Here is a 54,095-nt window from a genome sequence, read left to right on the forward strand (position 1 = left end):
GAGGGCGCTCTGTGACCGCCGGCCGGAATTGAGAGAGCAATGAGCGTGACTTCGGGAACAAAAACTGAGAGCGGCGTCGGCGAGACGATCCGGGTCGTGATCCACGCTCTCCTGATCGCGCTCGTGATCCGCACGTTCCTGTTCCAGCCTTTCAACATCCCGTCCGGTTCGATGAAGGCGACGCTGCTGGTCGGCGACTATCTGTTCGTCTCGAAATATTCCTACGGATACAGCCACTACTCGATCCCGTTCTCGCCGAACCTGTTCTCGGGCCGGATCTGGGGCTCGGACCCGAACCGCGGCGACATCGTCGTGTTCCGCCTGCCCAAGGACGACTCCACCGACTACATCAAGCGCGTCATCGGCCTTCCCGGCGACCGCGTCCAGATGCGGGACGGGCTGCTCTACATCAACGACACCCCGGTCGAGCGGCAGCGCATGAGCGAATTCGTCGGCGAGGATCCCTGCGGCTCCGAAGGCGGCGGCATCTCCAGGGTGAAGCGCTGGAAGGAAACGCTGCCGAACGGCGTGTCGTATGAGACGCTGGACTGCGCCGACAACGGCTACATGGACAACACCAACGTCTACACCGTGCCGTCCGGCCATTTCTTCATGATGGGCGACAACCGCGACAACTCCACCGACAGCCGCTTCCTCGGCCAGGTCGGCTACGTGCCGCAGGAGAATCTGATCGGCCGCGCCCAGATGATCTTCTTCTCCATTGCCGAAGGCGAGCACGCCTGGATGTTCTGGCGCTGGCCATGGGCGGTGCGCTGGAATCGCTTCTTCCATATCGTCCGATGAAAGACGAAGCCAAGGACATCGTGACCCAGACGATCGAGGCGCAAGCCGCCCCTGAGGGTGAAGCTGCAACCAAGACGCCTGCGAAGAAGAAGAGGGCACGCAAGGCCAAGGCGACTGACGCGAATGCGGCGCTCGAGGCCCGCATTGGCTACAGCTTCGCTGATCCGAACCAGTTGATCCAGGCGATCACGCATGTCTCGGCGCTGAAGTCCGGACGCAAGCGCGGCGACAGCTATCAGCGGCTGGAATTCCTCGGCGACCACGTGCTCGGGCTTGTCGTCTCCGACATGCTCTACCATGCCTTTCCGAATGCCGACGAAGGCGAGCTGTCCAAGCGCCTTGCCGAGCTCGTGCGCAAGGAAAGCTGCGCCGACGTCGCCAAGTCGCTCGGTCTGCTCGACGACATCAAGCTCGGCTCGGTCGGGTCCAGTGCCGATGCCCGCCTGCGCAAGTCCATCCTCGGCGACGTCTGCGAGGCCGTGATCGGCGCCATTTTCCTCGACGGCGGCCATGCCGCGGCATCCGACTTCGTCAAGCGCAACTGGACTGAACGCATGCACAAGCCGCGGCGTCCCTTGCGCGATCCCAAGACCGTGCTGCAGGAATGGGCGCAGGGGAAGGGGCTGCCGACACCTGTCTACCGCGAGGTCGAGCGCACCGGCCCGCATCACGATCCGCAGTTCCGCGTCGCGGTGGACCTGCCGGGACTCGCCCCGGCCGAAGGCATCGGCGGCAGCAAGCGCGCGGCAGAGAAAGTAGCAGCTTCAGTCATGATCGAACGTGAAGGCGTTGGCGGCAGCAATGACGGCTGAAACAAGCGGCGAAGCGCCCACTGCTACGCGCTGCGGCTTCGTCGCGCTGATCGGCGCGCCGAATGTCGGCAAGTCCACGTTGGTCAATGCGCTGGTCGGGGCCAAGGTGACGATCGTCTCGCGCAAGGTGCAGACCACGCGCGCGCTGATCCGCGGCATCGTCATCGAGGACAACGCGCAGATCATCCTGGTCGACACGCCCGGCATCTTCCTGCCGAAGCGGCGGCTCGATCGCGCCATGGTCTCGACCGCCTGGAGCGGGGCCCATGACGCCGACCTCGTCTGCGTGCTGCTCGACGCCAAGGCCGGAATCGACGAGGAGGCCGAGGCGATCCTCACCAAGGTCGCGAGCGTGAAGCACGAGAAGATCCTGGTGATCAACAAGGTCGATCTGGTCCAGCGCGAGAAGCTGCTGGCGCTCGCGCAGGCCGCCAACGAGCGCATGCCGTTCGCGAAGACCTTCATGATCGCGGCGATCTCGGGCGACGGCGTCGATGACCTCAGGCATACGCTGGCCGAGATTGTGCCACCGGGGCCGTTCCTCTATCCCGAGGACCAGATGTCGGACGCGCCGATGCGGCAGCTTGCGGCCGAGATCACGCGCGAAAAGATCTATCGCAAGCTGCACCAGGAGTTGCCCTATCAGTCCACGGTCGAGACCGACAAGTGGGAGGAGCGCAAGGACAAGTCGGTGCGCATCGAGCAGACGATCTTCGTCGAGCGCGAGAGCCAGCGCAAGATCGTGCTCGGCGCGGGCGGCGCCACCATCAAGTCGATCGGTGCGGACTCGCGCAAGGAGCTCGCCGAGATCCTTGGCGTGCCCGTGCATCTGTTCCTGTTCGTCAAGGTGCGCGAGAACTGGGGCGACGATCCCGATCGCTACCGCGAGATGGGCCTGGAATTCCCCAAAGAATAACCAAGAAAAGATCAATCACCGATGAGCGTACCCAGCAACGTCCGGCGCTTCGAAGCGCTGCTCTATGCATCGTTGATGCTGGATGCCTTGTCGGTGGCGGTGCAGGACCGCACGCCCAATGCCGAGATGACCGAGCAGATGATCATGACGTCGATGCTGCTCGCCGGCGGCATGATCCTGCTGCTGGTGTATTTCGTCCGGCTGGCCGCGCACTGGCGCAAGAATTGGCCGCGCTGGGTGCTGGCGGCGGCGCTCGTGCTGTCGGTGATCTCGCTCGGCCAGATCATCGGCCAAAAGGGCCTGGAGCTCGACAGTGCCATCGAGATCGTCTCCTGCGTGCTGACGACGGTGGGGCTGTATTTCTCCTTTACCGGTGACGCGCAGGGCTGGTTCAACGCGTGAGGTTTCGCGCGGTGCCGTAAGGTGGGCAAAGGCGCACCCTTGCGCCGTGCCCACCACATTTTGCACTGCTTCGTAGAGGGAAATCGGTGGGCACGCTGCGCTTTGCCCACCCTACGAGTCCTCAAACTGAGCTACACTCCATCCATGGAATGGACCGACGAAGGCATCGTGCTGGGCGTGCGGCGGCATGGCGAGAGCAGCGTCATCGTCGAGCTGCTGACGCGCGAGCACGGCCGGCATCTGGGGCTGGTGCGCGGCGGCGCCGGCTCGCGGATGCGGCCACTGCTGCAACCCGGCAACAGCGTCAGCGTGGTGTGGCGGGCGCGGCTCGACGAGCATCTCGGCACCTATGCCGTCGAGGGATTGAAGCTGCGCGCGGCAACGCTGCTGGGATCTTCCCACGGGGTCTATGGGGTCACTCATCTGGCCTCGATTGCGCGGCTCCTGCCGGAGCGTGATCCGCATGAAGGCATCTTTGCGCTGCTCGCACATTCGCTCGACGATTTCGACGACATCGGCAGCGCCGCCGTGCACGTGATCCATTTCGAGCTGGCGATGCTCGCCGAGCTCGGGTTCGGGCTGGCGCTCGAGAACTGCGCCGTGACCGGGGAGACCACGGACCTGATCTACGTCTCGCCGAAATCCGGCGGAGCGGTGTCGCGCGGTGCGGGCGAGCCGTGGCGCGACCGGCTGTTGCGGCTGCCGCCGTTCCTGCGTCATCGCGAAGCCGCGAGCGAGCTTACCGATCAGGATCTCCAGGATGGTTTTCGGCTCACCGGCCTGTTCCTGCTCCGCCACGTGCTGGAGCCGCGCGGGCAGGGCCATTCCGACGCGCGGGCCGGCTTCATCAATGCGCTGACGCGGCAGCAGGCGCGGGCTGCGATTCCGGCGCCATGAGCCTATTGCGGTCCTGCATTGTCGCAATGGGCCAGCCCGCCCTGGAACGAAACCGGGTTCCCTGGACTTGCCCCCCGGGGTTCCAACCCGGGGATAAGCTTCATGCTGATCAAGGGACTTGTGATCTCGGCAGCGCTGATGGCGCTGGCGCCGGACGCCCTCGCGGGCGAGCAGCCGGGACTGTTTCGCCGTGCGTCCTGCACCGTCGTCAGGTTCTACGTGGCGAAATATTCGGCTGCAGCCGCAGAGGCATGGGCACGGTCCAAGGGCGCGACCGAGGCCGAGATCGAGACGGCCCGGCGTTGCGTGACCAATGCCCCGGCCACCACCACACAGGCCCAAAATTCGCAAGCGAGCCAGCCTGTGATCGCCGGCTGGGCCGGGCACTAGCCGCCCACAGGAACCAATCGATCCTTGCCCGATTCGCTTCCACGGTTTAACCGGGCGGCATGGGAAAACGATTGATTCCGCCGGAAGAGCCGGCCGAAATTCACGAGGTGCCGCTGCGTGAGGCGCTGGAAGAGCGCTATCTCGCCTATGCGCTCTCCACCATCATGCACCGCGCGCTGCCGGATGCGCGAGACGGCCTGAAGCCGGTGCATCGGCGCATCCTCTACGGCATGCGCCTGCTCCGGCTCGACCCCGGCACGGCCTTCAAGAAATCCGCCAAGATCGTGGGCGACGTGATGGGCTCGTTCCATCCGCATGGCGACCAGGCGATCTACGACGCCATGGTGCGTCTCGCGCAGGATTTCTCCTCGCGCTACCCGCTGGTCGACGGTCAGGGCAATTTCGGCAATATCGACGGCGATAACCCGGCCGCCTACCGCTACACCGAAGCGCGCATGACCGATGTCGCGCGGCTTCTGCTCGATGGCATCGACGAGGACGGGGTGGAATTCCGTCCCAACTACGACGGCCAGTCGAAAGAGCCGGTGGTTCTGCCCGGTGGCTTCCCGAACCTGCTCGCCAACGGTGCGCAGGGCATCGCGGTCGGCATGGCGACCTCGATCCCGCCGCACAACGCCGCCGAGCTTTGCGACGCCGCGCTGCATCTGATCGAGAAGCCCGAGGCGAAATCCAAGGCGCTGCTGAAGTGGGTCAAGGGCCCGGATTTCCCGACCGGCGGCATCTGCGTCGATTCCAAGCAGGCGATCGCTGAAGCCTACACCACCGGCCGCGGCTCCTTCCGTGTTCGCGCCCGATGGGAGCAGGAAGAGGGTACGCGCGGCACCTGGGTCGTCGTCGTCACCGAGATCCCCTTCCTGGTGCAGAAGTCGCGCCTGGTCGAGAAGATCGCCGAGCTGCTGGACCAGAAGAAGCTGCCGCTGGTCGGCGATGTCAGAGACGAGTCGGCCGAGGACGTCCGGCTCGTGATCGAGCCGAAGTCGAAGAATGTCGATCCGGCCTTGATGATGGAATCGCTGTTCCGGCTGACCGAGCTCGAAAACAAGATTCCGCTGAACCTGAACGTACTGATCAAAGGCCGCGTTCCGAAGGTGGTGGGGCTCGCCGAGTGCCTGCGCGAATGGCTCGACCATCTGCGTGATGTCCTGATCCGCCGCAGCAATTACCGCAAGGCCGAGATCGAGCGCCGGCTCGAGGTCCTTGGCGGCCTGCTGATCGCCTATCTGAACATCGACGAGGTGATCAGGATCATCCGAACCGAGGACGAGCCGAAGCCGGCGCTGATCAAGGCGTTCAAGCTCACCGAGGTGCAGGCGGAAGCCATCCTCAACATGCGGCTGCGTAGCCTGCGCAAGCTCGAAGAGATGGAGATCCGCACCGAGGACAAGAACCTCCGCGCCGAACTCAAGGGCATCAACGCGCTGCTCGCATCCGAGCCTGAGCAGTGGAAGAAAGTCGGCGAGCAGGTCGGCAAGGTCCGCGACATGTTCGGACCCAAGACGCCGCTTGGCAAGCGCCGTACCACTTTTGCCGACGCGCCGGAGCACGATCTCGCCGCGATGGAGGAAGCCCTCGTCGAGCGCGAGCCGGTGACGGTCGTGGTCTCCGACAAGGGCTGGATCCGCACCCTGAAGGGTCATGTCGAGGATCTCTCGGGGCTCGCTTTCAAGCAGGACGACAAGCTCGGCTTCGCGTTCTTCGCGGAAACGACCTCGAAGCTGCTGCTGTTCGCCACCAATGGCAAGTTCTACTCGCTCGATGTCGCCAAACTTCCGGGCGGCCGCGGTCATGGCGAACCGATCCGCTTGTTCATCGACATGGAGCAGGAGGCGGCTCCTGTCGCGCTGTTCGTCTACAAGGGCGGACGCAAATTCCTGGTGGCGAGCCACGAGGGCCAGGGCTTCGTCGTCAACGAGGACGATTGCGTCGGCACCACCAAGAAGGGCAAGCAGGTCCTCAACGTCGACATGCCGAACGAGGCGTGCGCCATGACCGAGGTGCTCGGCGACACCGTCGCGGTCATCGGCGAGAACCGCAAGATGCTGATCTTCCCGCTCGACCAGACCCAGGAGATGCCGCGTGGCCGTGGCGCGCGCCTGCAGAAGTACAAGGACGGCGGTCTCTCCGACGTTGCCGTGTTCAACGCCAAGGCGGGGCTGACCTGGAAGGACTCCGCGGGCCGCGAGTTCTCTGCGACCATGAAGGAGCTCGCCGAATGGCAAGGCAACCGCGCCGACGCCGGCCGCCTTGCGCCGAAGGGATTCCCGAAGTCGAACAAGTTCGGCAGGGTGATCGGGTAGGGGCGCAGGCCGTCGTCACACCACAGGTGTCATGCCCCGGCTTGACCGGGGCATCCGGTACGCCGCGGCTTCCCGGTTCGAACTCAGGCCTCACGGCGTACTGGATCGCCCGGTCAAGCCGGGCGATGACAGCAAGGGTGTGGCGCGCAAACGCGTGGCTGATAGCCGTGAGCGCATAAGTGCCTCTGCCTCTCGGGCACGAACATTGCTTTTTCCTGGCGACTGCAAACGTTTCAGTCAAAAGGCAAAAACACACCAATGTTCAAACTGAAGGCTTTCATTCCGGCATTGCTTGGCCTCGCGATCGTCGCGGCGCCGGCGCAGGCGGCGGGCAATCTCGTCGCGGTGCTCGAGGCGGAGATCGTCACGCTCGATCCGCATTTCTCCACGGCCTATATTTCGCGCACGTTCGGCTACATGGTGTTCGATACGTTGTTCGCGAAGGATTCCAGGGGCGACATCAAACCGCAGATGGTGCAGGACTGGAAGGTGTCCGCGGACGGCCTGACCTATACCTTCACGCTGCGCGACGGCCTGAAATGGCATGATGGCCAGCCGGTCTCCGCAGCCGATTGCGTGGCGTCGCTGCGCCGCTGGGGCACCCGCAGTGCGCTCGGCCGCCGCATTTTTGCGGTCACGGCCTCGCTGGAGCCGACCGACGCGAAAACCTTCGTGCTGACGCTGAAGGAGCCCTCCGGCCTGGTCATCGACGCGCTCGGCAATCCCGTCAGCCCGGTCGCCTTCATGATGCCCGAGCGCATCGCCAAAATGCCGGGCGACCAGCGCATCACCGAGATCGTCGGCTCCGGTCCGTTCGTCTACAGCAAGGCCGATCACCGCACTGGCGATCGCATGATTCTGAAGAAGTTCGCCGACTATGTGCCGCGCGCCGAGCCCGCCGACTTCCTCGCCGGCGGCAAGCGCGTCAACATCGACACGCTCGAGATCAGGGTCATCCCTGACGGCTCGACCGCCGCTTCCGCGCTCCAGGCCGGCGAAGTCGATTTCATGCAATACGCGCCGTTCGATCTGTTGCCGACGCTCGAAAAGAACGCACGCGTCAAGCTCGTGAATTTCGCCGGCGGCAACATGTTCGCCGGCGCCTATCGCCTCAATGCCGCATCGAAGCCGTTCGACGATCCGGAAATTCGCCGCGTGCTGTGGAAGCTGGTCGACCAGCGCGAGGTGCTGGATGCGCTCGGCCTCGATGCCAAATACGCAACGCCGTGCGCGACCTATTTCACCTGCGGCACCACCTATGACAGCAAGGCCGGCACCGAAGTCGCCGCCAAGCCGTCGATCGAAGCGGCGAAGGCCGCGCTGAAGGCGACGAAATATGCCGGCGAGCCTGTCGTCGTCATGCAGGCCAACGATCTCGAAGCCCCGCGCGTGTCGGCGCAGGTACTGGCCGAACGTCTCAAGCAGGCCGGTTTCAACGTCGATCTCCAGGTGATGGACTGGGCGAGCGTGCTGGCACGTCGCGCCAAGAAGGAAGGCTGGAGCGTCTATGGCGTTCACGCCGGCGGCTTCGATCTGGGCTCGCCGCTGACCAACGTCATGGTCGCCTTCAACTGCGCCGATTTCACCGGCTGGCAGTGCGATGCACGCATCACGCCGCTGGTGGAGGCCTTCGCCAAGGCGCCGGCGGAGGAGGACCGCAAGAAGATCGCCGGCGAGATCCAGACCGTCCTGTACGACCAGGCGCCGGGAATTCCATGGGGCCAATTCGCCCAGCCGGCCGCCTATCGCGCGACCTTGCGCGGTCTGATACCGTCCGCCATCCCGGTGTTCTGGAACGTTGAGAAGTAGCGCGATGTACGATGTCATTGTTGTCGGCGGCGGCTCAGCCGGCGCCGCTGTTGCGGCGCGGCTCTCCGAAGATCCCGCACGGCGTGTCCTGCTGCTCGAGGCGGGGCTGGACTGGCGCGCCGATGAGGCGCCCTGGGAGGTGAGGACGCCGAACCCGATCCCGATCATCCACAAGCGCGAGTATCAGGAGAAATGGCAGTGGCCTGATCTTCTGACGCGCCGTGTGGCCGGCCAGGAGCCGCGCTTCTACTGGCGCGGCAAGGGGCTCGGCGGCTCGTCGATGATGAACGGCCAGATCGCGATCCGCGGCGTTGCCGATGCGTTCGACGAATGGGCCGCCAATGGCTGCACCGGCTGGTCGGCGAAAGAGGTAATGCCGCTGTTCTCGGTGATCGAGGACGATCTTGAGTTCGGCGACGCCCCGGGCCATGGCTGCGGCGGACCGCTGCCGGTCTATCGCGCTCCGCCCGAAAGATGGGGCCCGATCGATCGCGGCTTGCGCGACGCGGCGCTGGCGAGCGGCTATCCCTGGTGCGCCGACGTCAACGGCCCGGACGGCGAGGGCGTCGCCTGCTATCCCATCAACAGCCGCGACAGCCGCCGCATCACCACCAATGAGGGATACCTCGAGCCCGCGCGCATCCGCGCCAATCTGGAGATCCGCGGGCACGCGCTGGTCGATCGCGTGCTGATCAGTGACGGCCGGGCGACCGGCCTTCGGATTCACATCGAGGGGCAGGGCACCCACGAGATCGGCGCGCGCCAGATCGTGCTGTGCGCCGGCGCGATCCACAGTCCGGCGATCCTGCTGCGTTCGGGCGTTGGACCGGCCGATGAGCTGAAGGCGATGGGGATCGCGGTCGAGCGCGATCTGCCGGTCGGCAAGCACTTCTTCGACCATCCGCTGTTTCGTGCCACGATCCAGCTCCACGATAACTTGAGGCCCACCGATCCCGACACCCGCCACACCAATTGCTGCGTGACCTATTCGTCGGGCCTCGCCGACGGCGGCAAGCGCGACATGATCCTGATCGCGTTCAACCATCGCGGCATCGGCGTGCCGGGCGCGATCGGCGCCGGGCTGTTCAACGCCTACTCGCGCGGTACGCTGAAATTGGCCTCGACCGATCCCGCGATCGATCCCATTGTCGAGGAGAACATGCTGGCCGATCCTCGCGACATGCTGCGCATGATGGATGCGGTGAAGCGGCTGGCCGTGATCACCTCGCAGCCGGCGCTCGCCGGCATCGCCGACTGGATCCGGCTCGCCGACACTGCCCTGACATTGCAACAGGCCGCAGCGCTGCCGGATCATGAGCTGGACGCGCTGCTGCGCCGCGAGACTGGCGACATCCAGCACGCGGCCGGCAGTTGCCGCATGAGCGGCGTCAATGATGCCGATGGCGTGGTCAATCCTGACGGCACCGTGAAGGGCATCGCGGGCCTGCGGGTCGCCGACGCCTCGATCATGCCGTCGGATTGCCGGGCCAACACCCACTTCACGACGGTGGTGATTGGCGAAGCGATCGCGCGGATGATGATGCGGTAGATCTACCGCATTAAAACCCACCCCTGTCCTCACGGGGACGGTGATGGTGTAGTGCTCGGCACTCTCCTCGTCATTGCGAGCGAAGCAATCCAGAATCTTTCCGCGGAGACAGTGTGGATTGCTTAGCTCCGCTCGCAATGACGGAGCAGGCGGCGAGAATTTCGTGGGTTGACGTGCGAGATGGAGAATTTGCGCGGGTGTTTTGCCCGACGCGACGCGCGGCAGACGTCGCTCCGGTGGCCATCATCGGCGCGGCTTGTGCTCCCGGAGCGGAAGTGCAAAAGCTTGCGAGAAGTGTGCTGATGTCCGTTCGCTTGGGGGCATCGATGGCCAACATTGATTACATGGAAGTGTCGCGGGCCGCACATGAACTTGAGGCGCGTCACGGCCCAAATGCTGGGCCATATGCTATGCACCTTGCAAAGCAAGCCAGAGACAGCGGTAATTCGGATGAGCAGGCCTTTTGGGAAGCTGTCGCCCGGTCGCTTAAGCCTCGATAGCCCGTGATGGGTTGAGCACTGGAGAAACCCGCCCGCGCGCCCTGAAGTCTGCAGATGGGTTTCGCTTGCGCTCTTCCCATCCTACGGGCTCTAGGCTCTAGATCACCCCCACGAGCCGCAGCGCCACGCCGGCCGCGCAGCTTCCGGCCAGCACGGTCAGCATCCCGAGCTTGAACCGGAAGATCGCGGTTGCGGCCGCGATCGACAGTACGAGCGCGGGGACATCGACGCTGGTCAGCACTGGCATGTCAAAGTTCAGCGGGAAGGCATGCACAGGCACGGTCTCACGGAACAGCGTGTGCAGTGCGAACCAGATCGAGAGGTTGAGGATCACGCCGACGACGGCGGCGGTGATGGCGCTGAGCGCGCCGCCAAGGCCCTTGTTGCCGCGCAGTTGCTCGATGTAGGGGGCGCCGACGAAAATCCAGAGGAAGCAGGGCGTGAAGGTGACCCAGGTCGCGAGCAATCCGCCGAGCGTCGCAGCTAACATCGGCGACAGGCCGCTGGCGTCGCGATAAGCGGCCATGAAGCCCACGAACTGAAGCACCATGATCAGCGGGCCGGGCGTGGTCTCGGCCATGCCGAGGCCGTCGAGCATCTCGTGCGGCTTCAGCCAGTGGTAATGTTCGACCGCCTGCTGGGCGACATAGGCCAGCACCGCATAGGCACCGCCGAAGGTGACCAGCGACATCTTCGAGAAGAACAGCGCGATCTGGCTGAACACGTTGGCCTGTCCGAGCACCAGAAGCAGCGCGATCACCGGGATGAGCCAGAGCGCCAGCCACAGCGCGCCGACGCGGACCGTGCGGCCGGTGTCGGGGCGGACGTGATCGGGCACGGCATCGCCGAGCATGCTGTCGATCAAGGCGCCGCTGCCGCTTGGGCCGTGACCAGCCGCCGCGAATTCCGGCCGGCCCTGTTTGGCGCCGACATAGCCGATCACGCCGGCGGTGAGGATGATGATGGGAAAGGGCACCGCGAAGAAGAAGATCGCCACGAAGGCAGTCGCGGCCAGTGCGATCATGATGCGGTTCTTCAGTGCGCGCTTGCCGACGCGGAATACGGCTTCCACCACGATGGCAAGCACCGCGGCCTTCAGCCCGAAGAACAGCGCCTCGACGAAGCTGACATTGCCGAAGGCGGCGTAGATGTAGCTCAGGCCCATGATGGCGATGATGCCGGGCAGGATGAACAACCCGCCCGCCATCAGCCCGCCGGCGGTGCGATGCATCAGCCAGCCGATATAGGTGGCAAGCTGCTGCGCCTCCGGTCCCGGCAGCAGCATGCAGTAGTTCAGCGCGTGGAGGAAGCGGCCTTCCGAGATCCAGTTCTTCTCCTCGACCAGGATGCGGTGCATCACCGCGATCTGGCCCGCGGGCCCGCCGAAGCTCAGGCAGGCGACGCGGAGCCAGACGCGAAACGCTTCGCCGAAACTGATGCCGTGACCGGCATCAGCTCCTGCTTCGATCGTACGGGTGTCCATTACGCCTTCGCCTTGTTGGTCGGCCAATTGTGGGTCTCGGACGTGGCGTCGCGGCACCAGCGGTAGAAGGCGTCGTAGAGCAGCATGCCGGCCTCGAGCTGTTCGAGGTCGTCATCATACATCCGCGACAGCCCGAGCGAAGCTGCGAGCAGGCCGGGGGCTTCCGGGGCGAGGTCAGGCCGGGCGGTGTCGGCGCCGCGCACCAGCGTTGCCAGCCGGAGCAGTGGAGGCGCGCCGATCCCGAACTCCTCGATCATCACGTCGAAGGTGCAGAGCTCGCCGCGGTGGCTCCAGAACACGTTCTCGATGTCGAAGGGCGCCGCGTTGAAGCGTTCGCCGACGGCCGCCACTTCGGACGGCGCCACGAACAGGAACACGGCGGTGGGATCGACGAAGCGGCGGATCAGCCAGGGGCAGGCGATGCGGTCGACCTTGGGCCGCGCCCGCGTCACCCAGACGGTGCGTCCCTTGGCGTCGCGCGGCGGCAGCTTGCGAGTGTCGACCAGCGGCAGCTTTGCCGCCTTCCAGCCCTCGAAGCCGCCTTCCAGCGTCTCGGCTTGCACCCCGAGCTGCCTGAGCCAGGCGGCGGTGCCCTGCGCGAGTTTTTCTCCGCGCAGGCAGGAGACGATCGCGGAACGGCCGGCGAAGTCGCCGCCCCAGTCCGAGACCTTGTCGTGGCTAAGCTTGATCGAGCCGGGGATCAGCCGCCGGTCGGCGGCAAAATCCTCGTCCGTGCGCACGTCGATCAGGACAGGGGCATTCGCCGTGCCGATCAGCCGTGCCATTTTTTCAGATGATATCGTCGTGTAGGAAGACATGATGCGCCCTCGTAAGAACAAACGGGACGCGATACTTGGGCATGTCGCCTCGTGGGGAGATCGCTCAAATCCCCATGAGCTTCATTACACCGAAACGCCCCCAACCTGTCAATTGGCTCGTTTCCTTGATTTTTGCCCGGGCCTCCCGCAGGTCTATATTGCAGGTCAACGGGCCGAACCTTTCGGAGACTTTGCAATGCATTCCCACTCGATCGAACAATGGACCCACGAGCACGCCTTCCTGGGCGAGAAGCACGACGAGAATGAGCGGCGCACCTGGCTCGTCGTGATGCTGACGCTGGTCATGATGGTCGGCGAGATCGTCGCGGGCTCGCTGTTCGGCTCGATGGCGCTGCTCGCCGACGGCTGGCACATGGGAACCCATGCGGCGGCACTCGGCGTCGCCGTGTTCGCCTACCGATTCGCGCGCCGGCATCTGGGCAACGCGCATTTCACCTTCGGCACCGGCAAGTTCGGCGATCTCGCCGCCTTCGCCAGCGCGATCATCCTCGGCTTGATCGCGGTCGAGATCGCGTATGAGAGCGTGCTGCGGCTGATCACGCCGGTGCCGATTGTCTATGGCGAGGCGATCACGGTGGCCGTGCTCGGCCTGTGCGTCAACCTCGCCAGCGCGTGGCTGCTGCGTGACAGCCATGATCATCATCATGGTGATCACGCCAATCATGACCACGACCACGATCACCACCACGATCACCACGACAACAATCTGCGCGCCGCCTATGTGCATGTCATGGCCGACGCCGCGACCTCGGTGCTGGCGATCGCGGCGCTCGCCGTCGCGATGTATTCGGGGTGGGCCTGGGCCGATCCCGCCGTCGGACTGATCGGCAGCGCCGTGATCGCGAGCTGGGCGTTCGGGCTGATCAGGACATCGGGCGCGGTGCTGCTCGACGTGCGCGCCGACGAGAAGCTGGAACGGGTGATCCGGGCACGCATGGAGACCGGCGATGACCGCGTCACCGATCTGCATCTGTGGCAAGTCGGTCCCGGCCATTGCGCCGTCCTGGTTTCGTTGGTCTCCGACATGCCGAAGCAGCCGGCCGTCTACAAGAAGCGGCTCGCCGGGCTGAAGGGCCTGAGCCACGTCACGGTCGAGGTCGAGACCTGCCCGCATTGACGTGGCGCCGGCCGGCGAGGCTTCAAGCAAGGAGAAGACGCAGCTCTGGATCAACCGCGACAAGGCCCGGCGCGACAGCCAGAAGCTGTCGCCGGAGTTTTGCGAGTGACGCGGCTAGCCCTTTGGCGCGGTCACCGCAGGCGGGCTCGCCTCCGGAGTCTTCTTCGGCTTCAGTGAACCAGCGTAGAAGGAGACCAGCCAGACCAGGATGATGGCGAGGAGATAGACGCCCCAGGCCTGCGGTGGCGTGGTTGCCCAGCGCAGCAGGCCTTTGAACGTGCGGGGCGGGCGGTTGTCTTCGGTCATGGCTGGCTTGTGCGCGAAAGCAATGGTTCGGTCAATCCGGCCGCTTCTCGGTGCGGATCAGGAACAGCGCCGCCAGCGCCGAGAGGCTGAGCGCGGAGGAGACCATCAGCACCTTGGCGCCCATGACGTCGATGAGCAGGCCGAAGGCCAGCGGCGCGACGGCTTGTGCCATCCGTGCCGGCGCGCCGATGATGCCGAGGCGGTAGCCGAAATCTTTCGGGCCGAAGATCGACAGCGGCAGCGTGCCGCGCGCGATCGTCAGGATGCCGTTGCCGGAGCCGTGGAACAGCGCGAACGCGCTTGCGGCGCCGCCGCCGAAGACCGCCACGATTACCGCGCCGACCGGATGGGTGAGGCAGGCGAGCCGTGTCGACCACAGCGGATGGAAGCGGCTGAGGAAGCCGGCTTCGAGCATGCGCGCACCGACTTGCGCCGGCCCGATCAGCGCGCCGGCTGCGATGGCTTCGACCGGTGTTGCCCCCGTCGTCTCCAGGATGCGCGGGAAATGCGCCGCCATCGCTCCGGTGACGGTCCAGACCGCGGCGAAGACGAAGGCAAGCAGGATCATGGTGCGGTCGAGAGGCACGTGCGGCTTTTCCGCCGTCGCCGCGGCCTGCCTGGCGCCCTTGATCGTCGGCAGCACGAAGAAATTGAGGGGCAGGCCGATCAGGATATTGGCGGCGGCCCAGGCAAAGCAGGTCTCGCGCCAGCCGATATGCGACAGGCCCCAGGCGGTGAGGGGCCAGCCGATGGTCGAGGCGAAGCCCGCCATCAGCGTGATGCCGGTGATCGAACGACGCGCCTCGGTGCCGTAGATGCGGCCAAGCGCAGCGAAGGCGGCATCGTAAAGCCCCATCGCCATGCCGATGCCGAGCACGAGCCAGGCGAAGGCCATGACAGGGACAGAATAGGAAAAGCCGAGCAGCACGAGGCCGGCGGCAATGGTGAGGTTTGAAGCCGACAGCACCTGGCGTCCGCCGACCAGATCGATCTGCCGCCCGATCCGCGGGCCGAGCATCGCCGAGATCACCAGAGAGGCCGAGAACGCGCCGAAGATCCAGTTGGAGGAGACGCCGAGGTCGCGCGCCATGGGATCGGCGAGCAGCGCCGGCAAATAATAGCTGGAGGCCCAGGCAAGGGTCTGCGTGGTGCCGAGCGCCAGGATGATCGGAAGCTGGCGCTGGCTCATCCGCGCGTGCGTCCGATTCTGTCCGAGAAAATCATCATCTCGAGGCATTTGCCGTCCGCGCGGCGAGCGCGTCAACCGCGGCCGCGGCATATTCGACCTGCAAGGGACGGGAGCCTTGCGCACGGCCCGCGCGTGACCTGCGCCTTTCGCTCGTCACGAATGCACGGCATAATGGCGCATGCAATTGACCTCGCGCCTTTCGCTGATGAACTGGCTGACCGGCCAAGGGCTCACGGGCCTGCCCGAAAACGAACTGCTCCGCGGCTTCTGCGAGCGTTGCTGCGCCGAAGGGCTGGAACTCTCGCGTGGGCTGGTCGTCATCGACACGCTGCATCCGATCTATGAAGGACGCGGCTTCCGCTGGAGCGATCGTCCCAGCAACGAGAGCGACGCCTTCGAATACGGCTCGACCGCCCAGGGCGACGCGGCCCAGAGCTGGCGCCGCTCGGTGTTCTTCCACATGCTCGAGCACGGCCAGGACGAGATGGTGATCGATCTCGCCGACGCGCCGTCGATGGATTTCTCGCAGATCGGCGAGCTCGCGGAAAAAGGCCACAAGCACTATCTCGCCTTCGTGCACCGCTTCGGGGAGAACGGCGCCCTCGGCCTGATGGACTGCCTCTATTCCTGCTGGACCACCCGCCGCGACAGCGGCTTCTCGGAATCCGAGCTCGTAGCCTTGCGCGACCTCGTGCCGGTGCTGGGGCTTGCGATCAAGTCGGCGCAGCAGGTCGATATCGCGCGCACGCTCGGCCGCGTCTATCTCGGCCGAGATGCCTCCGCGCAGGTGCTGCGCGGGCGCATCTCGCGCGGCGTCACCGAACGCATCAACGCCGTGCTGTGGTATTCGGATTTGCGCGGCTCGACCGCCATCAGCGAGAGCATCGGCCCCGACGAGATCATCCCGTTCCTCAACGACTATGCGCAGGCCGTGATCGATCCGATTCACGATGCCGGCGGCGACGTGCTGAAGCTGATCGGCGACGGTGTGCTCGCGATGTTCTGGGGCGAGGACATGGCGGATGCGCGGCGGGCCGCGCTGCGTGCCGAGCATCTGTTCCGCAAGAAGGTCGCGGCGCTGAACAAGCGGCGGGAGGCCGATGGCCGTCCCACCACGTCGGCTTACATCGGCCTGCACGTCGGCGAAGTCTTTTACGGCAATATCGGCAGCGAGGACCGGCTCGATTTCACGGTGGTCGGCCCGACCGTCAACGAGGTCAGCCGCATCGCTTCGATGAGCCGCTCGGTCGACCGCGAGCTACTGGCTTCATCGGAATTCTACAAGGGCCTCGACGCCGCCGGCCGGCGCTATCTCGTCTCCACCGGCCGCTACGCCTTGCGCGGCATCGGCCGCGCGCAGGACCTCTACACGCTCGATCCCGACGTCGATGCGAGCGAGCCGGTGACGGGGAGCTACGAGCGCTATCTGGCGGGTTAGGCAAGCTGCTCCAACACACTCCGTCATGGTGTGGCTAACACCGCACCGCCGCCTCATCGCCCACCATGTCCGGCTGCCGGTTGAGTGCCACAGCCGGCGACAGCAGGATCACCAGCGCCTGCACGCCAAACACCGCCGCGGCGAGATACAGGCACGCTTCCGCACTCCAGAATCCGCCGACGATCGCCCCCAGCGCCGAGCCGAGTGGGCGGGCGCCGTAGCTCATGATGTTGATGGCGGAGACGCGGCCGAGCAGGCGCGGCGGCGTCACGGACTGGCGCAAGGTCGTGGTGGAGATCACCCAAAGGATCGGCCCGACGCCGAGCAGGAAGAAGCTCAAGGCCGCGAGCCAGGGCGAGGGGACCAGCACCGTCAGCGCCATCACCGCTGCGGCAATGAAGCCGGTGACCGGGCCGAGACCGACCACGGTACCGAACGCGATACGCTTCATCACGCGCGTGGCGACCAGCGCGCCGATCACCATGCCGACGCCGTACATCGTCAGGACCGTGCCGACGCCGGCGGCAGTCAGGCCGAGATGGCGCACGGCGTAGGGCACGAACACCGCGATCTGGAGGAACCAGCCGGTGTTGAAGATGAACTGGGTAATGAACACCGGCCGCAGCAGCGGATGGTGAAACACGAAGGCCGCGCCCTCGCGGATCTCCTGGAACGGATGGCGCCGCGGGGCGGGAGCGCGCGCGGGCTCGTAGATGCCGGAGAGCAGCACCACGGCGATGGCCGAGAGTGCCGCCGCAAACCCGAAGGCCGGGCTGGCGCCCCACCATCCCACCAGCGCGCCGCCGAGCGCAGGACCGCTGGCAAAGGCGATGGTGCGCGCCAGCTCGATCCGCGCATTGGCCGCCGGCAGCAGGTCCGAACTCACCAGCGAGGGCACCAGCGCCGGCGCAGCCACGCTGTAGACGACGGTGCCGCATACCGCCGCGAAGCCAAGCAGCGCCAGCAGCGGCAGACTGAGCGCGCCGATTGCGATCAGCAGCACGATCGCCGCAAGCGCAACCGCTCGCAGCGCCTCGGCGCCGGCCATCAGCGACCGGCGCGAGATGCGGTCGGCGAGCAGGCCGGCCGGAATCGCGAACAGGACGAAGGGCAAAGTCAGGGCGGTCTGGAGCAGGCCGGTCTGACCTTCTGCAACACCCAGGGTGAGCACCGCGACGATGGGGGCTGCGGCCAGCGCGATCTGCTCGGCCGATTGCGCCGCGAGGTTGGACCAGGCGAGTCGGCTGAAGGTGTCGGGGAGGCGTGGGGCATTTGACATGGCGCATTTCCTGCAAACTCGGATTGGCGCCAGTATCGGCTCCGCAAGGCCGCCAAACCCACCCGCTTCCCGACAGGACGGCGAATAAGGAGCCGCCCGGAACACCTGCGCTAGATGCAGTTGCAAATGAGTTGCAATAAGCCGCGACTTCGGTATTCTCGCCCTATGGATGCTCGATCGCCCGAACTAACCCCCGACGCCGCCGCCTGGCGGGCTGATGCGCCCGTCACCAAGAGCCTTGCCGAGGTGAATTCCACCGTCGCCGTTCCCGCAGCGGGGGTGTGGTGGCGGCGGTTGCTCGCCTTCGTCGGCCCGGGCTATCTGGTCTCGGTCGGCTACATGGACCCCGGCAATTGGGCGACCGACCTCGCCGGCGGGTCCAAGTTCGGCTACACGCTGCTCTCCGTCATCCTGCTCTCGAACTTGATGGCGATCCTGCTGCAGTCGCTGGCGGCGCGGCTCGGCATCGTCACCGACCGCGACCTCGCGCAGGCCTGTCGGGCGACCTATTCGCCGGCGGTGAATTTCCTGCTCTGGCTCGCCTGCGAAGCCGCGATCATCGCCTGCGATCTGGCCGAGGTCATCGGCACCGCGATCGCGCTCAAGCTGCTGTTCGGCATTCCCCTGATCGGTGGCGCGCTGATCGCCGCGCTGGATGCATTCCTGCTCCTCATTCTGATGAACCGCGGCTTCCGTTTCCTGGAGGCTTTCGTCATGGCGCTGCTCGCCGTGATCGCGGTCTGCTTCGTGGTCCAGATCGCGGCCGCGGCGCCGCCGGTGGTGGAAGTTCTGCACGGCTTCATGCCGAAGACCGAAATCTTCACCAACCCGGAAATGCTCTACATCGCCATCGGCATCATCGGCGCGACGGTGATGCCGCATAATCTCTATCTGCACTCCTCGATCGTGCAGACGCGCGCCTACAAGCGCAACGATGAGGGCCGGCGCGAGGCGATCAAATGGGCGACGACGGACTCGACCATCGCCCTGATGCTGGCGCTGTTCATCAACGCCGCGATCCTCGTCGTCGCAGCCGCGACCTTCCACAAGAGCGGCCATTCCGATGTCGCCGAGATCGGCCAGGCGTTCGAGTTGCTGTCGCCCTTGCTTGGCCTCGGCATCGCTTCGACGCTGTTTGCGATTGCGTTGCTCGCTTCGGGCCTGAACTCGACCGTGACCGCGACTCTCGCCGGCCAGATCGTGATGGAAGGCTTTCTCCACCTACGCCTGCCGAGCTGGGCGCGGCGCTTGCTGACGCGCGGCATCGCCATCGTTCCGGTGATCGGGGTCACCGCGATCTACGGCGAGCGCGGCACCGCGGATCTGCTGGTGTTTAGCCAGGTCGTGCTGTCGATGCAGCTGCCCTTCGCCGTCATCCCGCTGGTGCGGTTCGTCTCCGACCGCCGCAAGATGGGCAAGTTCGCGATTTCCCCATACGTCGCCGCTATCGCTTGGATCGTCGCCGGCATCATCGTGGTTTTGAATCTGAAGCTGCTGACGGATACGCTGTTCGGCTGAGTGGCGAATAGCGAATGGGGTTTGTTCCACTCGCTACTCGCTAACCACCGCTCGCATCCTTACTCCTGCGGCTCGGACGCCGCGTCGCCTTGCGCGTCGATGCGCAGCCAGCCCGAGGGCGCGAGGCGCTGCTGCGGCAGGAAGCGGGCCTTGTAGTCCATCTTCTTGGAGCCCTCGATCCAGTAGCCGAGATAGACGTAGGGCAGTCCCTGCCGGCGGGCACGGGCAATGTGGTCGAGGATCATGAAGGTGCCCATCGAGCGGCTGACCTGGCTCGGATCGAAGAACGAATAGACCATCGACAGGCCGTCGCTGAGCACGTCGGTGAGCGCCACCGCGATCAGCTCTTCTCCGCGGCCGGTGATGCCGCTGTCGGGGCCGCGCTTGCGGTACTCGATGATGCGGGTCTCGACATGGCTGTCCTCGACCATCATGGCGTAGTCGAGCACGGTCATGTCGGCCATGCCGCCATGGCGGTGGCGGGCGTCGAGGTAGGCGCGAAATACCGAATATTGCTCGGACGTCGGTACCGCGCTGCGCTGCTCGCCGATGATGTCGGCGTTGCGGGCCATGACTTTGCGGAAATTGCGGGAGGGGCGGAACTCGTTGGCGACGACCCGGACCGAGACGCAGGCACGGCACTGGTCGCAGGCCGGCCGGTAGGCAATCGATTGGCTGCGGCGGAACCCGCCATGGGTCAGGAGGTCGTTGAGGTCGCCCGCGCGCTCGCCCACCAGGTGCGTAAACACCTTGCGCTCATGCCGGCCCGGCAGATACGGGCAGGGGGAGGGCGCCGTGAGGTAAAACTGGGGGGTGTCGCGCGAGTGCTGGGTCACGGGACGTCGTGGGCCTCCGAAGAAAATATCAGCATCGCGCTACGAAGGCCCCCGGTCAATTGGCCTGCTTGGCAGGCCAGATCAGTCAGTCATCAGTCTAGACGGTCCCGGTTGACAGGTCCTTGACCGCCGGCTTCTCAGTAGGTCCTTGCGGCCTGGGGCACGGGAGCACGAACGGAATTGTTGATCACGACCGTGCCCAGCACGAAATCGTGCAGCAGGCGCCGGCGGCCATTGAAAAGGCCGACCAGCACCACGAACGGCGTCAGGAACGAGACCGTCACCCAGAACAGCACGGCATGGGTGGCGCCGAGCACGAAATAGCCCGGCGCGCCGTACCAGGTGCGCAGCTCCAGGTCCATCAGGCGCATGCCGATGGTCGCAGACGACGAACCGCCGATGCAGGCACCGTAATAGACGATGGCCCAGACCACGGATGCCGGCCAGGCGATCCCGAACAGCAAAAAGCCGACGCCGAGCGTGACGACGCCGAACACGAAAATGAAGATATAGCCGAGGATCACCGGCACCGAGATGATGACCAGGTCGATCAGGAAGGCGAACGCCCGCCGCATCGCAACGCCGCGGAACAGTTCCGGATGCAGATCGGGGTCATAGGCGTGCGGCTGCACCGCACCGCTATTGCGCCAGGCGCCTGAACTACCCGAGTCATACGACATGGTCCGTCCTCCCAACGGGAAACTCCCGTGGCAGGAGATGGGAACAGGTCATTCCCGTGCCAAGGGTGCGCACGGGTCATGAAGCGGAAATATTCCGGCGATTCGGGGGCAGAGGAGACCGCGTGAGCTTATCCTTGGGCGCGCAGCTTCTCCGCGACCCTCGGTGCAAAATAGCTGAGCACGCCATCGGCGCCGGCACGCTTGAAGGCCAGCAGGCTCTCCATCATGGCGCGCTCGCCGTCGAGCCAGCCGTTGTTGGCAGCGGCCGCGATCATCGCGTATTCGCCGGAGACCTGGTAGGCGAAGGTCGGCATCGCAAAGGTGTCCTTCACGCGGCGGACCACGTCGAGATAGGGCATGCCCGGCTTCACCATCACCATGTCGGCGCCCTCGGCGATGTCGAGCTCGACCTCGCGCAGCGCCTCGTCGGTATTGGCGCTGTCCATCTGGTAGGTGCGCTTGTCGCCGGTTAGCGTCTTGGCCGAGCCGATGGCGTCGCGGAACGGGCCGTAGAAGGCGGAGGCGTATTTGGCGGCATAGGCCATGATCTGCACGTCGAGCAGGCCGGTGCGATCCAGCCCCTCGCGGATGGCGGCGACGCGGCCGTCCATCATGTCGGAGGGCGCGATGATGTCGCAGCCGGCTTCGGCCTGCACCAGCGCCTGGCGGACCAGCACGGCGACGGTCTCGTCGTTGAGGATCTTTCCGTCGGAGATCAGGCCGTCATGGCCGTGGCTGGTGAAGGGATCGAGCGCGACGTCGCAGAGAATGCCGATCTCGGGAAACTCCTTCTTGATCGCGCGCACAGCCTGGCAGACCAGATTGTTCGGGTTGGTCGCTTCCGAGCCTTCCTCATCGCGCAGGGACGGGTCGGTGTAGGGAAACAGCGCGATGCAGGGGATGGTGAGCTTCATGGCGCGCTCGGCCTCGCGCACGGCCTGGTCGACGCTCAGGCGCTCGACGCCGGGCATTGAGGCGATCTGCTCGCGCTTGTTGTCGCCGTCGATCAGGAACAGCGGCCAGATCAGGTCGTCGGTGGTGAGCACGTTCTCCCGCACCATGCGCCGGGCCCATTCGGCCTTGCGGTTGCGGCGCGGGCGGACGGTCAGACCGAGGACAGGGGAGGCCGTAGCGTCATCCCGGCGCGAAACCTCGCGCAATTCGATCGGACGCCCGTATTTGATCGCCATCACTCTTCCTCCGGCTGGAATTATTCTTATACCAGCTCGCATGGTTCCCGTCACCGCGGCTTGACTTGCCGCAAGGGATAGCAGCCGATTGATTTTGCGGGGCGAAGCAGTCAGAAGGGAGCCATGTCCGAGATCTCCACCCGCGATGCGGCCCGCGACGGCGCCAATACCAGGGACGCCGTCCGAGACAATGCCAGGGACAACGCAATGTCGGTGGCGGCGATCTCGTCGGAGCGCCAGGAGTCCGACGACAATGTCTGGACGCGCCGGCTCGTGCTGTTCCTGCGGGTGATGGCGCTGCTGTCGATCCTCAAGGGTCTCTATCACTGGGCGCAGGTCACCGGCTTCGTCGGCGGCGAGGACGAGGCGTTCGAGAACCAAGCGATGGCCTGGCAGGCCGCCACCGTCTACTTCGCCGTGATCGAGCTCGTCGCCGCGGTCGGCCTGTGGCTGGCAACACCCTGGGGCGCGGTGGTCTGGCTGACGACCGTGGTGTCGATGGCGGTGATCGAGCTGATGTTCCCGGGTATCTACGGTGGCAGCCTGGTCGTGGTCGGCGTCGAAGCCTTCATGCTCGCCGCCTATCTCGCGCTCGCCTGGATGGCCGCACGCGAACGGCCGCCGTAGCAAACTCTCGTGCCCCGGACGCAATGCGGCGCGCCGCAATCGCGGCGTGATGCGTTGCAGAGCCGTGGCCCATCTCGCCGCGCGATCTCGTCTGTGGCGCTGGGTCGCGGCTCTGCGCTCCGCTTCGCTGTGCTGGTCCGGGACACAAGAGTGTTGCGCTTGGTTGACCGTTGGTTGCCTAAAATTCGAGGTAACTTTTCGTTGACTCCGTGCTTTCCGCCACAGCTCTTACGCAGCCGTTTCGAAACGGGGCGGCGCTGTTCTGGAATGCGACAACGGGCACGGACGGAGGGTGAACAGGACCTTGCGAGGGTCAACAGAGTGTTGCGAAAACCCCTTGTGGCACAGGCTTAATCCGCAATTCACTGTCTTAAATTCATGATCTCTTTATTCTCTTATTTAAGCCGATCTTCAAACGGTGCCCCTTAAGTTGCACCTATCAGACGGGACACAAGTTTCGTCGAATAAGTGTCGATAAAAACGACAACAGGGGAAGTGTCATGATGAAAGCCGTCGCAACTGCGGCAGATACCGCAGAGCGCGTCTCCGGCCAGCAGGGTTCGGTGCAGTCGCTCTATCTGGAAGCTTTGACTCTGGTGGAGCGGCTGCATCGCCGGCTCCTCGACGTCATCAAGGACGAGTTCGATCGCCGCGGCCGCGCGGACATCAATTCGGTGCAGGCGCTCCTGCTCTACAATATCGGCGACAAGGAGCTGACCGCGGGCGAGCTGCGCACGCGCGGTTATTATCTCGGCTCCAACGTCTCCTACAATCTGAAGAAGCTCGTCGAACTCGGCTTTCTCGATCATCAGCGCTCGCGCGTTGATCGCCGCTCGGTGCGCATCCGCCTGACGCCGCAGGGCCAGGAAGTCCGCCGCATCGTCGACTCGCTCTACCAGAAGCACGTCAAGACGGTGGAGCAGGTGGGCGGCATTTCGGGCGAGGAATTCTCGACCCTGAACAAGTCGCTGCACCGCCTCGAGCGGTTCTGGACCGACCAGATCCTGTATCGTCTCTGAGTTCTTTTCGACAGGACAAGGCCAAGCCGGCCCGCAACAAGACCGGCAAGCCTGCCTGACGTGCCTGACACTTCCCCAAGCGCGCCGGCCCGGCTTCTGACCGGACCGGTGCGTTTTGTCGTTTTGCAGCTGCGAAAAATCGTCCACGGGAGGGAACAGGTTCCCGGCCCCGTACTTATCTCCTTCGGATCGGAGGCTGACGATGCTGGTCGGGCGTGGCTTGGGGGGAATGAACGTGGAACTCGTGAGCGAGGCCTATGCCATCGCCGCGAACTACCTTCGCCGCTCCGGTGCGATCCCCGACACGCTCGTCACCGACGAACGCCTGCTCGAGCTCGTCGTCAAACTGCTCCAGCACGGCGAATTTACAAGATCAGGCTGGCCAACAAAGCCATTGCCCGGTTCGACGCGCAGTCCGGGGCCAAAGCGGTTGCCTGATCACCATTCCCAACATTTTAGAGGACCAGAGGGTGCCATGGAAGCTGCCATCGACCGCATCATGCAGACCTATGATTTGCTCGCCAACCGCACCTCCGCGGCGAGCGCAGAGGCGCGGGCCAAGGTGACGAACTACCTCAATACCTTGATGGAAGCCGGCGAGAAGGACACCCACAGGTTGACAGTTTGCGGCCTGACCTATCTGCGCCAGCTCGACGGCAGCGTGGACCCGGTGAAGGCGGGGTATACCGGGCTTTAGTCGAATTCCGGACGTCGTCGGCGCCGCCGGCATGGAGCTTTTGAGTCCGGATCGGGCGCTTCAGGGGTAGCTGGGGCGGGACGGTTCCTGAGAACCGTCCTTGGGCCCAATTCCTGCAATCCCCACCATATCTTGCATAAATCGAACGCCCGACCCGCAACTACTTGGCCTATTGCGGGCGATGTGGTAGATCGCGCACGCCGCTTCCGATCGCCACACCAGACCCGCCCGTAGCCCGCCAAAAGGCTGCGGCGGTGGAGATATTCGCAAGATGACCCTCGCAAAAACCGCCTCCGCGCCCGATTCGTTTTTCACCGCCCCGCTCGACCAGGCCGATCCGGAAATCGCCGCCGCCATCAAGGGCGAACTCGGCCGGCAGCGCCACGAGGTCGAGCTGATCGCCTCCGAGAACATCGTTAGTCGTGCCGTGCTGGAAGCGCAGGGTTCGGTCATGACCAACAAATACGCAGAGGGTTATCCGGGCGCGCGCTACTATGGTGGTTGTGAGTGGGTCGACGTCGCCGAGAACGTCGCGATCGATCGCGCCAAGAAGCTGTTCGGCGCGAACTTCGCCAACGTGCAGCCGAACTCGGGCAGCCAGATGAACCAGGCGGTGTTCCTGGCGCTGCTCCAGCCCGGCGACACTTTCATGGGGCTCGACCTTGCGGCCGGTGGCCATCTCACCCACGGCTCGCCCGTCAACATGAGCGGCAAGTGGTTCAAGGCCGCGCACTACACCGTGCGCCGTGAGGACCAGATCATCGACATGGACGCGGTCGCCAGGCAGGCCGAAGAGGTCAAACCGAAGCTGATCATCGCCGGCGGCTCGGCCTATTCGCGCGCGTGGGACTTCAAGCGTTTCCGCGAGATCGCGGACAGCGTCGGCGCGTATCTGCTGGTGGACATGGCGCATTTCGCGGGCCTCGTCGCCGGCGGCGTGCATGCCTCGCCGGTGCCGTACGCCCACGTCACCACCACCACCACGCACAAGTCGCTGCGCGGTCCGCGCGGCGGCCTGATCCTCTCGAATGACGAGGCGCTCGCCAAGAAGCTCAACTCGGCGATCTTCCCGGGTCTCCAGGGTGGCCCCTTGATGCACGTGATCGCGGCGAAGGCGGTGGCCTTCGGCGAGGCGTTGCGTCCGGACTTTAAGGTCTATGCGAAGAACGTCGTCGAGAACGCCAAGGCGCTGGCGGAGGCGATGAAGGGCCACGGGTTCGATATTGTCTCGGGCGGCACCGACAACCATCTGATGCTCGTCGACCTCCGGCCGAAGGGCCTGAAGGGCAACGTCTCGGAGAAGGCGCTGGTTCGCGCCGCCATCACCTGCAACAAGAACGGCATTCCGTTCGACCCCGAGAAGCCCTTCGTCACCTCGGGTCTGCGTCTCGGCACGCCCGCGGCGACGACCCGCGGCTTCGGCGTCGCCGAATTCCAGCAGGTCGCCGGCATGATCGCCGAGGTCCTCAACGCGATCGCGCAATCCGACGACGGCAAGGCGCCGCTGGTCGAAGCCGCGATCAAGGAACGGGTCAAGGCGCTCACCGACCGGTTCCCGATCTATCAGTAAGGTCCAACAAAACCGGTCAAGGTAAACGGATGCGCTGCCCGAACTGCAACAGTCTCGATACGCAGGTAAAGGACTCGCGTCCGACCGAGGATTCTTCCGTCATCCGCAGGCGGCGCGTGTGCGTCGCCTGCAATTTCCGCTTCACCACCTTCGAGCGCGTGCAGCTGCGCGAGCTCACGGTGATCAAGCGCAACGGCCGCCGCGTGCCGTTCGACCGCGACAAGCTGATGCGCTCGGTGTCGATCAGCTTGCGCAAGCGGCAGGTCGAGCCGGAGCGGGTGGAGAAGATGGTCTCCACCATCGTGCGCGAGCTCGAGACCGGCGGCGAGGCCGAGATCTCCTCGGAGGTGATCGGCGAGACCGTGATGGAGCATCTGCGCACGCTCGACGACGTCGCCTATGTGCGCTTCGCCTCGGTCTATCGCAATTTCCGCGAGGCCAAGGACTTTGCCGACGTGCTCGGCGAGCTCTCCGGTGAGGAGGAAGCGCGGCTCGCCGCGATCCGCAAATGATCTTCCGCATCCTGGAAGATCAGTTCGCGCAGAAGGCCCGCGACACCAAGGATGCCGATCGCCGCTTCATGCAGCTTGCGCTGGCGCTGGGTAAGCGCGGGCAGGGGCGGACCTGGCCCAATCCGGCCGTGGGTGCCGTCATCGTCAAGGACGGATTGATCGTCGGTCGCGGCTGGACGCAGCCGGGCGGGCGTCCGCACGGTGAGCCTGAAGCGCTGCGGCGCGCAGGCGAGACTGCGCGCGGCGCCACGCTCTATGTCACGCTCGAGCCATGCTCGCATTTCGGCAAGTCGCCGCCTTGCGCCGATGCGGTGATCGCCGCCGGCATCAAACGCGTGGTCGCAGCGATCGAGGATCCCAATCCGGAAGTCGCAGGCCGGGGCCATGCGCGGTTGCGCGCCGCCGGCATCGCGGTGGAGGTGGGTCTGTGCGCAGCAGAAGCCGCATTCGATCACGCCGGGCATTTCCGCCGCATCCGCGACAAGCGTCCGCATGTGATCCTGAAGCTTGCGGTCTCGCCCGACGGCAAGATCGGCGCGGCCGGCGGCAAGCCGCTCGCGATCACCGGCGAGGCCGTACGCAATCGCGTGCATCTGCTCCGTGCGCAGAGCGATGCCATCCTGATCGGCATCGGTACGGTGTTGGCGGACGATCCGCAGCTCAATTGCCGTCTGCCGGGCATGGAAGCACGCTCGCCGGTGCGCGTGGTGCTGGACCAGAGCCTGCGCATTCCGGCGTCGAGCCGGCTGGTGCGCTCCGCGCGTGAGACGCCGCTTTGGGTGATCAGTTCTGAACTCGCCGAAGCCGCGGCCGCGACCCGTCTTGGCGCTGCCGGAGCACAGATCATGCGCGTGCCGCCGGGCACTGCATCCGGACTCGATCTTCCGGCCGTGCTGCACGCGCTGGCCGAGAAAGGCATCACGCGCCTGATGGTCGAAGGCGGCAGCCGCGTTGCGGCCTCGTTCGCGGCGGCCGACCTCGTCGACGAGATCTGGCTGTTCCGCGGCGCGAAAGAGGTGGGCGCTGATGGCGTCGATGCGCTCGATGCATTGCCCCTGTCGAAAATCACGCAGTCGCCGGCCTATAAGGTTCATGCTAGCGAGACGTTCGATCACGATACTCTCACCATCTACGAGCGCGCCTAACATGTTCACTGGCATTGTCACCGATATCGGCGAGATCGTCGGCTTCGCGCCAAGGGCGCAGGGCCAGTTGCACCGGCTGCGCATCGCCTGCCGCTACGATCAGACCACCATCGCCGACGGCGCCTCGATCGCCTGCAACGGTGTCTGCCTGACGGTGGTGGCGTCCGGGGTGGAAGGCGACAAAACCTGGTTCGACGTCGATGCCGCGGCCGAGACGCTGGCGCTGACGACGGCCAAGCACTGGAAGGTCGGCACCAGGCTCAATCTCGAACGTGCGCTGAAGATCGGCGACGAACTCGGCGGCCATATCGTTGCCGGCCATGCCGACGGCATTGCCACCCTCGTCAGCCGCGAGGACCTGCCTGACATGGCGCGGTTCGAGCTTGCGACCACACGGGAGCTGGCGCGTTTCATCGCCACCAAGGGCTCGATCACGCTCGACGGTGTCTCGCTGACGGTCAATACGGTGACGGACGTGACCTTTTCGGTGCTGATCATCCCGCACACGCTGACGGTTACGACGATCGGCGGCTGGAAGGCGGGGGCCGAGGTCAATATTGAGGTCGATCTGATGGCCCGCTACGCGGCGCGGCTGACCGAAATGAAGTGACCGGTGCAGTCGGAATTATGCTTTAAAACTTGGCTTACCCGCCTGCGGCGACTACATAACGCGCCGACCCCAGTAGAACGGATTTTACGATGGCAGATGCGCGGCGCGCACCCCTTAAGGACCAGACCGACATTTCCGGCGCCCGCGCGCTGATTGTCGAGGCGCGGTTCTATGACGATCTCCAGGACGCGATGCTCGAAGGCGCGGTGGCCGAGCTGAAGGCAGCCGGGCTGATGCATGACGTGATCACAGTTCCCGGCGCGCTGGAGATTCCGGCGGCCATCGCCATCGCCATCGATGCAGCGGCAGCCAACGGCAAGCCCTACGATGCCGCGATCGCGCTGGGCTGCGTCATCCGCGGCGACACCATCCATTTCGAGATCGTCTCGCAGGAATCCTCGCGTGCGCTGATGGACCTTGCAGTGGCGCGCAAGCTGCCGCTCGGCAACGGCATCCTCACCGTCAACACCGAGGCGCAGGCCTGGGCGCGGGCGCGCGCCAGCGAGCTCGACAAGGGCGGCGATGCCGCGCGCGCGGCGCTTGCGATGCTGCGCATCAAACGCCGCCTGGCGCGGGCTTGATCATGGTCGACAACAGCAAAAGGCCGGCGGCGGGCGCTCCGGACAAGAAAGCGAACCGGCGTGGTGCGGCGCGGCTCGCGGCCGTGCAGGCGCTGTACCAAATGGACATCGCCGGCGCCGGCATCAACGATATTTTTGCCGAGTTCGAGAGCCACTGGCTTGGTAACGAGGTCGAGGGCGACACCTACCTGCCGGCGGAAGCGGCGTTCTTCCGCGACGTGGTTTCGGGCGTCGTGCGCGACCAGAAGAAGCTCGATCCTCTGATCGACGAGGCATTGTCGAAGGGCTGGCCGTTGAAGCGGATCGAGGCGATCCTGCGCGCGGTGCTGCGGGCAGGGGCCTATGAGCTCCAGCATCGCAAGGACGTGCCCGGTCGTGTCGTGGTCTCCGAATATGTCGACGTCGCCAACGCCTTCGTCGACCGCGAGGAGACCGGCATGGTCAACGCCGTACTCGACCAGATCGGCCGCCAGTTTCGCGGTGACGAGTTCGGGCGGGGGTAGATTGAGACGATGACTTCCGCCGTAGCCGTCAACCCCGCGCAATGGCGAAGCCATTGTCGCTGGAGGTGCCGGAGCGAAGCGGAGGCCTCGAAGGACGACGGCGTGCCGCTGAGTTGCATCTCGGCCGTGCATCCTTCGAGGCTCGCAAGGGCTCGCACCTCAGGATGACGGGTTTGCTATCGTGACGCAGGACAACGAACCGGTATCCGCCGAAGACTCCCTCATCGCGCGCTATTTCAAGCCGCTGGCGACCGATCCCGGTGCGTTCGGGCTGGTCGATGATGCCGCGGTGCTATCCTCCTCCGGCGAGGACATCGTCGTCACCACCGACGCCGTGGTCGAGGGCGTGCATTATCTTGCAACCGATCCGCCCGAGACCATCGCGCGCAAGGCGCTGCGGGTGAACCTGTCCGATCTCGCCGCCAAGGGCGCGGTGCCCGCCGGCTTCGTGCTGACGCTGGCGCTGCGCAGCAACGACGATTCCTGGCTGAGGCCGTTCGCCGATGCGCTCGGCGAGGACGCCAAAACCTTCGCATGCCCGCTGCTCGGCGGCGACACGGTCTCGACGCCGGGGCCGCAGATGATCTCGATCACCGCGTTCGGCCGTGTGCCACGCGGGAGGATGGTCAGCCGCACCGGCGCACGGCCGGGTGACGTCATCCTGGTCACAGGCACGATCGGCGATGCCGCGCTCGGCCTCGACGTGCTCACCGGCGGGGCGATGGCGGCAATGCTGACGGGAAATCAGGCCGCGCAGGACTATCTGATCGATCGCTATCGCCTCCCTCGGCCGCGCTCTGCATTGGCCGGGGCGGTGCTTGCCCATGCCAGCGCAGCGATGGACGTGTCCGATGGTCTGGCAGGTGATCTTGCCAAGCTCTGTGCCGCCTCTGGCGTCAGCGCCTTGGTCGAGGCGCACCATGTTCCGCTGTCACCAGCCGCTGCGATCTCCGCTGTCGGCCTTGAAAAGCTCGTGTCCGGCGGGGACGATTACGAAGTGCTGTGCGCCGTTCCCGAATCGCGCTGCGCCGATTTCACACGGGAGGCCGAGCAGGCGGGGGTCCCCGTCACGGCGGTCGGCACCATCATCGCCGGCCAACAGGCGCCGCAATGGACGGACGCACAAGGCCGCGACATCACACTGCATCGTCTGTCCTACAGCCATTTCTAGAGGCCCCGGTGCGATCACGCGCGTCTAGTCTCTCTGCTTTCCGGCGATAACCGGGTACTATCGGCAATCGCAACCGGCGGATTTGATTCGAATGACGGCGGCTTCAACCGCGAGCGAGCTGCAGCCTGTTCCCGGTAGGGAATGCGGAAGCTGCACGCTCTGCTGCAAGGTCTACAACATTCCCGAGATCCAGAAGCCTGCCGGCAAGTGGTGCGGGCAATGCAAGCCCGGGCGCGGCTGCAAGATCCACGACAACCTGCCGGACCAGTGCGCGGAATTCAATTGCCTCTGGCGAACGGACGCGGCGATGCCGGCGCAATGGAAACCCGATCAGGCGAAGATGGTGGTCACCATCCATCCGATCAGCCGGAACATCCAGATCCAGGTCGATCCGGGCTTGCCATCGGCATGGAGCCGCCAGCCCTATCACGATCACTTGCGGCAGTGGGCGACGAAGAACATGCCGAAAGGCATGCATGTCGTCGTTTTCGTCAACGAGCTGGCGACACTCGTTTTACCTGACCAGGATGTGGCGCTCGGTCCCCTGACACCCGACCAGACGATCGCAGTTCGTTTGGAGCCCGGTCCGAACGGTGGCGTCTATGAGATCAAGGTCTCGACCACGCGGAGGACGGATGATGGCCAGACCTTCGAGATCGCGTCCACATCCCGTCACCCCGTGAGGTCGGCGGCCTAGGCTGGGTCGGCCAAACTCAGCCTCGCCTGGAGGCCGCTTGCCCGTTCTGCTCCAAACCGGCGGCCGAGCGCTCCGGACCGGCCTAAATACTTGCCGAGATCGGCGTTTCGGCCTTATCCGGCGTTGCACCCTCAATTTGATTTTGGCAAGCTTGTGACCGACCAGGGCCACACCTTCGCGAAAGGGGCGGCCCTGTTCAACATAAGGGCGCCGCACCGCATGACGGAAAAACAAAAGGCGCCGGGGGTACGTACATCAAGGATCTGAGGCAAAAATCACATGACAGCATTATGGTTGATTGTGCTCTGCGGAGTGCTTTCCGTCGTCTACGCGATTTGGGCGACCTCTTCGGTGTTGAGTGCGGATGCGGGGTCACCGCGCATGCAGGAGATCGCGGGAGCGGTGCGTGAAGGCGCGCAGGCCTATCTCCGGCGCCAGTACACCACGATCGGTCTCGTCGGCATCGTCATCTTCGTGCTGCTTGCCTATTTCCTCGGGCTTTATGTCGCGATCGGTTTTGCCATCGGCGCCATCCTGTCGGGAGCGGCCGGTTTCATCGGCATGAACGTTTCGGTCCGCGCCAATGTGCGCACCGCGCAGGCGGCGACGACGTCGCTCGCCGGTGGCCTCGAGCTCGCCTTCAAGGCAGGCGCCATCACCGGCATGCTGGTGGCGGGTCTCGCGCTGCTCGGCGTAACCATCTACTTCGGCTTCCTGGTCTATTCGCTGAAGCTCGCGCCTGACAGCCGGGTCGTCGTCGACGCCATGGTGGCGCTCGGCTTCGGCGCCTCGCTGATCTCGATCTTCGCCCGTCTCGGCGGCGGCATCTTCACCAAGGGTGCGGACGTCGGCGGCGACCTCGTCGGCAAGGTCGAGGCCGGCATTCCCGAGGACGATCCGCGCAATCCGGCGACCATCGCCGACAACGTCGGTGACAATGTCGGGGACTGCGCCGGCATGGCCGCCGACCTGTTCGAGACCTACGCGGTGACGGCGGTCGCCACCATGGTGCTGGCGGCGATCTTCTTCGCCAAGACGCCGATCCTCATGAACATGATGACCTTGCCGCTCGCGATCGGCGGCATCTGCATCATCACCTCGATCATCGGCACCTTCTTCGTCAAGCTCGGGCCGAGCCAGTCGATCATGGGCGCGCTCTACAAGGGCCTGATCGCAACTGGCGTCCTGTCGCTGATCGGAATCGCCGGCGTGATCTACTACCTGATCGGTTTCGGCAAGCTCGACGGCGTCGACTACACCGGCATGGCGCTGTTCGAATGCGGCATCGTCGGTCTCGTCGTCACCGCGCTGATCATCTGGATCACCGAGTATTACACCGGCACCGACTATCGTCCGGTGAAGTCGATCGCCCAGGCCTCGGTAACCGGCCACGGCACCAACGTGATCCAGGGCCTTGCGATCTCGATGGAGGCGACCGCGCTGCCCGCGATCGTCATCATCGCCGGCATTCTGGTCACCTACAGCCTCGCCGGCCTGTTCGGCATCGCGATCGCGACCGCCACCATGCTGGCGCTGGCCGGCATGATCGTCGCGCTCGACGCCTTCGGTCCCGTCACCGACAACGCCGGCGGCATCGCCGAGATGGCGGGGCTGCCGAAGGAGGTGCGCAAGTCGACCGACGCGCTCGACGCGGTCGGCAACACCACCAAGGCGGTGACCAAGGGCTACGCGATCGGTTCCGCCGGTCTCGGCGCTCTCGTGCTGTTCGCGGCCTACAACGAGGACCTCAAGTTCTTCATTGCGGACTCCGCGCACCACGCCTACTTCGCCGGCGTCAAACCAGACTTCTCGCTCAACAACCCCTACGTCGTGGTGGGCCTGTTGTTCGGCGGTCTGCTGCCCTATCTGTTCGGCGCGATGGGCATGACCGCGGTGGGCCGCGCGGCGAGCGCGATCGTCGAGGAGGTCCGTCGTCAGTTCCGCGAGAAGCCGGGCATCATGCAAGGCACCGACAAGCCGGATTACGGCAAGGCGGTCGACCTTTTGACCAAGGCCGCGATCAAGGAGATGATCATCCCCTCGCTGCTCCCGGTGCTGTCGCCGATCTTCGTCTACTTCGTGATCTACGCGATCGCGGGGGGCGGGGCGGCCGGCAAGTCGGCGGCGTTCTCGGCCGTGGGCGCGATGCTGCTCGGCGTGATCGTGACGGGCCTGTTCGTCGCGATCTCGATGACCTCGGGCGGCGGCGCCTGGGACAATGCCAAGAAGTACATCGAGGACGGCCATTTCGGCGGCAAGGGCAGTGATGCCCACAAATCGGCAGTGACCGGCGACACCGTCGGCGATCCCTACAAGGACACGGCCGGCCCCGCGGTGAACCCGATGATCAAGATCACCAACATCGTGGCCCTGCTGCTGTTGGCGGTCCTGGCGCACTGAGCGGCGTAAACGACGAGATAAAACCCCGCGGCGCGAGCCGCGGGGCTTTTTGTTTGATCGAAGATCACTCCATCTGCGCTCCCCGGCCGCTGCGCAGCACGGAGTGGTGCGCTGCAGATCCGGGGTCCACATTCGAGAGGCTGGGTCCCGGCGCAGCGTTGCACGCTGCACCGCGTCCGGGACACGAGACCTACTGCACGTCCATCTGCAGCCCTTCCTTCTGGATGATGCCGGCGAACTTCTTCGTCTCGGCGTCTATGAAGGCGGAGAACTGCTCTGGCGTGCCGTAGTCGGCGCGGGCGCCCATGGTGGCGATCTGCTTCTTGATGTCGTCGCGCTCCAGCATCGCCTTGACCTGAAGGTTGAGCGCGTTGAGCACCTCGGGTGAGACGCCTTTCGGCAGGAACACCGAGAACCAGGAAGACACGTCGAAACTCGCCAGCTCCGGCGCGCTCTCGCGCATGGTCGGCAGGTCCTTCGCGAGGTCGCTACGCTCGGTCGTGGTGACGCAGAGGCCATTGAGCGTCCCGTTCTGCACCTGCGGCAGGCTCGGATAGAGATTGTCGAACAGGATCTGGATGTCGCCGGCAAGCGCGGCCTGGAGCGCGGGGCCGGCGCCGCGGAACGGGATGTGCGTCATCTTCAGCCCGGTGAGCTGGAGGAACCAGGCGCCGGTGAGGTGAGGGCTCTGGCCGACGCCGGAAGAGGCGTAGCTGAGTTTGTCCGGATTGGCCTTCAGAAACGCGATCAGCTCGGCGATCGATTTGATGCCGGTCTTCGGATGCGCCGAGACGATGTTCGGAATCCGGATCATGTTGGAGACCGGCTGAAGCTGGTCCGGCTTGTAGGTGAGGTTCTTGAAGATGCTGTAGGCGATCGCGTTCGGACCGGGATTGCCGATCAGGATGGTGTGGCCATCAGGCTTGGCGCGCACCACCTCGGCGGTACCGATGGTGCCGCCGCCGCCGGAGCGGTTTTCCACGACGGCCGACTGGCCCCAGGCAGTTTGCAGATGGGCGGCCAAGAGCCGGCCCATGACATCGGTCGAGCCGCCGGCCGCGGCCGGCACGACGAGGCGGACATTCTCGGTGGGTTTCCAGTCCGCCAAGCTCGATCGCGGCAGGATCGCTGCGGCCGAGAGCCCGGCGGCACCAGCGAGTATGCGACGGCGGGACAACAAAGTTTTAGGCACGAATCCACTCCCCAGCTTCTTGCTTTAAAGCGAGCGTAGGGAAGGCCGCGTGCGACGGCAAGTCGCGCGGAGTGGCACGACGCCGCAGGCTGAAGGCTCAGTTAAAGCTGAGCAGCTTGAAGATCGGCGTGAGGTAGCTCATCTCCTGGCCCGACGTCGCCGTGGTCCGGCTGATGAAGTCGAAGATCTTGCCATCCTGGAGGCCGTAATTGGCCAGCCGGCGCACGCGCCGGTTCTTGTCGAAATAGACCGCGATCACGCGCTGATCGACCACCTTCTGGTTCATGAAGGCGACCACGCGCTCCGAACGCTGCGAGATGTAGTAGAACACCTCGCCGTCGAGGGTTGCGACCGTGGAGGGCGTGCCCATCACGATCAGTACCTGGTCCTGGCTCGCGCCGATCGGAATCTGCTCCAGCGCGCCGGGCGGCAGGATATAACCCTTCTGGAATTGCTCGCCGGTACACCCCGCAAGCGCGGCGCCGACCAGAGCCACGGCCGCGAACATGCGCAGGCCGCGCCAGCGTGCATAAAGGCTGCGCTGCTTGTCGGCGCGCAGGCTGGTCTGGTTCGTTTTCGTCATAGCGGAACTGATTCCGTCCCCTTGCGTCGCGCGAGGCGCTGAAGTACCGGGCGGAGGCTGCAATTGCAACACGCGCGCGCCCGCTTGCGGAACCCACAATGGTTTGGCCGTTCAATCACTTCAGGAAACCCCGGCAAGCCCCACGCGGCACCATTGAAGCCATCTATGGCATGATCGTGACGCAGGCGCGAGAACCCATATTTTACCGCGACTTGGGCGTCCCCGATACGGTTAACGGGCGTTTCGACCTGTTGCTTCTCCATCTCTGGCTGCTGCTGCGCCGCCTGCGCACGGTCGAGGGCGCCACGGAGCTGTCCCAGGCGCTGTTCGACCGGTTCTGCGAGGACATGGACGACAATCTGCGCGAGATGGGGATAGGCGACCAGACCGTGCCGAAGCGGATGCGGGCCTTCGGCGAGGCGTTTTACGGCCGCGTCCAGGCCTATGATGAGGCTATGGAGGGCGGCAGCGAGGCGCTGGCGGCGGCCATCTGCAGGAATATCCTGAATGGGACCGGCATCGACCAGGCGCGGCGGCTTGCGGCTTACGCCGGGACTACGGAGGCCGATCTCGTCCGGGCCGGCGAGGCTGCGCTGCTGTTGGGGTCGTTCCGGTTTCCCCCAGCGCTCACAGAGGACATCACGCCATGAGCCGATCGAATGCCGAAGCCAAGCCCGACCCCTGGCGGATGCCCGTGATCGTGGCGCAGATTCCCGACACCGGCCTGCATCGCAAGCTCGAGGCCTCCGCCGCCGAGCGCCAGGCCATGGCGGAGGCTGCTAGCTTGCGGGAGGTCGTCTCTGCCCAGGCGGATTTCGACGTCGTGCCGAAAAGCGGCGGCCGGATCCAGGTCACGGGCCGCGTTCGCGCCCGGATCGGCCAGACCTGCGTCGTCACGCTGGATCCGATCGAGAGCGAGATCGAGGAGGAGGTGGACCTGGTGTTCGCCCCCGAGGCCGAGGTCCGGAGGATGGCCGACCTGATCGAGGAAGGGAAAGATGACGCCGAGCCGCCGGAGGTGGTCGATCCGCCGGAACCGATCGTCAATGGCATGATCGACCTGGGCCGGATCGCGACCGACGCGCTGTTCCTGGCGGTTGATCCCTATCCGCGTAAGCCAGGGGTCGTGTTCGAGGCGGAGGTCACCGCTCTCGATCCCGAGGACCATCCGTTCGCGGCGCTGAAGGCGCTCCAGGACAAGAAAGGCCAATAGCCGGGCAATCCGGGTCGGGATTGCCTTGCGATGGGGCGTGAGGCGTTTGTCTCGCCGGGTTGAAGGTTGGCTCCATCTAACTGATTTCCATATATTTCTTGCCAATTCGCCGCTCCGCCGGCGGATCTCCGGGGATGCAAAAGGCTGGGGGCAAGAGGTTGTTTCGGGATAACAAAACGCTATTGTCGCGCCCCGGTCCGGGCGCGGCGTGGCGCTAGGCCGGTCGCCATGTCCATGGCGAACCCATTTGCGGCCCCGCTCGTTCAAGACCGCAGCACACCAGGTTTCCAGGACGTTTATGCTAAGCAAGGTTCGCATCGCGCTTGACGCCATGGGGGGCGACGCCGGCGCCGCCGTGGTCATTCCGGGCGCCGCCATCTCGCTTCACAGGCATCGCGAGATCGAGTTCCTGCTGGTCGGGGACCGCGCAAAGATCGAGCCCGAACTCGAGAAGCATCCCGCCCTCAAGGCTGCTTCGAAGATCATCCACACCGACGTGGCCGTCAGCGGTTCGGACAAGCCGAGCCAGGCGCTGCGGCGCGGCCGCAAGACGTCGTCGATGTGGATGGCGATCGACGCGGTGAAGAAGGGCGAGGCGGATGTCGTTGTCTCCGCCGGCAATACCGGCGCGCTGATGGCAATGTCACGCTTCCACCTGCGCACGCTGAAGGGGATCGACCGCCCGGCGATTACAGGGATATGGCCGACCAGGCGCGGCGAAACCGTCGTGCTCGACCTCGGCGCCACCATCGGCGGCGACGCCCACCACCTGGTGTCGCTCGCGCTCATGGGGGCGGCCACGGCGAGCGTGCTGTTCGACAAGAAGCGGCCCACGGTGGGGCTCCTCAATATCGGAACCGAGGAGATCAAGGGGCATGAGGAGATCCGCGAGGCCGGAGAAATCCTGCGCGCGCGCAACCTGCCGGAGCTCGACTATATCGGCTTCGTCGAGGGCGACGGCATCGGCAAGGGGCTGGCCGACGTTATCGTCACCGAAGGTTTCAGCGGCAATATCGCGCTCAAGGCCGCCGAGGGAACCGCCCGGCAGATGGCGGAATTACTCCGTAGCGAGATGCAGCGGAGCTGGCTGTCCAAGCTCGGTTATCTCTTCGCGCGCAGCGCCTTCCAGGCCCTGCGCAACAAGATGGACCCGAACAAGTCCAATGGCGGCGTGTTCCTGGGATTGAACGGACTGGTGGTCAAGAGCCACGGCGGGACCAGCGCCGAAGGCTTTGCCTATGCGATCGATGTTGGCTATGAGATGGCTCACTACGATCTCCTGAACAAGATCAACCAGATGCTCAACCGCGAGGGTGGTGCACTTAATTTCGTGCAGCCCGCGCCGGAGGATGTTTCGTGACTCAAATTCGTTCGGTCGTGCTCGGCTGCGGCTCTTATCTGCCGGAGCAGGTGGTGACCAACGCCCAATTGGCGGCCCGCATCGACACGTCCGACGAGTGGATCGTGCAGCGCACCGGCATTCGCGCGCGGCATATCGCGGCCGAGGGCGAGTTCACCTCGCATCTGGCGATCAAGGCGGCGCAGGCCGCGCTCACGGATGCCGGCCTCGACGCGCAGTCGATCGACCTGATCGTGCTGGCGACCTCGACGCCCGACAACACCTTCCCGGCCAGCGCGGTCGCCGTGCAGCACGGGCTCGGCATCAACCACGGCGCGGCCTTCGACCTGCAGGCGGTGTGCTCGGGCTTCGTGTTCGCGCTCGCCACCGCCGACAATTTCCTGCGCACCGGCGCCTTCAAGCGCGCGCTGGTGATCGGCGCCGAGACCTTCTCGCGCATCCTCGACTGGAACGACCGCGGCACCTGCGTGCTGTTCGGCGACGGCGCCGGCGCCGTGGTGCTGGAGGCGCAGGAGCAGCCGGGCAAGGCGGCGACCGACCGCGGCATCGTGACCACTCATTTGCGCTCCGACGGCCGCCACAAGGCGAAGCTGTTTGTCGACGGCGGACCGTCCTCGACCCAGACCGTCGGTCATCTGCGCATGGAGGGCCGTGAGGTCTTCAAGCATGCGGTCGGCATGATCACCGACGTGATCGTCGATGCCTTCGAGGCGACCGGGCACAATGCCGACAGCATCGACTGGTTCGTGCCGCACCAGGCCAACAAGCGAATCATCGACGCCTCCGCGCACAAGCTGCACATCGCGCCGGAGAAGGTGGTGCTGACGGTGGACCGTCACGGCAACACCTCGGCGGCCTCGATCCCGCTGGCGCTGTCGGTGGCCCGCAAGGACGGCCGCATCAAGCGCGGCGACCTGGTTCTGCTGGAAGCGATGGGCGGCGGCTTCACCTGGGGCTCCGCGCTGGTGCGCTGGTAAGCCACAGTCGATAAAATTTTGCTGGAATTAGCCGCGATATCGATGCGTCGGCATTGATGAGCGCTGTTGACCGGCGTATCGTAACCTCATAATTTCAGACAACAATTGTTCGCCGTGATGTGGGGCAGGGCGATGACCGATCAAAGCAAAACCGTAACGCGTGTCGATCTCTGCGAAGCCGTCTACCAGAAGGTGGGCCTGTCGCGGACGGAATCGTCTGCGTTCGTGGAACTCGTCCTGAAGGAGATCACCGACTGCCTGGAGAAGGGCGAAACGGTGAAATTGTCCTCGTTCGGCTCCTTCATGGTCCGCAAGAAGGGCCAGCGCATCGGCCGCAACCCGAAGACCGGCACCGAGGTGCCGATCTCGCCGCGCCGGGTGATGGTGTTCAAGCCGTCGGCGATCCTGAAGCAGCGGATCAACACCCAGCATCGCACCAATGGCGACGCCAGCAAGACGCAACCCGAGGCGTAGTCGCCTCGCGCGGAGGATTGGCATTTGGACAAGGCGCCGGATGCGTTCCGAACCATCAGCGAAGTAGCGCAGGAACTCGACATTCCGCAGCACGTGCTGCGGTTCTGGGAGACCCGGTTCTCCCAGATCAAGCCGATGAAGCGCAGCGGCGGCCGCCGCTATTACCGACCCGACGACGTCGACCTGCTCAAGGGCATCCGCCGCCTGCTCTACGGGGAGGGCTACACCATCCGTGGGGTGCAGCGGATCCTGAAGGAGCACGGCGTCAAATCGGTGCAGGGCCTCGCCGACGGCGCGGCCGCGGTCTCGTTCGGCGCCATTGAGGACGCCATCGGCGCCAGCCTGATGGAGCCCGAGGACGAGGCGCCCATCAAGGGTACCACGGATGCTGACGAGGACGACTACCAGGGCGACGAGGAGGAGGGCATCGACTTCCGCTTCACGGAGGTCGACGACGAGGACATCCTCACCACCTTCCGCAAGGGCGGCACCCAAGCCGCGCCCGCCGGCCCCAGCGCGCTCGACCGGGAGCGGCTCGGGCGGGCACTCGCCGACCTCGTCGCCTGCCGGGAAATGCTGGATCAGGCGCTGAACGACGCCTAGGCCGCTCTTGCCGAGCTTTGCGGGCGGTTCCGGGGCCTTGGGGCGGGGACACCAAAATGCTGTGACCTCGCCTTGCGCATCGCTGCGATCCTAGCTAATGGAACGACGTTCGGAGCGTGGCGCAGCCCGGTTAGCGCACTAGTCTGGGAGACTAGGGGTCGGAGGTTCAAATCCTCTCGCTCCGACCAATACTTAGCCGGATTTCAGGGCATCCGGTTTTTCCCGAGGGTAACGGATAGGGTAACGCGCCCCGGCGGTGATGCGCCGCTTTTGACGTGGGCCTGTGGATATCATTGCGATCTCGCAAGATTCCGCAGCCTCTACACGCCATGCGTGTCTAATGCGCAAACCAATCGAATCGGAGACCCCTGTGCCATGGACGGCTTCTACGCTGCGTACCTAACGGGCCGCGCCGGCAGCGGTCTCCTGCTGTTCGCTATCCGAGGGCCAACTTTCATTGGCGTGGACGGCGGGGGCGTGAAGTACGACGGCCAGATTGAGGTCGTCGACGTCGGTCTAAAATGCACGATCGTCTACATGATACCTGCCGGAACTCCCAATCTAATCACGGGGGCCTCGCCGCCTGCGACAGACCAAAGGATACCGCTCGAATTCATACTGCCGAAAGATTTCTGGAACGGGCAGGTGGTCGGAATCACGACCCCGTTGGGGCCAGTCAATGCAAGATTTCAAAAGCTACGCGACTGGTGAAATTATGACTGAACCCTTTTGGACGCTGAAGCTCGCGGATTGCATCAACTTCGCCATTTTGCTCGTCACGATCGCCGCGATCGTTTACGGGCCAATCAAGGCGGTCGAAATCACCAGGCGGAAAGACCTTGAGCGTGATGCCGAAAGTAGAAAACGCCAGATTCTTGCAACGCTGATGCGTACTCGAAAAATGACGGTACATCCTGATCACGTCAGCGCATTGAATCAGGTCCAACTCGAATTCTTCAATCATCCAACGGTGATCGACGCTTACCGCGGTTACATTGCCAATCTGTCGCAAACAGTGCCTCCACCTGGCAATGATCTGCACAATTTTCTAACTAGACGAAATGATCGATTTTTCGACCTCCTGCACGCAATAGCGGTTGCGTCTGGTGTGGCACTTGATCGCCACGAACTGGATCGCTTGGCGTACGTGCCTATTGGCTGGCAGACAGATCAAGATGAATTGCGAGCATTCCGAGCGGCGGTGTTGGCGGTCTTGCAAGGACAAAAGCCACTCTTCATTGCTCCGGCGACGCTGCAGCAAACGCAAATTCAGCAAGAAGCGCCCAATCCATATCCCCCGCCGCCGCAGTAGTGAAACAGGAGAATTTCGTGAGTAGCTCAAAGCTGGCAAGGCGTTTTGAGGAGCTGCGCTTGCAGTTAGAAGTTATCGAGAAAGCAAAAAAGCCTTTGCAAGGGAGTTTTCCGGGCTACAGCGTGGATGAAAACGCGCTCCTCGGGTGGGAGATAAAAGCGATTAATCTGCTGGAGATGGCCTGCTCGGCTAATTCCATTCACGTAAAAAGCTTCAAAAAAGTTCAGGAGCCGGAGGCCTACCGATCAAGTCAGGAGAAGCTACTCCAGCTTGGGGCAGTGTTTGACGCAGCGCGCGAGGATTTTAATGGCGGCTACCTTAATTCTGTCCGCCACCTGATCCAATCCGAGGTTTTTGATAGTGAATTGGAGCAAGCCAAGGAGTTGTTGTCAGCGAAGTACAAAGTTGCCGCAGCCGTAATCACAGGAGTGGTTTTGGAGACCACGCTCCGGCAGATGTGCTCAGACAAAGGGCTCTTGCCCGGAAAACTCGACAAAATGAATGCGGATCTTGCCAAGTCGGGCGCGTACAATCTTCAAGTCCAAAAACGCATTACAGCTCTCGCCGATATACGAAACAACGCCGCGCACGGGCATGCCGAGAAATTCCGCGAAGACGATGTTATCGAAATGATCGTCTACGTCGAGCGCTTCTTAGCGGATCACCTAGCGCCCTAAACCCGCAACTCCTGACGGCTGGTCACCGGCCCTTGCGTCGCCATCCAAAGCGTGATGGCGACCGAAAGCACCAAGTCGTCGTGAGCGCCGACGCGCGCCGCGTAGGTCGTGCGGCCGGCCTCCGAAATCTTCCGTTTGAAATCCTTCAGTTCTTCCTTCAGCGCCAACGCGTCATTCGCAGCCGCTGCGATGCGGAGTTCTCCGCTATGCGAGTGCGCTTCGAGGTTCGAGATCAGGAAGCCCTTGGGCACGTGCCAGGTGTTGCCGCCGTGCTGCGTCGCCTCCAATCCCGCGGTGATCGTGATCCGGCTTGGCCATAGGCCGGCAGCATCGAACATGTCGCCAACCGGCCGGCCGACACCCGTTTCATCGATGACCAGCTTTGGCCTCAGCGCGTTCAATGGCGGCCGCGCAAGCAAGTTGACCACTCGCTGGATCTGTTGCGGGTAGGACATGCCGAGCGGCAAGCGCTCCAGATGGCGCACGTCGAAATGCGTCATTCTTTTCTGACGGCGCGTCCGCGTCTTTTCAATCATGTCCCAGCCGTCGAGCGGTAACACTCGATGGTTCATGACGCTGATTGCGGTGGGGTCGGTGCTCTGACCAAGGTCAACGCCGACGAACCAGCGGTCAACCGGGCGGGCGTAGACGCTGCGCCATCCATCGGCCGTGGTGATCACATCCATAGCGGGCGAACCTCATTGGTGAACATCGCGTCAATGATCGACGTCGAGAACGCCGCATCTTCGGTGTCGAGGAATTCGCAAAGGTACTCTTCGCGATATTTCGTCTCGCCGAGGTTCTTGCGCTCTCGGGCCAGGAATTCCGGCGTGATGCGGGGGCACGATCCCAACTCAACGTGGATGCGGTGCCAGTCGGGATCGTCGGACCGCCACGTCTCATAGAAAACACCCCGCTTGCCGGCGGGCGTCGACAGATAGATCAGTTGGCCGTTGGCGTTGGTGGCCAGCATCGGGCGGACGGCCGTGATCAGCGCGTCGGAGCACCGGGACGTCTCATCGATGATCGCCATGCGGACGTTGGCCAGGCCGCGCAGCGTGTCGCCGTCATTGTCGCCGGGCAGCGCCAGGATGCGGGCTTTGTTCTCCAGCTCGATGCGGCGGGCGGCGTCACCGACCAGGGCCGGCGCGTTCGGGATGCGGCCATATGCCATGCGTGCGCGGCGCACGAACTCGTCGGACAGGCGCTGCGCCGGCGAGACGATCAGGATCAGGCTTTCGGGCTCGGTGGTGGCGACCGAAAGGGCCTTCATGACCGCGGACTCGGTCTTGCCGTGCTGCCGGGGGATAAGCATGGCGATCTGCGAGGCGGTGGAGCGCACGAAGTCGGCCTGCCAGTCGTCAAGCTCGATATCCGCGTCCCGGGCGAGGAGTGCCGGATCCAGCGCGCGGGCCATGTCGGCGGCCATCAGCATGGGGGCGGCACCGGGCAGGGCGGTACAATTGGCTTGGCCTCGATGAGCAGTGGCGGCTTGCCCGCGCGCTGTGTGATTGCGGCGGCCGCGTCTGTCTCCAACCGGTGCAGGGCCGCACCGACCGCCTGCGCAGCTTGGGGGAAGGGCCGCAAAGCGGTCGTGATGGCCTGGCGTAGGGCTAGGTAGTCCGCGCTGATCAGGAGCGAGGTCGATCGCACGTCATGGCGCTGCACGATCATGCCCAAGAGCTTGCCGACGAGGGCCAGGTTGGCGGTGATGGCGCCTTCGGCACCGATCGCGGCTTTGATGTCGCCGAAGTCGATCGCCGTCGCCACGTGCTGTTGCAGCCGGGCGCGCTGGTGCACGAGCTGGGACAGCAAGCCTTCCTGCTCGCTCGCCTGTAGCGCGTCTAGGTCGATCTCGCTGGGCTTCTGTGCGGTTAGGATTGCCGCGCGCATCGCGGGGCTGACGTGATTGGCAGCGTGTCGGCCGACCGCATCGGCGCTGAGATTGAAGCGGCGGGCGAGGGCGTTGTGCGCGATGCCGTGCGCAAGCCCAATTTCGATTTGGTGGCGGTGCTTGGAATTGCAGACGCTACACTTCGGGCCGGTCTTGCCCATTACTCAACTCACCTGCGATTTGGCCACGCGGATTCGCGTTTCGATACCCCGATGTTTACCCCAGCATACCAAAGAAATCGTGAATCACCTAAAGTGCTGCAATTAGCGTAACGTAACGTAACGGAGCACTAGTCAGTAGAACTAGAGCGCGCCGGTTTGATCGAATGAAGCGGCGCGAAGCGGTGAGAAAGAGCGCGCGAATTTAAGAGCGGCGTCGATTGATGTAGCGCGCTGCTGAGAATTGAACGATGTTTGGCATCGCCGCTTTGCGAAAGCACGAAATGCTCAAACCCTTTAACGGACTATTCCAAACCATCGGTCTCATCGGGGCGGTGCTAACGATGAGCACGACGCCAGTCCCATCGCAGGCAAACACAAAATCGGCGAACTACATAATGCCAGGTTGTAGGTCAGTCATAATGAGCGAAGAATCGGCGCGAGCTTTTTTGCAGGGGTACTGCGCCGGCTTAGTTGTGGGACTAAGGTATATGTACGACGACGCCTGTGTGCCCGACGGTGCTACCCCTAATCAAGTTCTGCGCGTCGTAGTTCAATACATCGACAGCCGGCCAGCAAGGCTTCACGAGGATTTTAGAATTCTGGCCCTTGAAGCAATGAAGCAGTCTTGGCCATGTAATCGGTGAGCTTGCACCGGCTCCAGTGGAGTCTCCAAGATCCCCGCAACGGGCGTCATTTTCCAGTTCACTTCCACATTGACTATGGTTCGTTGGTTCACTGGTTCACCTATAGGGATATGACCGAACCGAACCAGACGATGATGGGGCAGAAATGCCCCCCATCGTATCGTCCGTGGTTCGCGGAGTGGTTCAGGTGAACCAGCTTGAATCAAAAGGGGTTTTTGCCTCTCTTGGTTCGGTTTTGGTTCGCCCGTTGGTTCGCTCAGTTTGCACCTGGAAAACGTGCTGGCGGCAGCGGTGGTTGGTTCGCCCCTGAACCACGCGAATCCATGGCGTTCAGCTCGCGCTGACCGACAGCAGTCAACGTCCAGCCATTGCGCTCATTGCGGATCAGTTTCTGGCCTTCCAGCTTCTGCGCGAGCCGGTACACGCGGCTGTCGGTCATCCCGATGAGCTTAGCCACGTCACGGCGGCTTTTCCGCGGGTGCTGATCGATGGCGCGCAACAAGGTGTCCTCATCCCGTTCGTTAGCCAGCTCCCGCTGCACGATCCCGACATCCGACACCGGCCGCGCAACGACCGTCGGAATGGGCCGCCCCTTTGTGTCTCGCAGTTTCGGGTGCTGAACCGTCACCAGTTCGAAATGGACCGGCTCGAACGACGGGCCGCGAAACTTGCCCAAAGCCTCGAAGGCGATCACTTGGCCGTTCCGGCGCAGAGCCACGTTGCCGTCCACCTCGTTCAAGAACGCTCCGCCGCCCTTCGGGATCAGGTCATCGTCTGCCGCCCGCTTGGTCGGGTGCGCCAGGGCGAGCACGCAGGGGCCGCCCGGGAGCTTCGTCATGGACCGCAACAATCGGGCATAGTTGCCCATCTGAACGTTGTCGTTGTCGTCATCGCCTTCGAAATATGCTGCAACCGTGTCGACCACGATCAGGGTAGGCGTTAGGCCTTTCGCTGCCACCTCAGCTTCGATGTTCGCGACGTTCTCGGAAATCTTCACCACGCCGTTGATGAAGTGGACGTCCACGGTCTCGGGATCGATTCCCATCTCTTGGGTTACGCCGAGCCAACGCGCCTGAACGTCCGTCGGGTTTTCGCCGGCGGCGTAGATCACAGTTCCTTTCTCGACTTCAATGCTCCCGATCGCGCGGCCGATAGCAACATGCGCGGCCAAACGCATGGCGGCCGCGGTCTTGCCGCCGCCGGTCTTGGCCGTCATCGAATAGCAAAACCGCCGCTGGAATATCCGGTCGACGACGTAATCAGGCGGCACAAAGTCACGGACGAACTGGCCCGAGGTCTGAATTAGGTTCGTAGGTGCGGGTTGCTTCGGGAAAGGAACGACGGGCATTGCTTTTGTCTCATCCAAGAGTTCGCGAAAACGACGTTCCGACCACCGCTCAAATTTGAGACCGGCGCCATCAGGGCGGCCTGAGGCGATCCACTTGGCGTACCCGGCGTCATCGAGGTCGAAGAACGTATCGAGGCGCTTTTTGTAGCGCTCCGCACGGGCTTTCTTCTCCTTCTCGAAGGCTGCACGCTTCGCGCCGACCTTCGCGGCGAGATCGTCTAAGATCGCCTCGGTTCGCTCGCAGGCGACGCCACACGGCTCGTAGCCGCGCTCTTTCTCATCGGCAAGGACGTCGATGATGAGTGAGTCGGTCCAGTGCTTTTCGCGCTCGTACATCTCCCACTGGTCAACGAGGGCAGCCTCGTACTGCTCCATCGTCACAGGCTGATGGATGCCAGGTATCCAGCAAGGAGGCTCGTACTCCAGCATGAGATCACGCCAGAGCGCGAATCCCTCGTTCGACCAGAGTCGGCGAATGTCCCAACCGAGACACAACGGCGGAGACATCTCGGGCTCGGTGCCGTCGGCCCACCATTCAGTCAAATCGCGCAGCGCCTCGATTGCGACCGGTGTCGCGAGGCGTTCGACTTCGTCAAGTTCAAGCAAACTCATCGGACTGCTCCTTTACTGAGGGAGCCCCGAACCAAAATCTGATTGCAAAAATCGCAAAACGTGATACGTAAAAGCTGCCAAGCAATTCACGAACACGTCCGCGGCCCTGCGATCTCTTGATCCGGGGCCGTTTCTTTTAGGCTGGTGGTTTCAATTCAAGCAACTTTGCTATTTCCAGAAGCACCCGCCCGTGGATCACGGTCAGGCGTTCGACATCGCGTCGTTTGCGCTCGCCGCGCTGGTAGGTCGTATCGGCAAACTGAGCGACCGCGCCCGGCGAATGGTCAAACACGGATAGGGCCACGAACACGCCATCGGCATCAAAGTTTGCCGTGACGAGATCGTCCCCGCGTTCGAGGCGCTCGCGGATGCGTGGCACGAGAGTGTCGGAGATGAGCAAGGCGAGCGCGTGCCCCGCTGTTTTAGCCGCTCGGTGCGCCAGATCATCCGCGTAGTCCCGGGGGTTGAGCAGGTATTCGTGCATCGGCAGATCAAGCACGCGCTTCACCTCTCGGGCAAACTCTCCGCCGCGTTCGTGGTCAATTGCCAGTGAGACCAGCCAAACCGCCGCATCCCTCGCGGTCATCTCGGCTGCGCCGCGACCCTGACCCTTGACACTGAGAAGGCCGGCGGCGCGCAGATGACGCCCATATAGGTCTACGGTCGAAAATGGTTCTTTCAGCAATTCAGAAAGTGCCTTGGCGAGATCGCCCGATGTAGCCATTTACGCGGCTCCGTACTTTATCGGTAGTTTTTACTATTGAATTATCTTCTATACCTGCTATCGTTAAAAAATCAACAACGCGGACATTGGCTCCGCTTCTGCGAAGGGGGAAGATGATGGCTTCGAAAACTGAGAAAGAATTCACCACGCGCACGGTCATGGCAATGGCGCAGGAGATGGTCAACGCCAAGAGCGCGGTCGATCGCTCCTTTAAGCTGTTCAAAGTGCTCGCCAAAGAGCACGGCGTGAAGCTGCCAAAGCCCGAGTGAGTCACTGGGTTTTGGGCGTGCGAGGCGGCCGGGCTTTTGCTCGTGCCGCTTTCCGTGCTTCGTATTTTGCCTCCCACTCATCTTCGATGCGCTTTTCATCGCGACGCCGCAGTGCCTCACGTGCCTGCTCAAGAGCCGCACGGGACAATTCGGCGGGGGAAAGATCATCGGCCGCGGGCTTAGGACCAGGCCGGTTGGCGAATATTCGATCGAGTGGGTTCGCCTGCTGCTCGGAAAGATCGGTGAACGCCGCGTCGAGCTGCATTCTGTCCCAGATTAGCCGAGAGAATACCCGCTTGGGCCGGGGCATCCAGCCGGCCTGCACCATTCGATCAAACGTGGTGGTGCTCACGCCAACGTACCGCGCGGCTTCATCACGTGACATGCCGCGCGGCGGGTAGGCAATCTGATCTGGCCAGAGGGTCATGCCCCGATCGGTAGCAGACTGCCGCCGTCGGTTATGTTGACAATCTACATAACTAGCTGTTTGCACAGGAAATTTGTAGTTGCGTCGAACCGAGGGTTGCGTTTGAATGTCCCGATTGGGGGATCCAAATGAGCATTTTTGTGCGCGCGGCGTTTTCCGCTGCATTGGGCGTCTGCGCTTTTTTGCTTGGGGCCTGTTCTTCTACTCCGGCCGACCTCGAAGCTAAAGCGACGCCGATAGTCCAGACCTATTCCGAGAATTACCAGGAGATTTATCGGAGGGTCTCGACCACCGCGAAGCGCTGCTTCGCTAGCAATGTCGGCGCCTATGCATCGTTTGCAGTGGATTCCGAATTGTATTCGGAACTAGGCTACGGCGAAATGACGCTGTCCTTAATCAACATGGGAACGCGCAACTACTATCTGTCAGTGCGCGTCGATAAGCAGCCGGCGGGATCGAAACTGACCGTGCGATCCGGCAACACCCTGGCGAGCGAGAGATACAAAACGCTGATACTCGGATGGGCCGGCGGCGATCAGAATTGTCCCGTTATTTGAGATGCCGCTCCGACCGGATCCGATCGCTAAGCGTATGAGCCTGTGCCAACGATGGTGCCGGCAATAGAGCCCGGGAAGTAATTGGCGCCCCCGCCCTGCGTGTAGACGAAGGCAGCGGTTTCGACGCTGTAACGCTTGCCCGTCATGGTGAACCCCCCCGTGCTAATGGTGCGGGCGCCAGAAACGGCCTTAACCCCGCCTCCCACCTCGGAATAGGCAAAACTATCGGACCACGACATGTTGCCCGTCATGATCATCGTCTGTCCGAATCCGCCATACAAATCAATGATGCCACCAGTGCGCGCGTAGAAAATCTCGCGCCAGCCCGAGCACACGCCGAAAGCGATGTTGCCGGTGAAATGGATGTAGGCGTTCGCGGTTGCCGAAATCATGTCGAAACCGCCGGTATTCGCGCCCGACAGCGTGATATTGCCCACGTTTAGACTGCCAGTGCCTGTATGATTGATGAGAGGCAGCGTGGTCGATGTCAGAGTGCCGTTCTGCACCGTGAAAATGCCGGGCAGGGGAATAGTGCAATTGATAACGTTGGTTGTTCCGTTGATCGTCCCGCTACCGAGATCAAGCGTGGCGTTTCCGCCGCCGGTCCATGCGGTGTTCAATGCTAGACCGTCGAAAGCCGCGACGTTGTTGCATTGGATGGTGACGTTGAACCCGCCCAAATCCAGCGTTTGCGAAATCACGTCATAGGCTTTTTGAATGGTGAGAAAAGCGCCGCCGCTAGTGTTCGCCAAGCCGTTGTTGCTGTTGCTGCCGTCGCTGCGAACGTAATAGGTGCGAGCGGCTGTAAGAAGCTCGCGAACACCCGTGTTCTTTTGCGCTTGCACTTTCTGAGCCGCAGTCAACGATTGCGAGCCGCCATATCGAACAACACCGAGATTGTTCGCGGCCGTCGCAGCGCTTGCCAAGTCCGACAGATTGTTGGTGCTCAGAAGGTCGCCCGCGCCGGCCGGACCGGTCGGCCCCGGGATGCCCTGGTCGCCTTTTGATGCCAGCAATTGCCAGTAGGTCGTATCCGGCGGCGTATGATTGGTGTGGTCGAGAACGCAAGCGTAGCTCGACCCGCTCAGCGTCACGACGTCGTTAACGGTATAAGCGGTCGCGCCGCTCCACGCGCCCTTGAATTGAAGCCCTTTGTAGATGCCGAGATACGACCAGACACCCGACACCTTCGCCCACATCTTACCGGTCGTAGGCTGGAACGCATACTGCCCATCGTCGCCGAGCGACGGATCCGGCACGGTCTCGTCAATATCGACGAACACGAAATAGCCCGACGTGTTGAGCGCGCTGACGAGATCGTTGACGGCTTGCATCCCCTGCGCGCCGGCAAAGCGCTGCGGCGAGACCTGCCAAATCTTGTAAGTAGCGCCGGCTTGCGCGCCGCCGCCCCAAGGCGGAATGACCAGATGCGTTGTGTCGGTGACATCAGAAATGACCGTCTGGAAATTGCCAACTTGCAGGATATCGCCGGGACGCACATTCGTACCCGACCAGATCGTGCCGACGCCGGTAACGGTTGTTCCTCCGGCCGAAACTGACACGGTGCCGGTCGAATAGCTTGCAAGAGCGGTCATTTGGATTGTTTCCTTGCTTCAATGAGTGCATTCGCTTCCGCACTCGGAAGCCACTTTCCGTCGACCTTCTGCCAGGTTCGGCCGGTCGAGGGCTGGAATGCGACCAGGCCGCGGGCGTCGGGCGGCGGCTCGGTGAGTTCGGGTGGCAGATTGTGCAGTTCAATCTTCTGATCGCTGGTGCTCATAGCTCCCGCCTTTTCTTGGCGCTCTGCACGATGCGAATGGTGTCAGCGTGGCGGGCGGCGCGATCGCGAGCCAATTCCTCGCGCAACTGCATCACCGTTTCCTGCGAGGCGCCTTCGCCGATGTTGATTTGCCGGTTGTCCTGCATGACCACGGCGGGGCCAGAGTTGCCGCCGAACCCCATCCGCCGCACGCCGCCGTTGCTGTCCAGCGTGCCGCCGGCGGCGAAGCCAGGTAGGAATGACTTGGAAACGTGGTTTGGAATGATGGTCGCGCCACCCTTGTGGACGTTGATCAACTCGGGGCCGCGCTCGCCGACGACGCCCCAGCCGCCGCGCAGCGTGCCGCCATTGGCAAACATGGGGAACGATAGCCCTCCCGTGCCGGCACCGAGATCGCCAACGCCGCTCATGGTCGGCGCGCCACCGAGTCCAAACAGCGAACCGATACCGCTCGTCGAGCCGCCGAACGCCGATGCGAACAGTTTGTCGGCCGCCATCGAGGCGAGCTTGTCAGCAATTTTACCCAGAGCATCGAGACCGGAGGATTTGAACGCGTCCCACGCGCTCGCGCCCTGGCGGAGCTGTTGGCCAAACGTGGTGAAGAAGCCGCGATTGACGTTCATTCCCTCGACCGCGAGCGAATCGAGTTGTTTCCGACCGTTGGTGGCGTCATTCATGGCCTGTTGGAACTGCGGCAGCGCGGCGCCAGCGACCTTCGCTTGGTCGGCAAGGTCCTCCATTTGTCGAGCGCTGTTATTCAACGCTGCGCTGAATTCGTCGGCATTCTTCGGATCGAGCAAGCCACGGTCAACCAGGCTCTGCAAATTGTCGCCCATTGCCTTCGCGGCGTCTTTCGTCCGAAAAATCCCAATCGCGGCCATCTCAGTGCTCCCCATTGATCGGCATACGCGCGCCGACACGATCCTCTGGCCAGCGACACAAAATATGCCGATCGATCCCGTCCGGTCGGATGACCGTCAGCTCGGCAAAGCCGCCCACGCGCGAAAAGCCGTCCTCCGCGGGCGTGCGGCGTTGCAGTTCGAGCAGCTTGCGCAGGCTGTTCGCGATCTGCTCCGGCTCGTCATCGGGATCCGGCTCGACGAAGCCGGCGGCGGCGATCAAATCGTCCGATGGCCATGGGCCAAAAAACGTCGGCCCAACCGGGCATACAAAATAGGCAGGCCAATCGCCCATGCTGTTGTGCTCGCCTGGCGTCCGGATGAAAAAGATCATCGGCCGCCCGCTGAAATAGCCGGCCAAAGTCAACTCGAAAGACGGCAACTTGAACTGATCGACGATCAGAGGTAGGTCGCGCGAGACGATGCTGATTAGTTCGTCGAAGTTCGAAGCGCGACGGGACAGTTCACGAGCGGCGGTGTCCAAGCCGAACGCGTTGCCCCGTCCCGTGATGACAGCCGGCCATTCGGGAATGGCACGTACCTTCGAACGAAATTCGCTGACGACACCGTTGTCGAAGTACGAAGCCGCATCGGTCGCGATCCAGATGCAATTGTGCTTTTTGGTGGCGACGAAATTGTTGGCAGTCATGACCTGATCGTTTCCAGCGCCATGTCAAGTCTCCGCCCGATCTCGCCAGCAACGTCAAAGATCGCTTCGAGGGGCGGCGCCGCTGGACCTTGCTTCACTTCGCGCAGCCGATCGAATGCCCGATCGCGGATCTTGGCCAAGCAGGCTTCATCGGCTCCGGTGCGGACGCCGTTCAACAACGCCGTTTCGAATTCGAGAACGATCGTTTGGAGTTCGTTGGTCACTAGACCAGCCTCACGTTCGTGGCAATCGGCTTGCCGGTGCGTTCGTTGAGGCCGATTTCGAATCCGACATGCGCTCCGACTACAAGGGCTCGCGTGCCGCGCGGAAGCGCTGAGGCATGGCAGAAGACGTCGTGCCCATCGACGCGCAGGAATCCGAACCCGCGTTCGTCGTTCCAGTTCTTTACTTCACCGATTTTGGTCATGACACCGAGACCTGCACGTAACCGGCCGTCGCGCTGACCTTCACCACGACCCGTGGGTCGGTGCTGGAGTTATAACCAGGGACAGCTAGGGTCTTTACGCCGTTGCCAGGGACGATGACGCGCTGCACAGCTAAGGCTTGCCCCATCGATTCGACGGCAATTTCGCCGGTGCAGTCGCTTGCTGTCGACGAAACGGTGACACGCTCGCCTGAAGTTAATTCGATTTGGATAGGCTCGCCGACTTTGACGATCTTCGGAACGTCCTGCCGTTTGCCAGTTAAGTTGCTTTCAAAATACATTGTGCAGGGCTCCTAGGGATTGACCGTCACGAAACCGGATGTGCACGTGATCTTCACACCGTGCCGTTGGAGCGGCGGGAACGCTGGCCAGGACATCAGGAACGACGGGAAGGTCACCGTCGAGTTGGCGGATACGGTGACCGGCGGATAATTGAACACGTTGTCATCCGACGAGATGATCGCGCCGCAGCCCACGCCGGCCTGAACCGCCAGCTTCGCCAAGCCGTTATTGTTCAGCTCGAAATAGGCCGAGTCGCCGGCGTTGATCTTGACCGCGCTCCACTGATTTCCCTGATTGTGATACTTCACGATTCAAACTCCTCGCTCGGTCTGTCCCAAAGCCCGGGCGAGATCGGCCGGAAGCGGCTTCTTCTCTGGCAAAGCCGGCTGCGTCACGCCGGCCGCAGCATTGACACCGGCCGCTGGCGCCTGGGGGATCTGCGTTGCGACCTGCTCGGGCGTAATGCGCATGATCATGTTGGTGGTCTCCTTGGTTACGCTGCCGCGGCGAGTTCGGTTTCCCGCTCGACGTCAGCTTCGATGTGCCGCTGATCGGGCACGGCTTGGTTCAGGAAATCGGTCAGCGCGTGCGCGTTCGGCAGTTCGATGAGATCGCGCATAGCGTCGGCAGCGGCGGCCGTTGCGTTGGTCAGGAGCTGCACGGCGGCGCGTTCGCGCTCCAACTCGTCGAGCTTGCCTGGATGGACAATGTTGATTGCCAAGGTGCGCGCAGCTTCGGCGGTCTCGCGATCCGCGCCGACGAGTTCGGGCGCTTCGAGAATGGTCTGCAAGTAGAGCAGCGACATGGTCGGAAGCAGCGCCTTGATTTCCTTCGGCGACTTCGGCAGGCGGTCACGGACCTGGCTACGGAGCACGGCGCCGGCGGCGTCGGTCTTGTCGATGGGCGGCAATTCGATCTTGGCGCGCTTCTCGTCGATCCGCTCATTGAGTCGCGACGCGAACGCTTTAGCGCGGATCATTTTCCAGGCGTTCTTTTTTACCTCGTCGCGAGCCTTCTTGGTCCGGCCCTGCGCGCTCAGATCAGTGTCGCCTCGGACTTTGGCGGTCATCGAGTCGATTTCTCGATGCAGTTCGATGAGGCGGTCGAACGTGGTGCGCACCGTTGCGTTCGGGATGCCTGCGGCTTGTTCTTTGAGGAGGGAGTAATAGCGATCGTTCATTTTGGTGATGACCTGTGTTGCGGGTTTGC

62 protein-coding genes, 1 tRNA gene and 1 pseudogene are annotated in these 54,095 nt (G+C 63.7%); 38 read left to right on the top strand and 26 right to left on the bottom strand.

The window, feature by feature from the left end; translation table 11 throughout:
- The first annotated feature begins 39 nt into the window (after positions 1–39).
- The 9 genes from lepB to QSV46_RS31790 all read left to right on the top strand — a co-directional run bounded on the left by lepB (position 40) and on the right by QSV46_RS31790 (position 9,897).
- Positions 40–804, top strand: coding sequence for a signal peptidase I (lepB, locus tag QSV46_RS31750; RefSeq protein WP_314960853.1), 765 nt, complete (start codon positions 40–42; stop codon positions 802–804).
- Complete coding sequence (gene rnc / locus QSV46_RS31755) at positions 801–1,616, top strand: ribonuclease III (RefSeq protein WP_314960854.1); 816 nt, start codon at positions 801–803, stop codon at positions 1,614–1,616. Before lepB ends, rnc begins: the two co-directional genes overlap by 4 nt.
- Positions 1,606–2,532 carry a GTPase Era gene (gene era, locus QSV46_RS31760; protein WP_314960856.1) on the top strand — a complete coding sequence of 309 codons (927 nt, stop codon included), beginning with the start codon at positions 1,606–1,608 and terminating at the stop codon, positions 2,530–2,532. The genes rnc and era overlap by 11 nt, the downstream gene beginning before the upstream one ends.
- 21 nt (positions 2,533–2,553) lie before the next feature.
- On the top strand, positions 2,554–2,934 hold the full coding sequence (locus QSV46_RS31765) for a hypothetical protein (RefSeq protein WP_314960857.1): 381 nt from the start codon (positions 2,554–2,556) through the stop codon (positions 2,932–2,934).
- A gap of 144 nt (positions 2,935–3,078) precedes the next feature.
- Positions 3,079–3,831 carry a DNA repair protein RecO gene (gene recO, locus QSV46_RS31770; protein ID WP_314960858.1) on the top strand — a complete coding sequence of 251 codons (753 nt, stop codon included), beginning with the start codon at positions 3,079–3,081 and terminating at the stop codon, positions 3,829–3,831.
- A 102-nt stretch (positions 3,832–3,933) separates the two neighbouring features.
- Positions 3,934–4,221 (top strand): hypothetical protein, encoded by a 288-nt coding sequence (locus tag QSV46_RS31775; protein ID WP_314960860.1) that lies wholly within the window; start codon positions 3,934–3,936, stop codon positions 4,219–4,221.
- 59 nt (positions 4,222–4,280) lie between these two features.
- The gene (gene parC / locus QSV46_RS31780) at positions 4,281–6,539 is read left to right on the top strand and encodes a DNA topoisomerase IV subunit A (RefSeq protein ID WP_314960862.1); all 2,259 of its coding nucleotides are present in this window, start codon (positions 4,281–4,283) and stop codon (positions 6,537–6,539) included.
- 258 nt (positions 6,540–6,797) lie between these two features.
- The gene (locus QSV46_RS31785; protein ID WP_314960863.1) at positions 6,798–8,348 is read left to right on the top strand and encodes an ABC transporter substrate-binding protein; all 1,551 of its coding nucleotides are present in this window, start codon (positions 6,798–6,800) and stop codon (positions 8,346–8,348) included.
- Positions 8,349–8,352: 4 nt separating this feature from the next.
- The gene (locus QSV46_RS31790; RefSeq protein WP_314960864.1) at positions 8,353–9,897 is read left to right on the top strand and encodes a GMC family oxidoreductase; all 1,545 of its coding nucleotides are present in this window, start codon (positions 8,353–8,355) and stop codon (positions 9,895–9,897) included.
- Between the two features lie 597 nt (positions 9,898–10,494).
- On the opposite strand, the gene chrA is transcribed toward QSV46_RS31790, so the two are convergent.
- Together chrA and QSV46_RS31800 are read right to left on the bottom strand one after the other, a co-directional pair.
- Entirely contained in the window at positions 10,495–11,880 is a 1,386-nt protein-coding gene (gene chrA / locus QSV46_RS31795) for a chromate efflux transporter (protein ID WP_314960866.1), read from the bottom strand.
- The gene (locus QSV46_RS31800; RefSeq protein ID WP_314960868.1) at positions 11,880–12,698 is read right to left on the bottom strand and encodes a chromate resistance protein ChrB domain-containing protein; all 819 of its coding nucleotides are present in this window, start codon (positions 12,696–12,698) and stop codon (positions 11,880–11,882) included. The genes chrA and QSV46_RS31800 overlap by 1 nt, the downstream gene beginning before the upstream one ends.
- Before the next feature lie 196 nt (positions 12,699–12,894).
- Between QSV46_RS31800 and dmeF the strand changes: the two genes are divergently transcribed.
- The gene (gene dmeF, locus QSV46_RS31805; RefSeq protein ID WP_314960870.1) at positions 12,895–13,836 is read left to right on the top strand and encodes a CDF family Co(II)/Ni(II) efflux transporter DmeF; all 942 of its coding nucleotides are present in this window, start codon (positions 12,895–12,897) and stop codon (positions 13,834–13,836) included.
- 114 nt (positions 13,837–13,950) lie between these two features.
- Here dmeF and QSV46_RS31810 read toward each other — a convergent pair whose 3' ends face one another.
- On the bottom strand, positions 13,951–14,142 hold the full coding sequence (locus QSV46_RS31810; protein WP_314960872.1) for a hypothetical protein: 192 nt from the start codon (positions 14,140–14,142) through the stop codon (positions 13,951–13,953).
- A 31-nt stretch (positions 14,143–14,173) separates the two neighbouring features.
- Complete coding sequence (locus QSV46_RS31815; RefSeq protein ID WP_314960874.1) at positions 14,174–15,331, bottom strand: MFS transporter; 1,158 nt, start codon at positions 15,329–15,331, stop codon at positions 14,174–14,176.
- A 178-nt stretch (positions 15,332–15,509) separates the two neighbouring features.
- Here QSV46_RS31815 and QSV46_RS31820 point away from each other — a divergent pair, with 178 nt between their 5' ends.
- The gene (locus QSV46_RS31820; protein ID WP_314960875.1) at positions 15,510–16,769 is read left to right on the top strand and encodes an adenylate/guanylate cyclase domain-containing protein; all 1,260 of its coding nucleotides are present in this window, start codon (positions 15,510–15,512) and stop codon (positions 16,767–16,769) included.
- Between the two features lie 34 nt (positions 16,770–16,803).
- Here the strand turns inward: QSV46_RS31820 and QSV46_RS31825 are convergent, their stop codons facing one another.
- Positions 16,804–18,048 carry an MFS transporter gene (locus tag QSV46_RS31825; RefSeq protein WP_314960876.1) on the bottom strand — a complete coding sequence of 415 codons (1,245 nt, stop codon included), beginning with the start codon at positions 18,046–18,048 and terminating at the stop codon, positions 16,804–16,806.
- A gap of 165 nt (positions 18,049–18,213) precedes the next feature.
- Here QSV46_RS31825 and QSV46_RS31830 point away from each other — a divergent pair, with 165 nt between their 5' ends.
- On the top strand, positions 18,214–19,566 hold the full coding sequence (locus QSV46_RS31830; RefSeq protein ID WP_314960877.1) for an Nramp family divalent metal transporter: 1,353 nt from the start codon (positions 18,214–18,216) through the stop codon (positions 19,564–19,566).
- Positions 19,567–19,625: 59 nt separating this feature from the next.
- On the opposite strand, the gene QSV46_RS31835 is transcribed toward QSV46_RS31830, so the two are convergent.
- From QSV46_RS31835 to hemB, 3 genes are all read right to left on the bottom strand, one after another.
- A complete protein-coding gene (locus QSV46_RS31835) occupies positions 19,626–20,402 on the bottom strand; it encodes an arginyltransferase (protein WP_314960879.1) in 777 nt (258 codons plus the stop codon).
- 137 nt (positions 20,403–20,539) lie between these two features.
- Complete coding sequence (locus QSV46_RS31840; protein WP_314960881.1) at positions 20,540–21,082, bottom strand: RDD family protein; 543 nt, start codon at positions 21,080–21,082, stop codon at positions 20,540–20,542.
- Positions 21,083–21,210: 128 nt separating this feature from the next.
- Entirely contained in the window at positions 21,211–22,272 is a 1,062-nt protein-coding gene (hemB, locus tag QSV46_RS31845; RefSeq protein WP_314960883.1) for a porphobilinogen synthase, read from the bottom strand.
- 123 nt (positions 22,273–22,395) lie between these two features.
- On the opposite strand from hemB, the gene QSV46_RS31850 reads away from it, so the two are divergent.
- From QSV46_RS31850 to QSV46_RS31910, 13 genes and pseudogenes are all read left to right on the top strand, one after another.
- Positions 22,396–22,899 (top strand): DUF6163 family protein, encoded by a 504-nt coding sequence (locus QSV46_RS31850; protein ID WP_314960885.1) that lies wholly within the window; start codon positions 22,396–22,398, stop codon positions 22,897–22,899.
- A 500-nt stretch (positions 22,900–23,399) separates the two neighbouring features.
- Complete coding sequence (gene ldtR / locus QSV46_RS31855; RefSeq protein ID WP_011087797.1) at positions 23,400–23,918, top strand: transcriptional regulator LdtR; 519 nt, start codon at positions 23,400–23,402, stop codon at positions 23,916–23,918.
- Positions 23,919–24,120: 202 nt separating this feature from the next.
- A pseudogene (locus QSV46_RS31860) lies at positions 24,121–24,356 on the top strand (hypothetical protein).
- A gap of 37 nt (positions 24,357–24,393) precedes the next feature.
- Positions 24,394–24,615, top strand: coding sequence for a hypothetical protein (locus QSV46_RS31865; RefSeq protein ID WP_008131709.1), 222 nt, complete (start codon positions 24,394–24,396; stop codon positions 24,613–24,615).
- 271 nt (positions 24,616–24,886) lie between these two features.
- Positions 24,887–26,185 carry a serine hydroxymethyltransferase gene (glyA, locus tag QSV46_RS31870; protein ID WP_314960899.1) on the top strand — a complete coding sequence of 433 codons (1,299 nt, stop codon included), beginning with the start codon at positions 24,887–24,889 and terminating at the stop codon, positions 26,183–26,185.
- A 29-nt stretch (positions 26,186–26,214) separates the two neighbouring features.
- Positions 26,215–26,697, top strand: a complete 483-nt coding sequence (gene nrdR, locus QSV46_RS31875; protein WP_007603426.1) for a transcriptional regulator NrdR — start codon at positions 26,215–26,217, stop codon at positions 26,695–26,697.
- The gene (ribD, locus tag QSV46_RS31880) at positions 26,694–27,842 is read left to right on the top strand and encodes a bifunctional diaminohydroxyphosphoribosylaminopyrimidine deaminase/5-amino-6-(5-phosphoribosylamino)uracil reductase RibD (RefSeq protein WP_314960907.1); all 1,149 of its coding nucleotides are present in this window, start codon (positions 26,694–26,696) and stop codon (positions 27,840–27,842) included. The genes nrdR and ribD overlap by 4 nt, the downstream gene beginning before the upstream one ends.
- Position 27,843: 1 nt before the next feature.
- Positions 27,844–28,452 (top strand): riboflavin synthase, encoded by a 609-nt coding sequence (locus QSV46_RS31885; protein WP_314960909.1) that lies wholly within the window; start codon positions 27,844–27,846, stop codon positions 28,450–28,452.
- Positions 28,453–28,541: 89 nt separating this feature from the next.
- Positions 28,542–29,033 (top strand): 6,7-dimethyl-8-ribityllumazine synthase, encoded by a 492-nt coding sequence (gene ribH / locus QSV46_RS31890; RefSeq protein ID WP_314960910.1) that lies wholly within the window; start codon positions 28,542–28,544, stop codon positions 29,031–29,033.
- A gap of 2 nt (positions 29,034–29,035) precedes the next feature.
- A complete protein-coding gene (nusB, locus tag QSV46_RS31895; protein ID WP_314960912.1) occupies positions 29,036–29,536 on the top strand; it encodes a transcription antitermination factor NusB in 501 nt (166 codons plus the stop codon).
- Positions 29,537–29,717: 181 nt separating this feature from the next.
- The gene (thiL, locus tag QSV46_RS31900; protein ID WP_314960914.1) at positions 29,718–30,707 is read left to right on the top strand and encodes a thiamine-phosphate kinase; all 990 of its coding nucleotides are present in this window, start codon (positions 29,718–29,720) and stop codon (positions 30,705–30,707) included.
- 91 nt (positions 30,708–30,798) lie between these two features.
- Complete coding sequence (locus QSV46_RS31905) at positions 30,799–31,404, top strand: hypothetical protein (protein ID WP_314960915.1); 606 nt, start codon at positions 30,799–30,801, stop codon at positions 31,402–31,404.
- A 279-nt stretch (positions 31,405–31,683) separates the two neighbouring features.
- Positions 31,684–33,804, top strand: a complete 2,121-nt coding sequence (locus QSV46_RS31910; RefSeq protein ID WP_314960917.1) for a sodium-translocating pyrophosphatase — start codon at positions 31,684–31,686, stop codon at positions 33,802–33,804.
- A gap of 190 nt (positions 33,805–33,994) precedes the next feature.
- Here QSV46_RS31910 and QSV46_RS31915 read toward each other — a convergent pair whose 3' ends face one another.
- Both QSV46_RS31915 and QSV46_RS31920 read right to left on the bottom strand, forming a co-directional pair.
- Positions 33,995–34,996: a tripartite tricarboxylate transporter substrate binding protein gene (locus tag QSV46_RS31915; protein ID WP_314960919.1), complete on the bottom strand. Its 1,002-nt coding sequence runs from the start codon at positions 34,994–34,996 to the stop codon at positions 33,995–33,997.
- A 97-nt stretch (positions 34,997–35,093) separates the two neighbouring features.
- Positions 35,094–35,579, bottom strand: coding sequence for an outer membrane protein assembly factor BamE (locus QSV46_RS31920; protein WP_314960921.1), 486 nt, complete (start codon positions 35,577–35,579; stop codon positions 35,094–35,096).
- Positions 35,580–35,677: 98 nt separating this feature from the next.
- On the opposite strand from QSV46_RS31920, the gene QSV46_RS31925 reads away from it, so the two are divergent.
- The 10 genes from QSV46_RS31925 (at position 35,678) to QSV46_RS31970 (ending at position 42,195) form a co-directional block, all read left to right on the top strand.
- Entirely contained in the window at positions 35,678–36,229 is a 552-nt protein-coding gene (locus QSV46_RS31925; protein ID WP_314960923.1) for a ubiquinol-cytochrome C chaperone family protein, read from the top strand.
- Positions 36,226–36,792, top strand: a complete 567-nt coding sequence (locus QSV46_RS31930) for a DUF177 domain-containing protein (protein WP_314960926.1) — start codon at positions 36,226–36,228, stop codon at positions 36,790–36,792. Before QSV46_RS31925 ends, QSV46_RS31930 begins: the two co-directional genes overlap by 4 nt.
- A gap of 298 nt (positions 36,793–37,090) precedes the next feature.
- Positions 37,091–38,152, top strand: coding sequence for a phosphate acyltransferase PlsX (gene plsX, locus QSV46_RS31935; protein ID WP_314960928.1), 1,062 nt, complete (start codon positions 37,091–37,093; stop codon positions 38,150–38,152).
- Positions 38,149–39,129: a beta-ketoacyl-ACP synthase III gene (locus QSV46_RS31940; RefSeq protein WP_314960930.1), complete on the top strand. Its 981-nt coding sequence runs from the start codon at positions 38,149–38,151 to the stop codon at positions 39,127–39,129. The genes plsX and QSV46_RS31940 overlap by 4 nt, the downstream gene beginning before the upstream one ends.
- 132 nt (positions 39,130–39,261) lie before the next feature.
- Positions 39,262–39,603 (top strand): integration host factor subunit alpha, encoded by a 342-nt coding sequence (locus QSV46_RS31945; RefSeq protein ID WP_314960932.1) that lies wholly within the window; start codon positions 39,262–39,264, stop codon positions 39,601–39,603.
- 24 nt (positions 39,604–39,627) lie between these two features.
- Positions 39,628–40,206 carry a MerR family transcriptional regulator gene (locus QSV46_RS31950; RefSeq protein ID WP_314960934.1) on the top strand — a complete coding sequence of 193 codons (579 nt, stop codon included), beginning with the start codon at positions 39,628–39,630 and terminating at the stop codon, positions 40,204–40,206.
- 110 nt (positions 40,207–40,316) lie between these two features.
- A tRNA-Pro gene (locus QSV46_RS31955) sits at positions 40,317–40,394 on the top strand.
- Between the two features lie 187 nt (positions 40,395–40,581).
- Complete coding sequence (locus QSV46_RS31960; protein WP_314960936.1) at positions 40,582–40,917, top strand: hypothetical protein; 336 nt, start codon at positions 40,582–40,584, stop codon at positions 40,915–40,917.
- Complete coding sequence (locus QSV46_RS31965; RefSeq protein ID WP_314960938.1) at positions 40,886–41,518, top strand: DUF6680 family protein; 633 nt, start codon at positions 40,886–40,888, stop codon at positions 41,516–41,518. Before QSV46_RS31960 ends, QSV46_RS31965 begins: the two co-directional genes overlap by 32 nt.
- Before the next feature lie 17 nt (positions 41,519–41,535).
- Positions 41,536–42,195, top strand: a complete 660-nt coding sequence (locus QSV46_RS31970; RefSeq protein ID WP_314960940.1) for a DUF4145 domain-containing protein — start codon at positions 41,536–41,538, stop codon at positions 42,193–42,195.
- On the opposite strand, the gene QSV46_RS31975 is transcribed toward QSV46_RS31970, so the two are convergent.
- The 3 genes from QSV46_RS31975 to QSV46_RS31985 are packed head-to-tail and all read right to left on the bottom strand — an operon-like array spanning position 42,192 to position 44,250.
- On the bottom strand, positions 42,192–42,881 hold the full coding sequence (locus QSV46_RS31975) for a hypothetical protein (RefSeq protein ID WP_314960941.1): 690 nt from the start codon (positions 42,879–42,881) through the stop codon (positions 42,192–42,194). The two genes, QSV46_RS31970 and QSV46_RS31975, sit on opposite strands and share 4 nt — an antisense overlap.
- A complete protein-coding gene (locus QSV46_RS31980) occupies positions 42,872–43,630 on the bottom strand; it encodes a terminase large subunit domain-containing protein (protein WP_314960942.1) in 759 nt (252 codons plus the stop codon). Before QSV46_RS31980 ends, QSV46_RS31975 begins: the two co-directional genes overlap by 10 nt.
- Positions 43,624–44,250: a hypothetical protein gene (locus QSV46_RS31985; protein ID WP_314960944.1), complete on the bottom strand. Its 627-nt coding sequence runs from the start codon at positions 44,248–44,250 to the stop codon at positions 43,624–43,626. Before QSV46_RS31985 ends, QSV46_RS31980 begins: the two co-directional genes overlap by 7 nt.
- 419 nt (positions 44,251–44,669) lie before the next feature.
- On the opposite strand from QSV46_RS31985, the gene QSV46_RS41480 reads away from it, so the two are divergent.
- Positions 44,670–44,894, top strand: coding sequence for a Rap1a/Tai family immunity protein (locus tag QSV46_RS41480; RefSeq protein WP_409997233.1), 225 nt, complete (start codon positions 44,670–44,672; stop codon positions 44,892–44,894).
- Between the two features lie 256 nt (positions 44,895–45,150).
- Here the strand turns inward: QSV46_RS41480 and QSV46_RS31990 are convergent, their stop codons facing one another.
- Both QSV46_RS31990 and QSV46_RS31995 read right to left on the bottom strand, forming a co-directional pair.
- Complete coding sequence (locus QSV46_RS31990; RefSeq protein WP_314960945.1) at positions 45,151–46,854, bottom strand: AAA family ATPase; 1,704 nt, start codon at positions 46,852–46,854, stop codon at positions 45,151–45,153.
- A gap of 136 nt (positions 46,855–46,990) precedes the next feature.
- Positions 46,991–47,578 (bottom strand): hypothetical protein, encoded by a 588-nt coding sequence (locus tag QSV46_RS31995; protein ID WP_314960947.1) that lies wholly within the window; start codon positions 47,576–47,578, stop codon positions 46,991–46,993.
- Between the two features lie 116 nt (positions 47,579–47,694).
- Between QSV46_RS31995 and QSV46_RS32000 the strand changes: the two genes are divergently transcribed.
- Entirely contained in the window at positions 47,695–47,847 is a 153-nt protein-coding gene (locus QSV46_RS32000) for a hypothetical protein (RefSeq protein ID WP_314960949.1), read from the top strand.
- A gap of 1 nt (position 47,848) precedes the next feature.
- Here the strand turns inward: QSV46_RS32000 and QSV46_RS41485 are convergent, their stop codons facing one another.
- Entirely contained in the window at positions 47,849–48,274 is a 426-nt protein-coding gene (locus QSV46_RS41485) for a helix-turn-helix transcriptional regulator (RefSeq protein WP_409997232.1), read from the bottom strand.
- 128 nt (positions 48,275–48,402) lie between these two features.
- Between QSV46_RS41485 and QSV46_RS32010 the strand changes: the two genes are divergently transcribed.
- On the top strand, positions 48,403–48,831 hold the full coding sequence (locus QSV46_RS32010; protein ID WP_314960950.1) for a hypothetical protein: 429 nt from the start codon (positions 48,403–48,405) through the stop codon (positions 48,829–48,831).
- Positions 48,832–48,857: 26 nt separating this feature from the next.
- Here QSV46_RS32010 and QSV46_RS32015 read toward each other — a convergent pair whose 3' ends face one another.
- From QSV46_RS32015 to QSV46_RS32060, 10 genes are read right to left on the bottom strand one after another with little or no spacing between them, the layout of a single operon-like run.
- Positions 48,858–50,426: a hypothetical protein gene (locus tag QSV46_RS32015; RefSeq protein ID WP_314960952.1), complete on the bottom strand. Its 1,569-nt coding sequence runs from the start codon at positions 50,424–50,426 to the stop codon at positions 48,858–48,860.
- Positions 50,423–50,611: a hypothetical protein gene (locus QSV46_RS32020; RefSeq protein WP_314960954.1), complete on the bottom strand. Its 189-nt coding sequence runs from the start codon at positions 50,609–50,611 to the stop codon at positions 50,423–50,425. Before QSV46_RS32020 ends, QSV46_RS32015 begins: the two co-directional genes overlap by 4 nt.
- The gene (locus QSV46_RS32025) at positions 50,608–51,492 is read right to left on the bottom strand and encodes a hypothetical protein (protein ID WP_314960955.1); all 885 of its coding nucleotides are present in this window, start codon (positions 51,490–51,492) and stop codon (positions 50,608–50,610) included. The genes QSV46_RS32020 and QSV46_RS32025 overlap by 4 nt, the downstream gene beginning before the upstream one ends.
- Before the next feature lies 1 nt (position 51,493).
- Positions 51,494–52,159, bottom strand: a complete 666-nt coding sequence (locus QSV46_RS32030) for a hypothetical protein (RefSeq protein ID WP_314960957.1) — start codon at positions 52,157–52,159, stop codon at positions 51,494–51,496.
- Complete coding sequence (locus tag QSV46_RS32035) at positions 52,156–52,383, bottom strand: hypothetical protein (protein ID WP_314960958.1); 228 nt, start codon at positions 52,381–52,383, stop codon at positions 52,156–52,158. Before QSV46_RS32035 ends, QSV46_RS32030 begins: the two co-directional genes overlap by 4 nt.
- Positions 52,383–52,586 carry a cold-shock protein gene (locus QSV46_RS32040; protein WP_314960959.1) on the bottom strand — a complete coding sequence of 68 codons (204 nt, stop codon included), beginning with the start codon at positions 52,584–52,586 and terminating at the stop codon, positions 52,383–52,385. Before QSV46_RS32040 ends, QSV46_RS32035 begins: the two co-directional genes overlap by 1 nt.
- Positions 52,583–52,885 carry a hypothetical protein gene (locus tag QSV46_RS32045; protein ID WP_314960961.1) on the bottom strand — a complete coding sequence of 101 codons (303 nt, stop codon included), beginning with the start codon at positions 52,883–52,885 and terminating at the stop codon, positions 52,583–52,585. The genes QSV46_RS32040 and QSV46_RS32045 overlap by 4 nt, the downstream gene beginning before the upstream one ends.
- 12 nt (positions 52,886–52,897) lie before the next feature.
- Positions 52,898–53,194, bottom strand: coding sequence for a hypothetical protein (locus QSV46_RS32050; protein WP_314960963.1), 297 nt, complete (start codon positions 53,192–53,194; stop codon positions 52,898–52,900).
- Positions 53,195–53,197: 3 nt separating this feature from the next.
- Positions 53,198–53,362 (bottom strand): hypothetical protein, encoded by a 165-nt coding sequence (locus tag QSV46_RS32055; RefSeq protein ID WP_314960964.1) that lies wholly within the window; start codon positions 53,360–53,362, stop codon positions 53,198–53,200.
- A 17-nt stretch (positions 53,363–53,379) separates the two neighbouring features.
- The gene (locus QSV46_RS32060; protein ID WP_314960965.1) at positions 53,380–54,066 is read right to left on the bottom strand and encodes a hypothetical protein; all 687 of its coding nucleotides are present in this window, start codon (positions 54,064–54,066) and stop codon (positions 53,380–53,382) included.
- Positions 54,067–54,095 lie beyond the last annotated feature (29 nt).

Source organism: Bradyrhizobium cosmicum (assembly GCF_032290525.1).
GTDB lineage: Bacteria > Pseudomonadota > Alphaproteobacteria > Rhizobiales > Xanthobacteraceae > Bradyrhizobium > Bradyrhizobium cosmicum_A.

Excerpts from the sequence above, each read along its gene's own strand:
- lepB (WP_314960853.1), top strand. The coding sequence starts at position 40 with ATGAGCGTGACTTCGGGAACAAAAACTGAGAGCGGCGTCGGCGAGACG.
- rnc (WP_314960854.1), top strand. The coding sequence starts at position 801 with ATGAAAGACGAAGCCAAGGACATCGTGACCCAGACGATCGAGGCGCAA.
- era (WP_314960856.1), top strand. The coding sequence starts at position 1,606 with ATGACGGCTGAAACAAGCGGCGAAGCGCCCACTGCTACGCGCTGCGGC.
- QSV46_RS31765 (WP_314960857.1), top strand. The coding sequence starts at position 2,554 with ATGAGCGTACCCAGCAACGTCCGGCGCTTCGAAGCGCTGCTCTATGCA.
- recO (WP_314960858.1), top strand. The coding sequence starts at position 3,079 with ATGGAATGGACCGACGAAGGCATCGTGCTGGGCGTGCGGCGGCATGGC.
- QSV46_RS31775 (WP_314960860.1), top strand. The coding sequence starts at position 3,934 with ATGCTGATCAAGGGACTTGTGATCTCGGCAGCGCTGATGGCGCTGGCG.
- parC (WP_314960862.1), top strand. The coding sequence starts at position 4,281 with ATGGGAAAACGATTGATTCCGCCGGAAGAGCCGGCCGAAATTCACGAG.
- QSV46_RS31785 (WP_314960863.1), top strand. The coding sequence starts at position 6,798 with ATGTTCAAACTGAAGGCTTTCATTCCGGCATTGCTTGGCCTCGCGATC.
- QSV46_RS31790 (WP_314960864.1), top strand. The coding sequence starts at position 8,353 with ATGTACGATGTCATTGTTGTCGGCGGCGGCTCAGCCGGCGCCGCTGTT.
- chrA (WP_314960866.1), bottom strand. The coding sequence starts at position 11,880 with ATGGACACCCGTACGATCGAAGCAGGAGCTGATGCCGGTCACGGCATC.
- QSV46_RS31800 (WP_314960868.1), bottom strand. The coding sequence starts at position 12,698 with ATGTCTTCCTACACGACGATATCATCTGAAAAAATGGCACGGCTGATC.
- dmeF (WP_314960870.1), top strand. The coding sequence starts at position 12,895 with ATGCATTCCCACTCGATCGAACAATGGACCCACGAGCACGCCTTCCTG.
- QSV46_RS31810 (WP_314960872.1), bottom strand. The coding sequence starts at position 14,142 with ATGACCGAAGACAACCGCCCGCCCCGCACGTTCAAAGGCCTGCTGCGC.
- QSV46_RS31815 (WP_314960874.1), bottom strand. The coding sequence starts at position 15,331 with ATGAGCCAGCGCCAGCTTCCGATCATCCTGGCGCTCGGCACCACGCAG.
- QSV46_RS31820 (WP_314960875.1), top strand. The coding sequence starts at position 15,510 with ATGCAATTGACCTCGCGCCTTTCGCTGATGAACTGGCTGACCGGCCAA.
- QSV46_RS31825 (WP_314960876.1), bottom strand. The coding sequence starts at position 18,048 with ATGTCAAATGCCCCACGCCTCCCCGACACCTTCAGCCGACTCGCCTGG.
- QSV46_RS31830 (WP_314960877.1), top strand. The coding sequence starts at position 18,214 with ATGGATGCTCGATCGCCCGAACTAACCCCCGACGCCGCCGCCTGGCGG.
- QSV46_RS31840 (WP_314960881.1), bottom strand. The coding sequence starts at position 21,082 with ATGTCGTATGACTCGGGTAGTTCAGGCGCCTGGCGCAATAGCGGTGCG.
- hemB (WP_314960883.1), bottom strand. The coding sequence starts at position 22,272 with ATGGCGATCAAATACGGGCGTCCGATCGAATTGCGCGAGGTTTCGCGC.
- QSV46_RS31850 (WP_314960885.1), top strand. The coding sequence starts at position 22,396 with ATGTCCGAGATCTCCACCCGCGATGCGGCCCGCGACGGCGCCAATACC.
- ldtR (WP_011087797.1), top strand. The coding sequence starts at position 23,400 with ATGATGAAAGCCGTCGCAACTGCGGCAGATACCGCAGAGCGCGTCTCC.
- QSV46_RS31865 (WP_008131709.1), top strand. The coding sequence starts at position 24,394 with ATGGAAGCTGCCATCGACCGCATCATGCAGACCTATGATTTGCTCGCC.
- glyA (WP_314960899.1), top strand. The coding sequence starts at position 24,887 with ATGACCCTCGCAAAAACCGCCTCCGCGCCCGATTCGTTTTTCACCGCC.
- nrdR (WP_007603426.1), top strand. The coding sequence starts at position 26,215 with ATGCGCTGCCCGAACTGCAACAGTCTCGATACGCAGGTAAAGGACTCG.
- ribD (WP_314960907.1), top strand. The coding sequence starts at position 26,694 with ATGATCTTCCGCATCCTGGAAGATCAGTTCGCGCAGAAGGCCCGCGAC.
- QSV46_RS31885 (WP_314960909.1), top strand. The coding sequence starts at position 27,844 with ATGTTCACTGGCATTGTCACCGATATCGGCGAGATCGTCGGCTTCGCG.
- ribH (WP_314960910.1), top strand. The coding sequence starts at position 28,542 with ATGGCAGATGCGCGGCGCGCACCCCTTAAGGACCAGACCGACATTTCC.
- nusB (WP_314960912.1), top strand. The coding sequence starts at position 29,036 with ATGGTCGACAACAGCAAAAGGCCGGCGGCGGGCGCTCCGGACAAGAAA.
- QSV46_RS31905 (WP_314960915.1), top strand. The coding sequence starts at position 30,799 with ATGACGGCGGCTTCAACCGCGAGCGAGCTGCAGCCTGTTCCCGGTAGG.
- QSV46_RS31910 (WP_314960917.1), top strand. The coding sequence starts at position 31,684 with ATGACAGCATTATGGTTGATTGTGCTCTGCGGAGTGCTTTCCGTCGTC.
- QSV46_RS31920 (WP_314960921.1), bottom strand. The coding sequence starts at position 35,579 with ATGACGAAAACGAACCAGACCAGCCTGCGCGCCGACAAGCAGCGCAGC.
- QSV46_RS31925 (WP_314960923.1), top strand. The coding sequence starts at position 35,678 with ATGGTTTGGCCGTTCAATCACTTCAGGAAACCCCGGCAAGCCCCACGC.
- QSV46_RS31930 (WP_314960926.1), top strand. The coding sequence starts at position 36,226 with ATGAGCCGATCGAATGCCGAAGCCAAGCCCGACCCCTGGCGGATGCCC.
- plsX (WP_314960928.1), top strand. The coding sequence starts at position 37,091 with ATGCTAAGCAAGGTTCGCATCGCGCTTGACGCCATGGGGGGCGACGCC.
- QSV46_RS31945 (WP_314960932.1), top strand. The coding sequence starts at position 39,262 with ATGACCGATCAAAGCAAAACCGTAACGCGTGTCGATCTCTGCGAAGCC.
- QSV46_RS31960 (WP_314960936.1), top strand. The coding sequence starts at position 40,582 with ATGGACGGCTTCTACGCTGCGTACCTAACGGGCCGCGCCGGCAGCGGT.
- QSV46_RS31965 (WP_314960938.1), top strand. The coding sequence starts at position 40,886 with ATGCAAGATTTCAAAAGCTACGCGACTGGTGAAATTATGACTGAACCC.
- QSV46_RS31975 (WP_314960941.1), bottom strand. The coding sequence starts at position 42,881 with ATGGATGTGATCACCACGGCCGATGGATGGCGCAGCGTCTACGCCCGC.
- QSV46_RS31980 (WP_314960942.1), bottom strand. The coding sequence starts at position 43,630 with ATGCTGATGGCCGCCGACATGGCCCGCGCGCTGGATCCGGCACTCCTC.
- QSV46_RS31985 (WP_314960944.1), bottom strand. The coding sequence starts at position 44,250 with ATGGGCAAGACCGGCCCGAAGTGTAGCGTCTGCAATTCCAAGCACCGC.
- QSV46_RS41480 (WP_409997233.1), top strand. The coding sequence starts at position 44,670 with ATGAGCGAAGAATCGGCGCGAGCTTTTTTGCAGGGGTACTGCGCCGGC.
- QSV46_RS31990 (WP_314960945.1), bottom strand. The coding sequence starts at position 46,854 with ATGAGTTTGCTTGAACTTGACGAAGTCGAACGCCTCGCGACACCGGTC.
- QSV46_RS31995 (WP_314960947.1), bottom strand. The coding sequence starts at position 47,578 with ATGGCTACATCGGGCGATCTCGCCAAGGCACTTTCTGAATTGCTGAAA.
- QSV46_RS32000 (WP_314960949.1), top strand. The coding sequence starts at position 47,695 with ATGGCTTCGAAAACTGAGAAAGAATTCACCACGCGCACGGTCATGGCA.
- QSV46_RS41485 (WP_409997232.1), bottom strand. The coding sequence starts at position 48,274 with ATGACCCTCTGGCCAGATCAGATTGCCTACCCGCCGCGCGGCATGTCA.
- QSV46_RS32010 (WP_314960950.1), top strand. The coding sequence starts at position 48,403 with ATGAGCATTTTTGTGCGCGCGGCGTTTTCCGCTGCATTGGGCGTCTGC.
- QSV46_RS32015 (WP_314960952.1), bottom strand. The coding sequence starts at position 50,426 with ATGACCGCTCTTGCAAGCTATTCGACCGGCACCGTGTCAGTTTCGGCC.
- QSV46_RS32020 (WP_314960954.1), bottom strand. The coding sequence starts at position 50,611 with ATGAGCACCAGCGATCAGAAGATTGAACTGCACAATCTGCCACCCGAA.
- QSV46_RS32025 (WP_314960955.1), bottom strand. The coding sequence starts at position 51,492 with ATGGCCGCGATTGGGATTTTTCGGACGAAAGACGCCGCGAAGGCAATG.
- QSV46_RS32030 (WP_314960957.1), bottom strand. The coding sequence starts at position 52,159 with ATGACTGCCAACAATTTCGTCGCCACCAAAAAGCACAATTGCATCTGG.
- QSV46_RS32040 (WP_314960959.1), bottom strand. The coding sequence starts at position 52,586 with ATGACCAAAATCGGTGAAGTAAAGAACTGGAACGACGAACGCGGGTTC.
- QSV46_RS32045 (WP_314960961.1), bottom strand. The coding sequence starts at position 52,885 with ATGTATTTTGAAAGCAACTTAACTGGCAAACGGCAGGACGTTCCGAAG.
- QSV46_RS32055 (WP_314960964.1), bottom strand. The coding sequence starts at position 53,362 with ATGATCATGCGCATTACGCCCGAGCAGGTCGCAACGCAGATCCCCCAG.
- QSV46_RS32060 (WP_314960965.1), bottom strand. The coding sequence starts at position 54,066 with ATGAACGATCGCTATTACTCCCTCCTCAAAGAACAAGCCGCAGGCATC.